The following is a 46,925-nucleotide window of genomic DNA, read 5'->3' as shown; positions in this document are numbered from 1 at the left end:
CATCACCTACAAGATCCTGTTCAACGACGCGGTCGCCATGACCGGCGGCCAGCCGCATGACGGCCAGCTGACCCCGATGCAGATCAGCCTGCAGGTCTATGGCGAGGGCGTGCGCCGCATCGCCCTGGTCAGCGACGAACCGGACAAGTATCCGGTCGGCACCGAATGGGCGCCGGGCACCACCTTCCACCACCGTGACGACCTGGATGCCGTGCAGAAGGAACTGCGCGAGATTCCGGGTTGCACCGTGCTGATCTACGACCAGACCTGCGCCGCCGAAAAGCGCCGCCGCCGCAAGCGCGGCACCTTCCCCGATCCGGATCGCCGCGTGTTCATCAACGAGGCGGTCTGCGAGGGCTGCGGCGACTGCTCGGTGAAATCCAACTGCGTCTCGGTCGAACCGCAGGAAACCGAACTGGGCCGAAAGCGCAAGATCAACCAGTCGTCCTGCAACAAGGACTTCTCCTGTGTGAAGGGCTTCTGCCCCAGCTTCGTCACCGTGCATGGCGGCAAGGTGAAGCGCGCCAGGGTACAGGTGAAGAAAAATCCCGACGGCATTGCCGACGACCTGTTCGGCAATCTGAATACGCCGGAAATCGCGCCGCTCGACCAGCCCTACAATATCCTGATCACCGGCATCGGCGGCACCGGCGTGGTGACGATTGGCCAGATTCTCGGCATGGCCGCGCATCTGGAAGGCTATGGCACCAGCGTGCTCGACTTCACCGGACTGGCGCAGAAGAACGGTGCGGTGCTGAGCCATGTGCGCATCGCCAAAACGCCGGACGACATCCATGCCGTGCGCGTGGCGGCCGGCGGCGCCAATCTGGTGCTGGGCTGCGACATGGTGGTGGCCGCAGGAGACGCCGCGCTGGAAAAGATGCAGAAAGGCGTCACCCGCGCCCTGATCAACACGCATCTGACGCCGACCGCGGCTTTCCAGCTCAACCCCAACCTGGTGCTGGACGATAACCAGATGACGCAGGCGATCCGCAATGGTGCCGGCGACAACCTGTCGGAATTCGTCGAGGCCACCCGCATCGCCACGGCACTGATGGGCGATGCGATTGCCACCAACATGTTCATGCTCGGCTATGCCGTGCAGCGCGGCCTGATCCCGGTCTCGCTGGAGGCCCTGCTCAAGGCCATCGAGCTGAACGGCACGGCGATCGATGCCAATGTCAGGGCGCTGAACTGGGGCCGGCTCTATGCCCAGGACGCCAAGGTGGTGGACGACATCGCCCGTCCGACCGTGACGGCGATGGAGCCCAGGGCTTTTGCCAAGACCGTGGATGAACTGCTGGCCGACCGCATGCCGCGCCTCGTGGACTACCAGAACCAGGCTTACGCACAACGCTACAAGAGCCTGGTGGAAAAGGCCCGCACGGCCGAGCAGCAGAAGGCCAAAGGCATGACCGGCTTTGCCGAGGCGGTCGCGCGCTATGGCTACAAGCTGATGGCCTACAAGGATGAATACGAGGTGGCGCGGCTCTATACCGACGGCGGCTTCCTGCAGAAGCTGAATGCGCAGTTCGAGGGCGATTTCACGCTCTCGTTCCATCTCGCGCCGCCGCTGCTCAATCCGCCAGATCCGGAAACCGGTATCGCGCAGAAGAAGCAGTTCGGTCCGTGGATGTTCCGCGCCTTCGGCCTGCTGGCGAAACTGAAAGGCCTGCGCGGCACCAGGCTGGACGTCTTCGGCTACACCGAGGAGCGCAAGACCGAACGCCGGCTGATCGAAGACTATGTCACGCTGGTCGAGGAACTCTGCACGAAGCTGACACCCGATAATCACGCCCTGGCGGTGCAGCTGGCGAAAATCCCGGAAGATATCCGCGGCTACGGCCATGTGAAGGTGAAGCATCTGGCCGATGCCAAGGCCAAGGAAGCCAGGCTGCTCGCCAGCTTCCGCAGCCCGGCGCCATTGGCGACTGCTGCGGAGTAAAAGGAACTCGTGGATGCCCGGGCCAAGCCCGGGCATGACACGCTTTGTAATGACGTTCATTTCTATAATTGTCATGGCCGGGCTTGTCCCGGCCATCCACGTCTTACTTCCGCAACGGCATGCCGCGACGTTACGACCTGATTGGTAATTGCAGGGCGGCGCGTGTCGTGGCTTGATCGCGCCATGACGACACCAGAAACAATCCGTTTACAGCGCAGTGAAGGTACCAGCTTCGCGCTGCATCTCTATCCCGCTGCGGACCCCGCCGCGCCTGCCATCCTGATCCAGCCGGCGATGGGCGTGAAAGCGGGCTATTACGCACCGCTCGCCACGGCGCTCCGCGACGCCGGCCACAATGTCGCTGTCGCCGAACTGCGCGGCCATGAGGAAAGCGGCGGCCGCAAACCCGGTCGCGATTATGATTTCGGCTATCACGAGATGCTGACCGAGGACTGGCCGCAGGCGATTGCCGCCGTGAAGGCGCGCTTTCCCGGTGTGCCCTTCTATCTCTACGGTCATTCGCTCGGCGGCCAGGTCAGCGCGATCTATGCCGCGCATCATCCGGATCAGCTCGATGGCCTGATCCTGACGGCAGTGAGTTCGGTGCACTGGAAGCTGTGGCCGCTGCCCTTCTGGCCCTACAGCCAGGCGGCGGTGCTGACGGCGAAGCTGCTCGGCCATTTCCCCGGCGAGAAATTCCGCTTCGCCGGCCGCGAGGCGCGCAGCGTGATCGCCGACTGGGGAAGACAGGCGCGCACCGGGCGCTTCCATTTCGGCAACCCGCACAAGACCGATCACGATGCCGTGCTGGCGACCATGACCCTGCCGGTGCTGGCGATCTCGCTGCAGGGCGATTTCTTCGCGCCCAAACATGCGCTGAACGACATCGTGCGACGCTTTCCCAAGGCCGCGCTAAGCCGCCACCATCTCGATCCCAGGGCGCTGGGCTTCGAGGGCATCGACCATTTCCGCTGGGTGCGCAAACCGCAGGTGGTGCTGCCGGTCGTGCTGGACTGGCTGAAAAACCGCTGAGGCCTTGCGCTGACCGGCAGGATCGGCCAGAACCCGCAGATGCTGACGCTCAAGCCGCTCTACACGCCTTATCTGGAAAGCCTGTCCGCCAATCCGGCGGCGGTTCTGGCCGAGCATCCGAACCATGCCGAGATTGCGGAACTTGCCACCGAAGTTGCGACGGCGACGCTCGATCTCTATGCGCAGACCGGTGCCACCGAGCCCTGGCTGAGCTATTTCGCCCTGCGCGATGCCGACAATGCCCTGCTCGGCATCTGCAGCTTCAAGTCGCCGCCGGTGCAGGGCCTGGTCGAAATCGCCTATTTCACTTTCCCGGGCTACGAAGCCCAGGGTGTGGCGAGCGTGATGGCGCGCGAGCTGCTGAAGATCGCCTTCAACGAATATGAGATTCAGGCCGTGCTGGCGCATACCCTGCCGGAGGAGAGTGCTTCCACTGCGATCCTGCGCAAACGCGGCTTCACACTGATTGAAGCATTGGACGATCCCGACGACGGCACGATCTGGCGCTGGGCACTGGCGCGCCCGTGAGCCGAAGGATCAGCGCCCCTCGTAGCATTTCACCCGCGTGACTTCGCCACTGTCGGTCTCGGTGCTTTTCTCGCGGTAGATTTCCATGGTGCCGCGATTCTTCAGGCGGCATTCGCCGACCGGAAACCAGCTCGACTTCACCTGTACGATGATGAACTCGTTCGGCCCAAGCCGGTCGGGCGCGCAATAGCGATTCACTTCGCGCGGCTTGGCAATCACCGTGGAATTGACCCGGCCCTCGCGGCGGACGCCAATCGGCCAGTTGTATTCGGTAAGATTGGCGACCGTGACGCAGGCCTGCGCGTCGTCGGTGACCGGACGCTGCGGCTGCGCAGCCGCCACACCACAGAGCAGGAATGCGGCCAAGCCTGCGATACCGCTGGCAAGGCCGCTGCGCATGCTTACTCCGCCGCCGCTTCGTCGGCGCCGCGGCTGTCGGTCATGCCGAGCGCGTCCATATAAACCTGCAGCAGCGTCTCCTGCTCGTCCAGATCGGCCTTGTCCATCTTGCGCAGGCGGATCACCTGGCGAAGAATCTTCACATCGAAGCCATGCGCCTTGGCCTCGGCATAGACTTCCTTGATGTCGTCGGCCAGCGCCTTCTTCTCTTCTTCCAGACGCTCGATGCGGGCGACGAGCTGGTTGAGCTGATCGGTCGAGAAGTTGCCGGACTTGAGTTTGGCCATGGGATGCCTCTGCAAACTGTGAGCTGGGGTTGGCGCGGATTATAGCCAGCACGGCCGGCGCGCCTATGCCCGAAGCTCCCCTCGCCCGCACTTATCCACAGGAATGCGCCTGCTGTGGAAATCTAGTGTTTGTGGGATTTCTGCGCTTCTGCGAAGGCCTTCTGCTGTTCCGGCGAGGCTTCCTTCTGGTATTTCGCCTGCCACTCGGCATAGGGCATGCCGTAAATCGACTCGCGCGCCGCCATTTTATCGATCGCGATCCCCTTGCCTGCGGCAGCATCCTGATACCAGTTCGACAGGCAGTTGCGGCAGAAGCCGGCCAGGTTCATCAGGTCGATATTCTGCACATCAGTGCGCTCCCGCAGATGCTGTACCAGGCGGCGGAAAGCTGCAGCCTCGAGCTCGGTCTGCGTCTTGTCGTCGATTGTGTCGGCCATGTTTCTCTCCTACAGACTTAGTCTTGGGGAATATGGAAATTCACCGTCTCGGCGATCAGCCAGTCGACCACCGCCTTCAGCGCCGCGGCCTTGTCCATCCCAGCATGTAGGGCCTGGCGGTAAACATGCAACTGCCGCTGGGCGGATGTGCCACGGGCCAGGATGCCGCGCGCCCGGCCCACCTCGGCCAGGCAGCCGAACTGCACGGCTTCCTCATGCACCAGCTCCAGCAATTCCTCCAGCAGCGCGCCGTAGGGCACGGCCTGGCCCTTGCCGAAATCGACCAGCCGGCCTTCGACGCCGTACCGCTGGGCGAGCCAGCGATTCTCGTCGATCAGCGTGTTGGCATAAATGCGCCAGCGCTGGTTCTTCTGCTTCAACCGCAGGAGCGCCGCAAGCAGGCAGCGATACAGCGCGGCAACGCTGATACCGTCATCGACCCTTGTGCAGACATCGGTGATGCGCAACTCCAGCGTGGGGTAGCGCGCCGAGGGGCGGATGTCCCACCACAGCTTGGTGGCATCTTCGATCAGGCCGGCCTGCACCAGGCGATTCACCAGCCGCTGGTACTCGCCCCAGGTCTCCAGCCGCTCGGGCAGTCCGGTGCGCGGCAGGCTGTCGAACACCGAGAGGCGGTAGGAATGCAGGCCGCTTTCCTCACCCTGCCAGAAGGGCGAGGAGGTGCTGAGCGCCAGCAGATGCGGCAGGAAGTAGCTGACCTGGTTCATCAGGTCGATACGCAGGTCCTCGTCCTCGATGCCGACATGAACATGCAGGCCGCAGATGATCAGCCGCCGCGCCACGCCGGCCAGGTCCTTGGCCAGGCGATCGTAGCGCTCGCGGTCGGTATGCTTCTGCTCGCTCCATTTCGCAAAAGGATGTGTCGAGGCGGCAATCGGTGCCAGATCATGCTTGGCCGCCACATCGGCGATGGCCGAACGCAACCGCACCAGCTCGCCGCGCGCCTCGCTCATGTCACGACAGACTTTGGTGGCGATCTCGATCTGGCATTTGAGGAATTCGGGATTGATCTGGCCACCGGCCAGCGTCTCGCATTCCTCCAGCAGGGCGGCCGGTGGCTCGACCGCCAGCATGCCGCTGTCGCGTTCGACCAGCAGATGCTCTTCCTCGATGCCGATGGTGAAATCTTCGGCCAACTGCATTTCCCCCAAAAAAGCCAACTTACGCCGCGCTGCTCGCCGGCACCAGTATACCGGCCTCGACCAGCATGCGGCGGAAACAGCGTTCCAGCCGCTCCGCCCATTCGCTGATTCCGGCCTCGCTCGACACCAGGTCCTGCCGCACCTCGATCATCACATGATGCAGGCCGCGATTCTGGCCATGCTCGAAAATCGAATAGCCGGAATGGTCGCGGCCGCTGTAGGGCAGGTTGTCGCCCACCATCAGGTCGCCTTCATCCTGCAGGGCCTGCAGCAGCGGCTTGGCCAGGCGGCCGTCGCGGTCCCAGACCACGCCGATATGCCAGGGCCGCGCTTCGTCTTTCGCGCGCAGAGCCGGCGTGAAACTGTGGATCGAGAGCAGGGCCGGCTGCGCGCTGCGCTGGCGTGCCGCATCCAGCGTATCGGCGATGGCCGCGTGATAGGGCCGGAAATAGCGCGCCAGCCGGCGTTCGCGCTCGGCGTCATCGAGATCGCGATTGCCCGGCACCACCGTGCCGTCGCTGACTTCGCAGATCAGGGTGGGATCGTCGGGCCGCCGGTTGCAGTCGATCACCAGTCGCGACACGCCCGAGAGCACCGCCGGCGCATCCAGCGCATGCGCCAGCCGTTCGGCAATCGCCGCCGTGCCGGGGTCCCAGCCGATATGGCGCAACAGTTCGTCATCCGGCAGGCCGAGATTGCGCAGGGCCGGCGGCACGGCGCGGCTGGCATGGTCGCAGATCAGCACCGCGGGCGCGCGGCCCTGCGGGTTGAGCACGCGAAAACTTGGGGGTTCCGAGGGGGATTCGGTCATCAGCCGGCAGGTTCAGGTATGAAACGGCCGGCAGGCCGGGCCAGGATGGCGATCCGGGCGGAAATCGGGGTGGCAGGTTTGCATAACCAAGGCAGGCTGCACTAAGGTTGCGGCGACAATTTGTCCAATCATAGCCGAAACGAAGCCGTGCTGCACCATATCGCCATAGTCGGCAGCGGTCCCTCGGGGCTGTTCTGCGCCGATGCCCTGCTCCGCCAGCGTCCCGACCTTAAAATCGACGTGTTCGACCGCCTGCCGACGCCCTACGGGCTGGTGCGGTTCGGCGTCGCGCCCGACCACCAGGGCACCAAGGCGGTGACCCGGCAGTTCGACCGCCTGTTCGCCGGCGGCAATGTGCGCTTTCTCGGTCATGTGCAGGTCGGCCGCGACCTGCCGCTGGCCGACCTGCGCAATCATTACGATGCCGTGGTGCTGGCGCTCGGCGCCCATGCCGACCGGCCGCTGGGGATTCCCGGCGAGGCGCTGCCCGGCCGCTATGGCTCGATGGCCTTCGTCGGCTGGTATAACGGCCATCCCGATTTCCGCGATCTCGAACCCCTGCTGGACCGGCCGGGCGTTGCCGTGATCGGCATGGGCAATGTCGCCATCGACATCGTGCGCGTGCTGGGCAAGACCAAAGCCGAGATGGCGAGCAGCGACCTGACCGCCCATGCTGCCGGGATGATCACGACGGCGCCGTTCACCGATCTCTACATCCTCGGTCGCCGCGGCCCGGTGGAGGCCAGTTTCACCAGTGCCGAACTGGCCGAACTCGGCCGGCTGGAGCGCGTGCGGCCGGTGGTGAAGAAAAGCGATCTGCCCGACGCCCTGCCCGCCGGGCTGGACCCGAACGAGGCACGGGTGAAGGAAAAGAACCTCGCCATCCTGCACGACTTCGCCGCACGCGAGGACGACAAGCCGATCCGGCTGCATTTCCTGTTCAATGCCGTGCCTGAAGCCATCACCGGCAGCAGCCGCGTCGAAGGCCTGAAGATCAGGGGTGGTGCGACGCTGGATGTCGGCACCGTGATCAGCGCCATCGGCTATCGCACCGCTGCCGACGGCGATCTGCCGCAGAGCGATGCGCGCGGCGTGATCGCCAATACCGACGGCCGTATCGAGCCGGGCCTCTATGTGGTCGGCTGGGCCAAACGCGGGCCGTCAGGCACCATCCCGACCAATCGCGCCGAATCCAAGACCGTGGCCGACCTGCTGCTGGCCGATTACGCCACCGACACCACCCCGGCCAGGGAAGGCTCGGCGGCGCTGGATGCCTGGCTGAAGAGCCGCGGCGTGCCGGTGATGGACTGGGCCTGCTGGAAACGCATCGAGGCAGCGGAAACTGCCAGTGCGATGCCGGGCAGCCCGCGGGCCAAGCTGGCGGCCTGGGAAGAATTGCGCAAGCACAGGCAATCATGAAACCCTGGCAGCCATGAAACTCTACAACAACGACGGCTCACCTTTCGCTGCCCGTGTACGCATGCTGCTGCGCGCGAAAAGCGCGCAGATCGAACTGGTAAAGCCCTCTGCCGATTTCCGCAGCATCGCGCCGATCGGCAAGATTCCCGCGTTGCTGCTGGATGACGGTACGCTGCTGCCTGAATCGGAAGTGATCTGCGGCTATCTCGATGCCGTGCTGGGCGGGCCGTCGCTGTATCTCGACACACCGGAGGCGCGTGCCCGCGTCACCCTGATGGTACGGTTGTCTGACCTCTATCTGGCACCGCCGCTGCATGATTTCTTCGTGCTGCTGTTCACCGCCCCGGGCAATCGCGAGGCGATCGAGGCTCTGGCTCCGGCTTTCGCGCGCGGTCTGAAATTCCTCGATATCTACGTGGCGAAAGATGGCTGCGCCGCTGAAGCGCGCTTCAGCCAGGCCGATTGCGCGCTGAGCCCCATGCTGTTTTATGCCGATGAAGTCCTGCCCGGCCTGATCGGCCAGCCGCTGCTGGAAAAACGCCCGGCACTCGCTGCTTACTGGCAGCGCATCAAAGCACATCCGATTGCGGCGCCGGTGCTGGACGAAGTCCGTGCCAGCTGGCGTTCCTACCAGCAAAAGCTGCAGGCCACGCAGTGAGCGATGCGGCCGCCAGCCAGGCGACCCTGCCGGTCTGGCCGGTGCTGGCGGCAACGACGGGAACCCAGTCGATCACCACGCTGGCGGCACTGGCCCTCTCAGCCGTGGCGCCCAGGGCGGCGGCCGAACTGGGTACCGGGCCCGGCCTGGCCGGCTATCAGGTCAGTCTGGTTTATGCCGGCGCCGTCGTCACCTCGCTGATCGGCGGCGGCTTTGTCCGTCGTCTGGGCGCGGGCCGCGCCAGCCAGATGGCGCTGTGGCTGGCCGCATCCGGCTGCCTGATCTCGGCCTGGGGCTCCTTGCAGGCCCTGGTGCTGGGCGCCCTCGTCATCGGGCTGGGCTATGGCTGCACCAATCCGGCGGCCTCGCATCTGCTGTCGCGCACGCGCAGCGGCGCGCATATGAACCTGATCTTCTCGATCAAGCAGTGCGGCGTGCCGATCGGCGGCGTGCTGGCCGGTCTGCTGATCCCGCCGATCACGCTGGCGCTGGACTGGCAGGCGGGACTGGCCTTCTGCGCGCTGCTCGGCTTTGGCCTCAGCATCCTGTTGCAGCGGGCGCAGACGTCATGGGATGCCGACCGGCTGCCCGATGCGCCGCTGTTCCTGTCGCCGCTGGCGGGTCTCCGCGTGGTGTGGCGGCATCCGATTCTGCGCTGGCTCGCACTCTGCTCGTTTGCCTATTCCGCCGTGCAGCTCAGTCTGACTGGCCTGCTGGTCACCTATCTGGTCACCGAGGTCGGCCTGCATATGGTGCTGGCCGGCACGCTGCTGGCGCTGGCACAGACCGCCGGCGCCTTCGGCCGCCTCGCCTGGGGCTGGCTGGCTGACAGGATGAAGTCAGGGTCGAAAGTGCTGATCCTGAATGGCGCCGTGGCGATGCTCGCCGCCATTGTCACCTCTTTCATCGATGCCGCGTGGCCGCTCACACTGACCGGCGCCACGGTCATGCTGTTCGGCTTTTGCGCCATCGGCTGGAATGGCGTGTTCATGGCGGTGATTGCCCGTCAGGCACCGCCGCAAAGCATCGGGCTGGCCACCGGCGCCACGCTGAGCATCACTTTCGCCGGCGTGGTGATCGGCCCATCGGGCTTCGCCCTGATGCATGACGAGATCGGCCTGAGTTACGGCGGCGGCTATCTGTTGATGGCTTTCGTCACCCTGCTCGGCGCGCTGTGCATGGTGATCGCGCGGCGCGGGATTCCGGCGCGCTGACGCATTACATGTCGCCGATGCGGAAATTCAGCTCCAGCACCTTGGGATAACCTTCCGCATTGGGCGGCATGCGCATCGGCTGCGCCAGCCGCATCGCCCGCAGGAAGGTTTCCACGGCCGTGCGGAAGGCGATGGCATGCGGCCGGGGATCGTTGGCGATGCGGTCCCAGTTCTCCACCATCGCCCGCATGTCCCAGGGGTCGTTCTTGCCGAAGGGCGGCGCCAGCATGCCGTCGGGCAGCACGCGGTAGCGGCCGTAAATGCGGATATCGGCGAATTGCGGCGCATCGAAATCGATCACCCAGGCGCTCACCACCTGGCTGAGGAAGAAATCGCTTTCCGACTGCGTCATGGTCGGGCCGGTCTCGCCGGCCGCGCCCGGCGGTCCCGGCCGGCGGTTACCCGTATCCTGCGACGGCGCCGTGCGCTGGCGCTGCGCCGGCGGTGCCGTGGTGGTGGCCGGACCGGACTGGCCGAGCATCGGCGCCGGCTGCGCCCGCTCGCTGGCCTGCGGACGCGCCCGCTGCCCGGCGCTCGGTGGCGCCTGGGACGGCGCCTGGGTCACCGGCGCCTGCTGCAGCTGCGGGATGCTGGGTGGCGGCACCGGAGGGGCGGGGTCCTCCACCGTCCTGGCCTGGGCGGGCGGCGGGGGGGGCGGCGCGACGGATGGCGTGGGCGGCACTGCCGGGGCCGGTTTCGCCGCCTCGGGCAGCACGAATTCGGCCAGGATCGGCGGCGGCTCGGGCTGGATTCGCCAGGTCCAGGGCTCGATCAGCAGCAGCAGCGCCGCCAGGCCATGCAGCAGCAGCGACAGCACAACCGCGACCCAGAGGCGGCGATTATCCCAATCTTGCGCGCGATATTCCAAAAAGGTGGCCATGACAAAGACTTAGCGCTGACGCAGCGGCAGGCCAAGGCTTTTGCCCGGGCTGAATGGCTCGGCTATAACCGATTGTCCGACAAACTATAAGGTAGCGGAGAGAAACGTGTCCGATCCAGTCGCTTATGCCGTCCGCGACGGCATTGCCGTCCTCACCATCGAAAACCCGCCCGTGAACGCTCTGAGCCAGGGCGTGCGCGCCGGGATCATTGCCGGGCTGGACAAGGCCGATGCCGATCCGGCGGTCAACGCCGCCGTGATCATCGGCGGCGGCCGCACCTTCATCGCCGGCGCCGATATCAAGGAATTCGGCAAGACGCCGCTGCAGCCCTATCTGCCCGATGTGCTCAAGCGTATCGAAGCGATGACCAAGCCGGTGGTGGCGGCGCTGCACGGCACTGCTTTGGGCGGCGGTTTTGAAGTGGCGCTGACCTGCCACTGGCGCGTGGCGCTGGAAAGCGGCCAGGTCGGCCTGCCGGAAGTGAAGCTTGGCCTGCTGCCGGGCTCGGGCGGCACGCAGCGCCTGCCGCGCCTGGTCGGACCGAAAGTGGCGCTCGACATGATCGTATCGGGCAATCCGATCCCGGCGAAGAAGGCGGCCGAACTTGGCGCCATTGACGAAATCGTGACCGGCGACCTGTTGGAGGGTGCGCTCGCCTACGCCAAAACGGTAGTGGCCGAACAGCGCCCGCTGCGGCTGGTGCGCGACATGAACGACAAGGTCAGCAATGTCGATCCGGCAGTATTCGCCGATTATCGCAAGAGCATCGAACGCAAGGCCAGGGGCTTCCTCGGCCCGTGGCGCTGCATCGATGCGGTGGAAGCGGCCACCAGGCTGCCGATCGACGAAGGCCTGGCCAAGGAACGCGAATACTTCTTCGAATGCATGGCCAGCCCGCAACGCGCCGCGCAGATTCATGCCTTCTTCGCCGAACGCGAAGCCGCCAAAATCCCCGACCTGCCCGAGGAGGCGAAGCCCAAGCCGATCAAGTCGGCCGCCGTGCTTGGCGCCGGCACCATGGGCGGCGGCATCGCCATGAACTTCGCCAATGCGGGTATTCCGGTGAAGCTGCTGGATGTCTCACAGGAATCGCTGAGCCGCGGCCTTGGCGTGATCGAAAAGAACTACGCCACGTCCGTGGCGCGCGGCAGCATGAAGCAGGAGGCGATGGATCGGGCGATGAAGCTGATCTCCGGCACCCAGCGCTTCGAGGATATCGGCGATGCCGATATCGTGGTGGAGGCCGTGTTCGAGGAGATGGGCGTCAAGAAGGAGGTGTTCGGCAAGCTCGACAAGGTAATGAAGCCGGGTGCGGTGCTGGCCACCAACACCTCGACGCTCGACATCGACGAGATCGCCGCCTCCACCAAGCGGCCGCAGGATGTGATAGGCACGCATTTCTTCAGCCCGGCGAATGTGATGAAGCTGCTGGAGAACGTGCGCGGCGCGAAGTCTTCACCCGAGACCATCGCCACCGTGATGGCGCTGGGCAAACAGCTGAAGAAGGTGGCGGTGCTGGCCGGCAATTGTGACGGCTTCATCGGCAATCGCATGCTGCATGGGTACTTACGCGAGGCGAATTTCCTGCTCGAAGAAGGCTGCAGCCCTGAGCAGATCGACCGCGCGCTGGAAGACTTCGGCCTCGCCATGGGGCCGTTCAGGATGAGCGACCTGGCCGGCCTGGATGTCGGCTGGCGCATCCGCAAGGGCAAGGCGCATCTGCGCCCCAAGGACGAGCGCTATTCCAGGGTCGCCGACCAGCTTTGCGAACTGGGTCGCTTCGGCCAGAAGACCGGCGCGGGTTTCTACAAATACGAAGGCCGCGATGCGGTGCCCGATCCGGTGGTCAAGGACATCATCCTGGCCGCATCCAGAGAGCAAGGCATTGAACGGCGGGAGATTTCCGACGAGGAAATTGTCCAGCGCTGCATGTATCCGCTGGCCAACGAGGGCGCCAAGATCCTGGAGGAAGGCATCGCCATCCGGTCCGGCGATATCGACATCACCTACCTTTTCGGCTATGGCTTCCCCGTTTATCGGGGCGGGCCGATGTTCTGGGCCGAACAGATCGGCCTCGACAAGGTGCTCGCCACGATCCGCGGCTTCCACAAGATCCACGGCAAGTTCTGGGAACCGGCCAAGCTGCTGGTCGAACGGGCCGAGGCCGGCAAGGGGTGGAGCAGCCGCTAAAGGCCTGAACTCCTTTTCAGAGGGTGCGTTAGAGTACGATGTCCGAACCCGCTGCCGTTTCCATTCCGGGCGCCGCTGATCCCATCGGCGCCCGGCGCACGTTTGCCATCATCGCGCATCCCGATGCCGGCAAAACGACCCTGACCGAAAAGCTGCTGCTGTTCGGCGGCGCCATCCATCTGGCCGGCGCCGTGAAGGCCCGCGGCGAAAGCCGGCGCGCCCGCTCCGACTTCCTGAAAATCGAGCAGCAGCGCGGCATTTCGGTCTCCACCTCGGTGATGAATTTCGAATACAAGGGCTGGACCTTCAACCTGCTCGACACGCCGGGCCATGAAGACTTCAGCGAGGATACCTACCGCACGCTGACGGCGGTGGATTCCGCCGTGATGGTGCTCGATGCCGCCAAGGGTATCGAAACCCAGACGCGCAAGCTGTTCGAAGTCTGCCGCCTGCGCGATGTGCCGATCGCCACTTTCGTCAACAAGATCGACCGCGAGTCGCTCGACCCCTTCGCGTTGCTGGATGAGGTGGCTTCCACGCTGGCGCTGGAATGCGTGCCGGCGAACTGGCCGGTCGGCATGGGCTACGATTTCAAGGGCTGCTACGACCTGTTCGGCAAGCGCCTGTTGCTGGTCGGCAAGGAAAACAAGAACCTGGAACCGGAAGTCATCATCCTGGACAAGGGTCTGGACGATCCGCGCGCCGCCGAGATGATCCCGGCTGCGCAGCTCGCCAAACTGCAGGAAGACATCGCGCTGATCGAAGGCGCCTGCCCGCCCTTCGATGTGGAAGCCTATCGCCAGGGCCATATGACGCCGGTCTATTTCGGTTCGGCGCTGAAGAATTTCGGCGTTGACGAGTTGCTGAAGGGCCTGGGCGAATTCGCCCCGCCGCCGCGGCCGCAGCCGAGCGACAAGCGCATGATCCAGCCGACCGAGAAGGCCGTCACCGGTTTCGTGTTCAAGGTCCAGGCCAATATGGACAAGAACCACCGCGACCGCGTCGCCTTCCTGCGGCTGTGCTCGGGCCATTTCAAGCGCGGCATGAAGCTCAAGCAGGTCAGCACCGGCAAGCCGATCACGGTGAGCAATCCGACGCTGTTCTTCGCGCAGGACCGTTCGCTGGCCGACGAAGCCTGGCCGGGTGATATCATCGGCATTCCCAATCACGGCGTGCTGCGGGTCGGCGACACGCTGACCGAAAGCGAAGATCTGCGTTTCACCGGCATTCCGAATTTCGCGCCGGAAATCCTGCGCCGCGTGCGGCTCTCCGACCCGATGAAGGCCAAGCATCTGCAGCGCGCGCTGGAAGACCTGGCCGAGGAAGGCGTCACCCAGGTATTCCGGCCCCGGATCGGCGCCGACTGGATCGTCGGTCTGGTCGGTCCGCTGCAGCTCGACGTGCTGTCGGCCCGGCTGGCCGAGGAATACAATCTCGAGGTCGGTTTCGAGCAGGCGCCCTACGAAACCGCCCGCTGGGTCGATGCCGAAGACAAGCGCGACCTGGACCTGTTTGTGGAGCAAAACCGCGGCACCATCGCCAACGACCGCGAGGGCAGCCCGGTCTTCATGGCCCGCAATACCTGGGAACTCTCCTATATCGAGAAGAAATGGGATAAGATCCGGTTCCATGCCACACGGGAACGTCATTAACCGTCTCGACCGCCCCTCTCTGCCGAGGCGCCGCCTGCTCTGCCTGCTGGCGGCCGGCAGCCTGCTGTCCCTGTCTGTCTTGCCGCAGTCGGCGCGGACGCAGGAAAAGGAAAAGAAGAAAAAAAGCGATACCCCGATCGAGAAGCCGCCGATCAACACCTCGCTGCTGGTGGTGGATGCGGTGACGGCACCACTGAACGGCCCGCCGGGCTCCAAGGTGATCCTGACACTCAACATCGATTGCGGTACGGTGGAGAATGCGCGCAAGGTCGACGAGCTGATGCCGCGCGTCTACAACGCGGTGATCTTCGAGCTGAATCGCGATCCGCTCGGCAAGGACGGCCGGCTCTATGACAACGATATCGAGGCTCTGAAGCGGCGGCTGGTCTACCAGATCAACCGCAATCTGCAGGGCCCGCAGGTGGTCGGCGTCTATATCCGCTCATTGCAGGAAGTGCCGCTGCGGCCGCCCCCGCGCTCCTGAACAGGGCGATTGTAATTCTCTAGTCGTCGCGGGCGAACAGGATCGACTTGGCGCGCATGTCGTCGATGCTGCCCATCAGATCATCGATCTTGGCTTCCAGCAGATCCGCCGCCTGGCGCGCCAGGCTGAGCTCCTCTTCCACCGCCTGCAGCATGGCCTGCCGCGCGGCGCCGATGATGGCGCCATTGGGCTGGGCCGGGAAGCTGACGCATTTGGAAACGAAGCGCCGCACCGCCGACGCGGACGGCAGCGTGCCGAGCACCAGCTGGGCCGGCAGCGCCACCACCAGCCAGCCGGCCTCGCCGGCAATCACGGCGAAATCGCCATGGCGGAAACCGGGATGCGGCGCCGCGCCCGGAGCGGCACCGGGCAGCGCGAGGGAGGCGGCCTCCCAGCCGAAGGCGAGAAATTCCTGCTCGGCCGCCACCCGCGCATCGTGCAAGGAGGCGTCATTCGGCGTCCGGTCGGTCGGCAATTCGCTATCGGTCACGCTTCGCTCCTCACGGCCTGGCCTCCAGGGCTGCCGCATTGGCGCGTAAATTCGCCGGCGACAGCGTGCCCACCACGATACTGCAAACGCCCGGCAGAGTCGCGGCCGCCCGTAAAGCCGCAGCCAGATCGGCGGCATGGCCGCTGGCCAGCGCCTTCTTGACCAGCACACCCCTGCCCTCCCGGCCGGCGCGCGCGATCAGCGGCGCCTCGTCCGTATAATCTGGATTATATGCCGCCATCAGGATATCGACGAGCGGCAGCATGCGCTCGCCACCGGCCGCCGTCTTGCCGGAAAATCCCGTCGCCCGGATCAGGCCTTGCTGCTTCAGCAGCGCCAGCATTTCGGCGGCCGGGAGGAAGCGGTCGCCGGTTTCGTCGATGCCATCGGAATGCAGCAGCACGGCATCCAGATACTCGGTGCGCAGCAGGCGCAGGCTGTTTTCCACCGAGGCGCGGATCGCAGGGGCCGAGAAATCGAACCGTGAAACGCCGTTCTGGAAAGACTCTCCGGCCTTGGTGGCGATCACCCAGTCCTCACGTTTGCCGGGACGAAGCTGCCCCAGCCGCTGCTCGCTCAGGCCATAGGCCGGTGCCGTATCGAGCAGATTGATGCCGAGGTCGCGCGCCGTTTCCAGCAGCGTCACCACCGCCCCATCATCAGGCAGATCGAAACCCTGCGGATATTTCACGCCCGCATTGCGGCCGAGCTTCACCGTGCCGAGCCCGAGCAGGCTGACGGAAATGCCGGTCGATCCGAGCGGCCTCATGTCCATGCCAGAGTCTCCCAGGGCGCCGGCGCAACGGCTGGCGCGGCCCAGTCGGGCCAGACAGGCTGTGTGCTGCCACGGGGCGGCGGCAGATCGGCAAGAACCAGGTCGGCCAGTTGCGGCGCCAGCGCCAGCTTGGTCGGCCAGGCCAGCGTGATCAGACCCGCGCGTTTCAGCACCGGACCCTCCGGCTTGCGACCGTCTTCCGTCGCCCCCTCGGCGCGGTCGACGCGGTAGCCGGCAAAGCGGCTGCGGCTGAAATCCAGTTTCGGCAGCAGGGTGGCGAATTCCTGGCGAGCGGCGGCGATCAGACCGGCCTCGCTCTGGCCCACACCGTTCTCGGCCAGCAGGCCGCCGACATACCAGACCAGCGAGCCGTCGCTGCGTTTATGCGTGGTGATGGTGACGCGCGGCTTGTCGCTGGTATCGAAGCAATGCGCCCAGAGCGGTGCCGGAGCCTGCTCCACCAGCAGCATCTGCAGCGGCCGGCGCTGCGCCGCCTGCAGCGGCAGACCGAGTTGGGGCAGCAAAATCTCGTTACCGGCACCGGCCGTGGAAACCAGCCGGCCGGCCGTGATGCAGCGGCCATCTTCCAGCTGCAGCACGACATGACCGGCCTGCGGCACGACCGTTGCCCGGCCGTGTTTGATGCAGCCCTTGCCCAGCTCGGCCAGCGCTGCCAGCAGCATGGGCACATCCAGCACGCATTCATCCAGCGCATAGACAGCGCCGACATGATCAGGGTCCTGCAGCGCCAGTGGCCAGTCCTTTTGCGCCAGCGCCTCGACCCGTCCGCGTACCAGCTTGCTGCCAAAGAATCCGGCGATGCGGCTGGTCAGCGTGCGTCGCGCCCAGAAAAGATGATTCTCTGCCGCCAGCTTCGCCCCGCGCAGGTCGATCTCGCCGCTCCCATTGAGACAGGCGCGCCAGCGCGTCGGCATATCGGCCAAGGCGGCGCTGTCGGCATTCAGCCTGAGGTCGATGGCATATTTCAGTCCGCCATGGATGATGCCCTGCGAGGCGAGCGTCTGTCCCGCGCCGAGCGCATCGTTCTCGATCAGCAGTGCGGCATAGCCCGCCGCCTTCAGGCGTGCCAGCAGCCAGAGGCCGGCAATGCCGCCGCCGAGGATCGCGACGTCGACATCGGGCTCGGTCATCGCGAACTCAGCTCTGCAGCTTCTTGATGGTCGCCGTGGTGCTCTGTCCGGCGACATGGCGCGCGACCTGCACCTCGCCGCCATAGGCGCGCACGATATCGGCGCCCACCACCTGGTCGATCGTATAATCGCCGCCCTTGACCAGCAGATCGGGCCTGAGCAGTTCGAGCAGCGGGATCGGCGTATCCTCGGCGAACACGATGACCAGATCGACCAGGGTCAGCGCGGCCAGCAGCTGGGCGCGGTGGCGCTCATCCTGCACCGGACGGCTGTCGCCCTTCAGCTTCTTCACCGAGGCATCCGCGTTGATCGCGACGATCAGGCGGTCGCATTGCGCGCGCACATCCGAGAGCAGGGCCAGATGACCGGGATGCAGCAGGTCGAACACGCCGTTGGTGAAACCGATGCGCTCGCCGCGGCTGCGCCACAGCGCGACACGCTCGGCGGCCAGCTGCGGCGTGACGATCTTGGCCTCGATGCCATGCGGGTCTGGCATGTGCAGAGCGAGACGCAATTCCTCGGGATGCACCACGGCGGTGCCGATCTTGCCGACGACAATACCGGCAGCCAGGTTGGCCAGCCGGGCGGCCTGCGGCAGCGGGCGGCCGACGGCCAGGGCGGCGGCAATCGTCGCCACCACGGTGTCGCCGGCGCCGGAGACATCGAACACCTCGCGCGCTTCGGCGGCGAGGTGCAGCGGGGCCTCCTGCCCCTGAACCAGCGTCATGCCGGCGGCGCCGCGCGTCACCAGCACATTGGCGATGCCGGCGTCATTGACCAGCTTGCGCGCGGCAGCCACCGCGCTGTCGTCGTCGCTGCAGCTCTCGCCGGTGGCCAAAGCAGCCTCGGCGCGGTTCGGCGTCACCAGCGTGGCGCCCTTGTAGCGGCGATAATCGCTACCCTTGGGATCGACCAGCACCGGCTTGCCGGCCCTGGCGGCTGCCTTGATGAGTTTTGCCAGCACGCGGTCGCTGACGGCGCCCTTGGCATAATCCGACAGCACCAGCACGGCATTGTCGGCGAGCGCCTCAAGCGCCGCCTTGATCAGCGCATCGACGGCGGCATCCGACGGCTGCGCCCGGCTTTCGCGGTCGACACGCAGCAGCTGCTGCCGGCTGCCGATGAAGCGCGTCTTCTCGATGGTATGCCAGGTTTCGTCGACTACCAGATGGGCCTCGATGCCCGGCTCCAGCGCCAGCACCTCGTTGAGCTGGTCGGCCGCCACATCGTCGCCCGCCAGGCCGAACAGGGCGACCCTGGCGCCGAGGGCGGCGAGATTGCGCGCCACATTGCCGGCGCCACCGGGCATGACGATTTCGCGCTCGATCTGCATCACCGGGATCGGCGCCTCGGGCGAAATGCGTTCCACCCCGCCATAGACGAAGCGGTCGAGCATCACATCGCCCACCACCAGCACGCGGGCGGCGGCAAAATCGGCGGGATCGGCGGCGAAATCGGACATGACTTTTCGATACACCGGCGAGGGGGCAAATGCCAGTCCCGACACGAAATCTCAGGTCTGCAGCAGGCGCCGCCCGGCCCCTTCCAGCACCAGGGCGGTGAGCCGGCCGGTGGTATAGGCGCCGGTATCGACGCCGATCCGGTTGGGCCGCCATTCCACCTCGTGGACGATGGTATGGCCATGCACCACGATCATGCCGTGGTCGACTTCCGAATCGAGGAATACATCGCGAATCCAGATCATCTGCTCGCGGCTCTGGCGGTCCAGCGGCAGGCCCGGCTTGATCCCGGCATGGACGAAGAGATAGTCGCCGAACTGCACCTGCAGCGGCAGGCCGAGCAGGAACTGCTTGTGATGTCGTGGCAGGACACCGAGCAGGGCACGCTGGGTCAGCAGCAGTTCATCGAATGAGCCGGGAATTTTGACCTTGTAGCTGCGCAGCGTGGCATCGCCGCCATTGGCGAGCCACAGCGAGGCGCCATAGGGCGCATCGAGGAATTCCAGCAGCATGGCCTCGTGATTGCCGAGCAGTGTGACGACTTCCACCCGGGTCGCATCGGTACTGGGGAAACGCGGCCGCGTCAGCCGTTCGATCACGCCATGCGATTCAGCCCCGCGGTCGATATAGTCACCCAGATAGACGATGGCGCATTGTGCCGGCGCCGTCGCGAGATCGGCTTCGATCTTGGCATGCAGCTGGTCGAGCAGATCGGCGCGGCCATGGATGTCGCCGATGGCGTAGACGCGGAGCCCGGGCGGCAGACTGGCTTCACCGATCAGCATGGGCCGATCAGCATGGGGCGCTTATTGCGGCGAACGCTTGGCAAGGATGCGCTGCAGGGTGCGGCGATGCATCTTCAGCCGGCGCGCCGTCTCCGACACATTACGGTCGCAGAGTTCGAAAACACGCTGGATATGTTCCCAGCGCACGCGTTCAGCCGACATCGGCTCGTCCGGCGGCGCCGGATGCGCAGCATTGCCGACGCGCAGCGCACGATCGACGTCATCGGCATCGGCCGGCTTGGGCAGATAATCGGCGGCACCGGCCTTCACGGCGGCCACGGCGGTGGCGATATTGCCATAGCCGGTGAGCATCACGACGCGCGCATCCTGGCGCACCTGGCGGATGGCCGTGACGACATCAAGGCCGTTGCCGTCACCCAGCTTGAGATCGACCACGGCATAGGCCGGCGGCTTGGCCCGCGCCATCTGAATGCCGATCGCCACCGACTCTGCGGTCTGCACCACATAGCCGCGCTTTTCCATTGCGCGCGCCAGGCGCAGGCGCAGCGGTTCATCGTCATCGACGATCAGCAGGGTCATATCGGTCATGACGGCAGAATGTACCGTAGCGGGGCTTTGGCGCAACCCTCGCGCGGTTCGGCGGCTATTTTGCCGTCAGGTCGCGCGGCCAGCTGACCGAAACCTGGGTCCCGCCGCCGTGCCGGTTGGCGAAGGCCACGGAGGCCCCGCTGCGACGCAACAGGTTCATTGCGATAAAGACGCCCAATCCCATGCCACCGCTGTCGGGCCGGCTGGTCACATAGGGTTCGCCCAGCGCCGACAGAATATCGACATTCAGGCCCGGACCGTCGTCGAGAATACGCAGGCGGATGAATTTATCATCCCAGTCGACCTCGATATCGACGCTGGTGCGGGCGAATTCCATGGCATTCTGCAGCAGGTTCCCCAGGCCATGGAGGATTTCAGGCCGGCGCGGCAGCAGCGGCGGCGTACCGGTGCCGATCAGGCGAACGGCGAAAGCAATGTCTTCGCGGCGCCAGGGCTGCGCCACCATCTCCATCATGTTGGCAATGCCAAGGTCGGAAAAGGCTTCCGGATCCGAGGTGGCCGAGGGGCGGCGCGACAGGCGGGCGAGAATATCGCGACAGCGTTCGACCTGGCTCTGCAGCAGCGCCACATCTTCCGCCAGCGGATGGTCGGCCGGCAGTTCGCGCCCGATCTCCTTCACCACCACGGCAATGGTGCCCAGCGGCGAGCCCAGTTCATGCGCCGCCGCCGCCGCAAGTCCGCCAAGTGCCGAAACCTGCTGCTCACGGGCCAGCGCCATCTGCGTGGCGGCCAGTGCATCCGACATGCGGCGGGCTTCCTCCGCCACCTGCCAGGCATAGGCCGCGATGAACAGCGTGCCGAGCACCAGCGCGGTCAGGTTGCCCCATTGCAGCAGCGGCGGCTGCAGCACTTCGGCGGGATCGCCCCATGGCAGCGGGAAATGATAGATCGTGATCGCCGTGGTCAGCGCAAAGGCCAGCAGGCCGAGCACCACGGTGGAGCGCAGCGTCAGGATGGTGGCCGAAACGGTGACCGGCACCAGGATCAGCACGGTGAAGGGATTGTCGATGCCGCCGGTGAGGAACAGCAGGATGCAGAGCTGGATCTGGTCGAAAGCCAGATAGAAGGCCGCGCCCTTCTCGCTCAGGCGTTTCGCCGTCGGGTAGACGACGAACAGCACGATGTTGAGCAGCGCCGAAACGCCGACGACGGCCAGTGCCGGCAGCAGGGGCAGCCGGAAATTCAGGCCGAAATGCACAAACAGAATGGCCAGCAACTGACCGATGATGGCGATCCAGCGCAGCAGCACCAGGGTCTGCAGGCGCACGCGGCCGGCCGGATCGTCGGCGGCACTCAGATGCGGACCGAGACGGTCGCGCAGACGATCGAGCAATGCGGCCATTACCGCAGGACTTTCTTCATCGCATATCTTCGTGCCAGTTGCGGCCGTCGCGTTCGATCAGGCCGATGGCGGCCGAAGGCCCCCAGCTGCCAGCGGTATAGAGTTTCGGTCGATCCGCCTGCGCCTGCCAGGCGGCCAAGATCGGCTCGATCCAGCGCCAGGCGGCGTCGACCTCGTCGCTGCGCATGAACAGCATGGGATTGCCGCGCACCACATCCATCAGCAGACGCTCATAGGCATCGGGCTGCCGGCCATGGAAGGTTTCGGCGAAACTCAGGTTGAGCGGCGCGGTGCGCAGGCGCATGCCGCCCGGTCCCGGCACCTTGCTCATCATATGCAACGAGATACCTTCATCCGGTTGCAGGCGGATCACCAGGCGGTTCGGCACCACGTCGCGCACTGCGCCCGGGAAGATCAGATGCGGCACTGGACGGAACTGCACCACGATTTCAGACCGCCGCACCGGCAGGCGTTTTCCGGTGCGCAGGTAAAACGGCACGCCGGCCCAGCGCCAGGTCTCGACCTCCGCCTTCACCACCACGAAGGTTTCCGTGGTGCTGTCGTCGCGTTCGATCTCCTCGGTATAGGCCGGCACGGCATGGCCATCCACCGCACCGGCGCCATACTGGCCGCGCACGGTCTTCTCGCCGATGTTGCCGTCCGCCAGCGGACGCAGTGCCTCCAGCACCTTCAGTTTTTCGTCGCGCACCGCATCGGCAGCAAAGGCATTCGGCGGTTCCATTGCCACCAGACACAGCAGCTGCAGCAGATGATTCTGGATCATGTCGCGCAGGGCGCCGGCATGGTCGTAATAGCCGGCACGGCCTTCGACGCCGATCTTCTCGGCCACCGTGACCTGCACATGATCGACCACGCCGCGATGCCAGACCGGTTCGAACAGGGCATTGGCAAAGCGCAGCGCCATCAGGTTTTGCACCGTCTCCTTGCCGAGATAGTGGTCGATGCGGAAAACACGGTCTTCGCTGAAAGCCGCCGCCACCGCACCGTTGACGGCGCGGGCCGATGCCAGGTCGTGACCGATGGGCTTTTCCAGCACTACGCGGGCCTGCGGCCGGTTCAGACCGGCAGCGGCGAGCTGGGTGCAGACCGGGCCGAAGAAACGCGGCGCCATGGCCAGATAGAAAACCACGACGCGGTCGGCGGGGCCATCCAGCGCGCGGGCCAGCGCGGCATAATCGCCGGGCGTCTCGGCGTCGAGACTGAGATAGCGGAAACGGGCGAGAAAACGGTCGACGGACTTTTCGTTGTAATCGCCGGCATCGAGGTGTCGATCGAGCGCGGCGCGGGCCAGAATGCGGAACTCCTCATCCGGCATGTGGCCGCGCGCCACCGCGAACAGCCGGGCGTCGTCATTGAGCTGGCCGGCGACATCGCGGTGATACAGAGCCGGCACCAGCTTGCGCAGCGAAAGGTCGCCGGTGGCGCCGAAGATGACGAGATCGAAGGAGAAGCTGCCGCTTGGATTGGTCATGGCATCACCGTGGCAAACTCCGTGCGGCTAATCAATCACCCTCAGTCGTCGATGAAATGCGGTTCGGGCCGTTCATGCAACGCTTCGTAATGCACCAGAACGGGCTCGGCTCCCAGCCGCTGCGGCCGGCCGGCCCGGAAGGCCCATTCGCCACGATCGCAATTTTCGGCCCGGACATAGCCATTGATATAGAGGCGCCGATCGGCTGCCGTGGTGTTGATGCCCGAGCCATGCACCAGGTAGGGCGACCAGAGCGCCAGATCGCCGGGCGCCAGTTCCAGGTCCACCGCCGCGGCCGGATCGAGGCCAGCGGCCATCAGGGCCGCATCCTGCATCGACTGCTGCAGGATCGGACCATCGCCGCCCAGGCCGAGATCGCCCAGCCAATGGCTGCCAGGGATCACCTTCATGGCGCCACTGGCCCGCGTATGCGGATCGATGGCGATGCCGGTCTGCACATAGGATCCGGCAAGATCGCGGAAGGCGGTGGCAGGCCGGCGGAAGCGACTGTCCTGATGATAGGCGAATTCCACCCGGGCCGCGCCCGGCGGCTTCCAGTGCATCTGGTTGATGATCTGCTTCAGGCTGTCGCCGATCAGCGGCTGCAGCACGGCGGCGAAGCGCAGGTCCAGGCGGACGCGGTCGAGCGCCGCATCGCGCCAGGACGGCCATTGCACCATGCGCAGGATGCGGCCCAGATGCGGGTCGTCGCCCAGCCGGAACAGCAGGTTGCCATGCCGGAAGCTGCGCCCGAGTGCCAGGCCGGCGGCCTGCAGGCGGTCGAAAGCTCCGGCCATGACGACCACTTCGGCCGGAGAAAACAGTCCACGGACGATCGCATAGCCGTCCCGGGCATAGGCCGTGCGCAGGACTTCAGGCTCCGGCAGCCGGACTTCCCAGTTGTGGTCAAGCTCCGGTTGGTCGGCTGAACGGGCGGCGGAAAACGCGGACATCTGTGGATAACTCCGATTCGGCCTCGAAGACTTAAGGGCTTAGCACGGCTGTTTCCAGAGATTCTTGTGGATAATGGAAGAGTCCGATTGACCGAACCCCGATTTTGGCGCCTTTACTCCATTTAGCGGCCAAAGCCAATATGGGGGCTAGATATGGTGTGGACTGACGAGAAAGTTAAACTCCTGGTGCAATACTGGGAATCCGGCCAGTCGATCACGCAGATCGGCAAGCAGCTGGGCATGACCCGCAACGCCGTGGTCGGCAAGGCGCACCGGATCGGTCTTGCCAAGCGGGCCTCACCGATCATGCGCAGCGAAAAGCCGGCCCAGCCGCGCCCGGCCACCAGCCATGGCGGTGGCGGATCCAGCGGCGGGGGCGGACATACGGCTGCAGCGCCCGCCCCTGCCCGAGCCCCCGTGCAGGTGCGCGAAGACGCAGCCACCCCGGCCGGCCATCACAGCCCGGCTTCCCAGGCCCAGCTGACCGCAGCCATGCTGGCGGCGCTGACGCCATCGACCGGCCCGCGCTGCAAGTGGCCGATCGGCGACCCCAAGAGCGCCGAATTCGATTTCTGCAGTCATGTGGCACTACCGGGTAAACCCTACTGCGCGTCGCATTGCGCAGCGGCCTACACGAACTGGAACCCGGAGAGCGCCGTCGAGGCGGTCAAGGCGATCAACGCCGCCTGAACCATCCCGAAGGTCCGGTTTCCGCAAAAAGCCCGGCAGGTTTCCCTGCCGGGCTTTTTCGTTGCGGCATGCGCAAAAGTTTATGACGCGGCCTTCATCATCTGGGCTTCTGCCACACAGTTGACCATCCAGGGCGTGCCGAACTGATCGGTCACAGTGCCGAAAGCCGCGGCCCAGAAGGTCTTCTGCAGCGGGCTGGTGATGGCGCCACCGTTAGACAACGCGGCGAAAATCCGCTCGGCCTCCGGCACGCTGGTGACATTCAGCGTCACCGACATGCCCTGCATCTTCTCGGACATGTTGGGCGGATAATCGGATGCCATCAGCGACACATTTCCGAGTTCCATGCAGGCATGCATGATCAGGTTCTCGGCGCCGGTCATGTCCGGCGCGCAGCCGCCTTCAGGCGGCGCTTCGCCTGCCGGCATCGGCGGCGCTTCGCTATATTTCATCATCGCGACGATCCTGCCGCCGAGATGCTTTTCGTAATAGCGGAACGCCGCTTCGCATTGGCCGTTGAACATCAGATAGGGATTGATCTGCACGATACGCTCCTTCTGTGGGGATGATCCGACCGGCTTCGGCCAACATGGCGTAATAAAAGGCGCCAGCATTTGACATCTCGCCATCGACGCGATATATAACCAATAGGTTATATGCATGTCAAGCAATGCACAGAGAAGGAAGACTGCGATGAGTTATGTGGACGGTTTCCTGTTGCCGGTGCCGAAGAAGAATCTGGCGGCCTACAAGAAGATGGCCGCCAAGGCCGGCAAGATCTGGCGCGAGCATGGTGCGCTGGATTATCGCGAATGCGCCGGCGACGACCTCAAGACCGCCTTCGGCCTGCCCTATCCCAAGCTGATGAAGCTGAAGAAAGGCGAAGTGCCGGTATTTTCCTGGATCATGTTCAAGTCGCGCAAGCATCGCGACACGGTCAATGCCAAAGTGATGAAGGACCCGCGCATCCAGGCAATGTGCCCCGACCCGAAGCAGATGCCTTTCGACGTGAAGCGCATGTGCTACGGCGGCTTCAAGACGCTGGTAAAGGCATAAGTTTCAGCGGGGGTTCCGGCCCGGTAAGGTCAGCGCGGCCCTGAGCCCGCCCAGCGGCGATCGTTCGAGATCGATCGTGCCGCCATAGATGGTGACCAGGTCTGCCACGATGGCGAGGCCCAGGCCGGAGCCGGCCCTGGTTTCGTCCAGGCGAATACCGCGGGCGAGCGCCAGGGCCACCGCGGTATCGGCTATCCCCGGTCCGTCATCCTCCACGGTAATGACCACTGGATCGGCATCCTGCGCGGCAATGCGGATTTTGCCGCGCGCCCATTTGCAGGCATTCTCAATCAGGTTACCCATCATCTCTTCGAGATCGCCGCGGTCGCCCGGGAAGGCCAGCGTGGCCGGAATATCGATCTCGAAGGCTAGCCCCTTGGCCGCATGCACGCGTTTGAGGACATCGACGATATCCTGCACCACGGGCCGCACCGCCGTGCCGACGCCGAGCGCCGGCCCCGATCCGGTCGCGGCCGCCGCCCGCGCCAGATGCCTCTCGATCAGCCGCACCATCACGCCGACCTGTTCATCCATTACCTTGCGGTCCGGGACTTCATGCAGTTCGGCCTTGAGCACGGCCAGCGGAGTCTTCAGGCCATGTGCCAGATTGCCGACATGCGTGCGAGCCCGCTCGATCAGCAACGCGTCATGTGCCAGCACGGCATTCATCGCATCGGCCAATGGTGCGACTTCGCGCGGATAATCGCCCTCAAGTCGGGTGGATTTTCCGCTGCGGATCGCGGCGAGGCCGGCGGTCATGGCACGCAGCGGCTGCAGGCCGAACCGCACCTGAACCACGATCGCACCGACCATACCGAAAGCAAACAGCACCAGGGCTGCCAGCAGTACCGTATCGAAACCGCGGACGCGGCTGTTGATGTCGCGCAGGTCGCCGGCGACCGCGACATGCATCGGACCGTCGCCGCCGGGGAATTGCAAATCCCGCTCTGCGGCCAGCAGCGACTCGCCATTCGGCCCTGCGATACGGTGGCGCTGCATCTCGGTTCCGTCGTCATGTCGCGGCAGGGTGCTGTCCCACAGCGAGCGCGACCGCACCAGCCGGCCGGAGGGTTCCGCCACCTGCCAGTACCAGCCGGAAAATACCTGCTCGAAACGTGGGTCGCCCAGCGGTTTGGTCACCGTCACGGCGCCATCCGATCCGACCTCGATGGCAGCGATCATGGCGCGCAACAGGGCATCGAGACGCTGACCGAATTCCTGTTCGGCAGAATTGCGGAAAGCGGTGGTCAGCACGATGCCGCCGGCGGAAAGCAGGACCAGCATCCAGACCGTGGCAGCCGCGATCAACCGGAAGGTCAGCGAGCGTCGCGGCCGCGGCAATCCTGCACCGGCGGTCACGATGCAGCTGCCTCGGCCAGGCGATAGCCCTGACCACGAACCGTGTGGATCATCTCCGCACCCAGCTTGCGACGGATGCGGCCGATCAGGACCTCGAGCACATTGGAGTCGCGGTCGAAATGGCGATCGTAAACATGCTCGATCAATTCCGTACGGCTCACCACCTTGCCGGCATGATGCATGAGATAGGACAGGATGCGGAATTCCTGCGCCGTCAACTGCACCGGAATCCCATCGAAGCTGAAGCGGCCGGCGAGAGAATCGAGATGCAGCTTGCCGCAGGCCAGTTCCGGCTGGGCGTGGCCCGCGGCACGGCGGATCAGAGCACGCAGGCGATAGACCACCTCGTCCATCTCGAAGGGTTTGGTCAGGTAGTCATCCGCACCGGCCTGGAAGCCGGTCATCTTTTCCGACCAGCGGCTGCGCGCGGTCAGAATCAGTACCGGCAGGGTGCGGCCGGCGTCGCGCCAGCGCCGCAATATGGTGATACCGTCGATTTTCGGCAGGCCAAGATCGAGCACGGCGGCATCGTAGGGTTCGGTATCGCCCAGATGCCAGCCCTCCTCGCCATCATAGGCGACATCGACGACAAAGCCGGCCGCCTCCAGCGTCTGCTGCAGGCGCAGGGCCAATACCGGCTCGTCCTCGACGATAAGGATTCTCATTCGCGGCTATGCGGTCTGTCCACCTTCAGCAGCGCACCGCTGCGGGCATCATAATAGACCTTCAGAACGCGGCCTTCGACGGTAAGAAGCTTGAGTTCGTAGACCATTTTTCCGTCCTTGCTCTCCAGCTCGGCCTCGATCAGCCGTCCGTTATGGGCCTTCTCGGCCTCGGCCAGCACCTCGCGCAACGGCTTGATCTCACCCGCTTCGACCGCCCTGCGCGCACGGTCGTGGTCGCGCTCGCCAGCTTGCGCAACCGGCGCGGCGAGTATCAGGCAGAGCATCAGACCCATAAATCGCATAGATGCACCATAGCGGCCGGAAGCTGAACGGCCGATGAACGTGCCGGTCAGGCCCGGTTCAGCCCACCTCCGCTAGCATTCACCCATCGCAAACACGAGGGAAATGCCATGCTCCGCAAAATGCTGTTTCAGGGTCTGGTGGCTGCCGCCATCATCGCCGGCGCTGCCGCCGCCTACGCCGCTGTGGCGGATTCCGCACCGTCGCAGCACGCCAACGCCAGTCAACAGGCTGCCCCGGATAACGGCTACATCCAGCCGGACCGGTCGTCGACGTCACGCGAAAAGGCAGAGCGCCACGATAAGCATCGCGGTGACAGGATGGAAAAGCACCATCGCGGCGACCGCAAGCCTCATCATGACGCCGAGCATGACGATTGAGGCAATCCATGTTCAACCTGAAAAAATACGCCTTCACCCTGCTGCACCTCTGGCACGCCGTTCTCGCCGGCGGTTTCCTCGTCGCCTATATCACCGCCGATGAGGATACCTATGCCATGCACCTCTTCGCTGGTTATACGGTGCTGGCGGCCATCGCGGTCCGCCTGCTGGTCGGCATGCTGGCACCGGCCGGCAATGTATGGCATCTGCCGCGACCGAGCCTGAGCGCAACGCTGGCCTGGTTCGGCCGCCGCCGCGGCCGCAATCCCTTCTTCGCCTGGTTCGCCGTCACCCTGCTCGGCATGGTCGGTCTCGCCGCTGCCAGCGGTGCCATCGCCGATGTCGTGACCTGGATGGAAGACCTGCATGAGGGTATTGCCGAAACCTCGCTGTGGGTGATCTTCGGCCATATCGCCTTCGTCATCACGATCTATAACGGCCGCCGCATCGTTACCTGGATATCGCAGCGCCTGACCGGCTGGCGCCTGTGGAAGGAATCTGCCCGATGACAATCCGTGCTCTGTCGATTATCGCTTGCACCGCTCTGGCGCTGCCGCTGACCGCGCTGGCCGCCGGTGCCGCGGATCGCGATGCGATCCTCGTTGGTTATGCCCGGCAGGCGAAGGCCGCCGATTCCGGCTTCACGACCTTTTCCGCCCAGCGTGGCGAGGCGTTGTATCGCAACCAGTGGGGCAGCGGCGATGTCCGCACGCCATCCTGCGTCTCCTGCCATACCGCCGATCCGCGACAGATTGGCCGCAATGCCAAGACCGGCCGCCTGATCGAGCCGGCTGCGGTATCGAGCAATCCGCAGCGCTATACCGACACAGCGACAGTGGACAAGCATTTCGCCCGCGATTGCAAATCGGTGATCGGCCGCGACTGCACTCCGCTGGAGCGCGGCGATTACATTACCTTCATGCAGGGGCAATAGACATGACGCGGCTTGTCGCTGTCGCACTGGCCATACTGCTGCAGGTCATGGCGGTGATGGATGCGCTGGCCGGCAGCAAATACCTGCCGCCGGTGACCGATGCACTGACCCGGAAAGCCTGCGGTGAATGCCATATGCCCTTCCCGCCGGGCTTTCTGCCGGGCCGGTCATGGTCGGCACTGATGGGTGGTCTCGACGACCATTTCGGCGAGGATGCCGCCCTGCCGCCGGAGCAGGCGGCGCAGATCGAGGCGTATCTGGTGCAGAATGCGAGCAATGGCCCGAACGGCCGCGGGCTGCGCGATTTCATGCGCTGGGTCGCGCCAGCGGGCACACCGCAGCGCATCACGGAAAATCCCGCTTTCCTGCGCGAGCACGATTTCCCCGACCGCGTCTGGCGCGATCCCAAAGTGGTGACGAAATCGAATTGCCTGGCTTGCCACCCGCGCGCCGATCAGGGGTGGTTCGACGACTGAAACACGGCTTCAGTCTTCCAGCAGCCGTTTGGGGTGCAGGCCGTTCACAAAGCCCATGAAGGGCGGATGGATGCTGTAGCCGAGCATGCGGCGGACATGCTCGCTGCACTGTTTCACTCGCTCGCGCGACACCGACAGGCTGAAATTCTCCTGCTGGCGGCACCAGGGCGCACAATACTGGGCGGTGACGCAGAGCCGGCTTGCGCTGCTGACATTGGCGCCGCCGCCATGCCACAGCGTACCGATGAAGAACAGCACCGAGCCGCTCGGCATCACCGCCGGCACGGCACGCGCTGTTTCCTCTGCCGTCGGCATGCGGTCGTCCCATTTGTGGCTGCCGGGAATCAGCAGGGTGGCGCCGTTCTCGGCAGTAAAATCGTCGATTGCCATGATGGTGGCGGCACCCAGCGCCGCACGGGGCCGCGATACACGATAGAAGGCATCGTCGTGATGCGGCGGCTGAGCCGCCTCGCCCGGCAGGATGTCGATGGCCTGTAACTGCGACAGCAGGTAGTTCGGCTCGAAGATGCGGTCCAGCAGCGCCAGGATCACCGGATGTTCGACCAGCGGATTGCAAGCCAGGGTTTTCTCGATCACAGCATAGAGCCGCTTGGTGCCGAAGCCCTCGAAACTGTTGCGGCCGAGGTAGTCGTGGTAATGCGGCTGCAGCGCCGCCCGCATCGCCGCAGCTTCGTCGGCCGAAAACAGATTCTCCAGGATCACATAGCCGTCGCGTTCGATCTCCGCCATCAGGACATCGATCAGAGCGGGATCGACCTGCTCCTGACTGCCGGCGGTCGAGCGGTATTTGCGGGCAAGCTCGGCACGGAAATACTGGCTGACGTCCCTGACGACCATCTTTTCCATGCCGAAGCCCTTTCCTAGTCGCTCAAGGCAGCAAACCGCCGCTGATGGTGGTCGGCATTGCCGAAGGTGGTGTCGAGCATCATCAGCCGCTTCATGTAATGGCCGACATTGAGTTCGTCGGTCATGCCCATGCCGCCATGCACCTGCACGGCCTGCTGGCCGACAAAACGCCCGGAACGGCCGAGCTGCACCTTGGCCGCCGCCGCCGCCTTGGCGCGTTCCTTCGGCTCTGCCGCCGCCTTCAGACTGGCGAGCAGCGCCAGCGAACGCGCGCTTTCCACCTGCATCATCATGTCGACCAGGCGATGCTGGATCACCTGGAACTCGCCGATGGCACGGCCGAACTGCTTGCGCGTCTTGGCATAGGCCAGCGTGGTTTCATGCAGCGCCGCCATGGCACCGACAGCTTCCGAGGCCATGAAGGCAATCGCCTGGTCGACGACGGCCTCGACCGCCGGCATGGCGTTGGCCGGATCGCCCAGCACTGCCAGCACCGGAGCATGATCGAACTGGATGTCGCTGGCACGGCGGTTATCGACGGTGCGGTAGTCATGCCGCGCCACGCCGGCACCCCCAGAAGCGGAGCTGGCATCGACCACGAAAAGTCCGAGCCCCTTCTCGTCAGTGTCGCCGCCCGCCGAACGGGCCAGCACAATCAGCCGGTCGGCGCTCGGCGCATCCCAGACCACGATCTTCTTGCCGCTCAGCGTCCAGCCATCGCTGCTCTTGACGGCCTTTGTGCGCACCTCGTTCAGCGCGAAACGCGAACCATGCTCGGCATGGGCAAAGGCCCATTTCGCCTTGCCCTCGCCAATCGCCGGCAGCCATTCGGCCTTCTGCCCGGCATCGCCGGCGGCCTGGATCAGACCGGCGCCCAGGATCACGGTGGAGAAATACGGCTCGGCGACCATATGGCGGCCGAATCGCTCGGCCAGCAGCATGGTGTCGACCGCTGAGCCACCCAGCCCCCCCGCATCCTCGGGAAGCGAGATGCCGAGCCAGCCGAGTTCAGCCATGGTCTTCCAGTTTTCTTCGGTATAACCCAGATCGGTCTTCACCAGCTTGCGCCAGCGGTCGAAATCATACTTGTCCTGCAGCCAGCTCTCGACGCTGTCGGCCAGCAGGGTCTGTTCCTCGGACAATTGGAAATCCATCTCGCGTTCTTTCCTGTCTTGCGTGTCGCTGCGTTCAGAGGCCCAGCACCATCTTGGCGATGATGTTGCGCTGAATTTCGTTGGAGCCGCCGTAGATCGTGGTGGCGCGGTAGTAGAGATAGGCTTCCATGCGGCCCTGGGCGTAATCGGGGCCGACCGGCGGTTGGTTCGAGCCATCGGGCCGGTGTTCATAGGGTGCGGCGTAATAGCCGAGCGCCTCGCAGGCCAGTTCGGTCAGGCCCTGCTGGATTTCCGAGCCGCGGATTTTCAGCATGCTGGCTTCCGGCCCCACGCCCTTGCCGGCATTCTCGGCCGCCAGCATACGCAGGTTGGTATATTCCAGCGCCAGCAGGTCGATCTCGATGGCCGCCACCCTGGCGCGGAAATCGGGATCCTGCAGCAGCGGCCGGCCGCAGGACTGCTCGGCGCGGGCGATATCCTTCAGCCGCTTCAGGCGCTGCTTCGATGTGGCGACCTCGGCAATGCCGGTGCGTTCGTTGCCGAGCAGGAACTTGGCATAGGTCCAGCCCTTGCCTTCTTGCCCTATGAGATTTGCCTTGGGGACACGGACATTATCGAGGAACACCTCATTGACACTGTGGCCCTCGTCGATCGAGATGATCGGCCGTACCTGCACGCCCGGATCGGTCATGTCGATCAGCAGAAAGGAGATGCCCTCCTGCGGTTTGGCGGCCGGATCGGTGCGCACCAGGCAGAACATCATGTTCGCGTGCTGCGCCTGGGTGGTCCAGATCTTGTGGCCGTTCACCACATAATGATCGCCGTCGCTCTCGGCCCTGGTGCGCAGCGAGGCAAGATCGGACCCCGAGCCGGGCTCGGAATAACCCTGACACCACCAGTCATCCATGCTGACGATACGCGGCAGGTATTTCTGTTTCTGCGCGTCGGTGCCGAAAGTATAGATCACCGGGCCGACCATGCTGATGCCGAACGGCACCAGCGGCGGGGCATCGGCAGTGGCGCATTCCTCGTCGAAGATGTAGCGCTGCACCGGGCTCCAGCCCGGACCGCCATATTGCTGGGGCCAGTTCGGCGCGCCCCAGCCGCGCGCATGCAGAATCCTGTGCCAGGCGACGAAGTCGGCCTTGTCGAGATGAATGCGCTGCCGCGTCTTCTCGGCCAGTGCCGGCGGCAGGCTGTTGCGGATAAAGCTGCGCACCTCCTCGCGGAAGGCGCGTTCTTCGGCCGTGAATTCGAGATCCATGGCGTTTCTCCCTGTAACGGCGGGAAGGTTAAGTCCGGCGGCAGCGGCAGGCAAGCGCGTGACGCAGGGGAAGGCCTTGCATTGACGCGATTCAGTTGCTCAATTCGCGGTGTAACAGAAGGATTCGGGTATGACGTTTGACCCTAGCTCCGCCGGCTGGAAGCCACGTTCCGGCCAGGGGCCGTTCACCACGGAAGTCGGACCGATCTGGGTCAGGCGCGAAGCCGAAGGACCGGCCGGCTCGGCCTACGGCCTGCTGGCGGAAGAGCGCCACACCAATTCGCGCGGCGTGGTGCATGGCGGCATGCTGATGACCTTTGCCGACCACTGCCTCGGCTGGATGGTGTGGGATGCAGTGGAACGCACCGCCTGCGCGACCGTGTCGCTGAACAACCAGTTCATCGCCGCCGTGAAACCCGGCGACTTCGTCGAGATGCGCGGCCGTATCGTGCGCCAGACCCGCAGCCTGATCTTCATCCAGGGCACCGCCACGGTAAGAGAACAGACTGGGGCCGACAAGATTGTGCTGACCTCCGAAGGCATCTGGAAGGTGCTGGGCGTCAGCTAGTCGACCGCGTCTTACCGCTGTCGTTTGCGCACCAGCTTCTTGGCCGGCAGCAGGTCGGCGAATTTCGCCGGCCGCTTTTCCTGGCCAGCCTGGATCGCCTCCATCAGATCGCCGGTCAGGAACATGCCCGCCTGCCAGACCTGCATGTAGTTCAGCGCATCGGCCACGCCGTGGTCGCGCGTGTAATTCAGCATTTCCTTGGTGCCGTGGATGGCGAGGGGCGATTTCGACGCGACGGTGCGCGCCACATCCAGCACGAAGGCCAGCATGTCGTCCTGACTGTCGAACACCCGGTTGACCAAGCCGGTTTTCAGCGCCTCGTCGGCCGGCATGCGACGGCCGGTATAGGCCAGTTCGCGCACCAGACCTTCCGGCATCAGATGCGGCAGACGCTGCAGCGTGCCGACATCGGCGGTCATGCCGATGTTGATTTCCTGGATGCAGAACCAGGCATCCGCCGTGCAATAGCGCATGTCGCAGGCCGAGATCAGGTCGACGCCACCACCGACGCAGCCGCCCTGGACCGCCGTCAGCACCGGCACGCGACACCGGTCGATCACCGCGAAGCTTTCCTGCATCTCGGCCACGGCGCGGCGCATCTGCTCGCCGACTCGGCCGCGATCGCCCTGCAGCATGTCGCCGGCGATATTGGCAAAGGCCGAGAGATCGAGGCCACCGGTGAAATGCCTGCCGGTAGAGGAAATCACCACGGCGCGGATCTCGGGCCGGTCCTCGATCTCGGCGAAGACATCGGCCATTTCCTGCCAGAACGGCAGGACCATCGCATTCGCCTTGTCCGGGCGATTGAAGACGATCTGGGCCACATGATCGGCGATACTGAAATCGAAGGTCTTATACGACATGGCTTCCTCCTGAGAGGCCTGACGTTACGTCAAGGCTGGCGACCTGCGATCTGCGCCGCTAGAGTCAGGACAGAATTAAGGGAGGAACCATGCCGATTGTCTATGACGAACTGATCGCGCTCGACATTCCGGCCCGCGAGGTCGAATACGGCGACCGCGAGACCATGCTCTACGCGCTGAGCACCGGCATGGGCCAGGATCCGATGGACCTGGACGAACTGCCCTTCGTTTTCGAGAAAAATCTGCGTGCCCTCCCAAGCCTGTCGACCGTGATCTGCTGGGACGACAGCTGGACGCCGCGCACCGGCATCAACTACGTGATGGTGGTGCATGGCGAGCAGCGCATCACCCTGCACAAGCCCCTGCCCGCCGCCGGCCGCGTGCGCGCGAAAATCCGCATCAGGGATGTGTTCGACAAGGGTGCCGGCAAGGGCGCCATCATGCTGGTGGAGAATACCATCAGCGATGCCGCCAGCGGCGAAAAGCTGGTCACGCTGCTCTCCACCACCTTTGCCCGCGGCGACGGCGGCTTCGGCGGGCCGGTGCGCAAACCGGAAGAGCTGCCGCCCAGGCCGCATGTCATCCCCGACCGCCAGCCGGATGCCGGCGTGACGCTGAAGACGCAAGCCAACCAGGCGCTGTTCTATCGCCTGTGCGGCGACCGCAATCCGCTGCATGCCGACCCGGCCTTTGCCGCCGCCGCCGGTTTCCCACGGCCGATCCTGCATGGCCTGTGCACCTATGGCATCGCCGTGCGCGCCGTGGTGAAGGCGGCCTGCGACCACGACCCGGCGCGGATCGCCGATATCAACGCGCGCTTCACGGCACCGGTGTTTCCCGGCGAGACCATCCACACCGAGATCTGGCGCGACGGCAATATCGTATCCTTCCGCGCCCGCCTGGTGGAACGCGACGTGGTGGTGCTGGATCACGGCCGGGTCGAGCTACGCGACTGAAGCCGCCTAGCGACGGCCAAGCTTGAATTCGTTCGGGTTGCGGTGATCGCCGGGACGATCCGCCGGCTTGTCGTCGAACCGCAGCGGCTCCATTTGCGGCACCGCTTCCGGATAACCGAACAGGTAGCCCTGTCCGTAATCAATGCCGAAATCGAGCAGCAGACGGGCCTGGTCTTCGGTCTCGACCATTTCGGCCACCGTGCCGATGCCGAGTTCCTTGCACAGCCAGACCATGCCCTTGAGGATGGCCTGGTCGCGCATCTGGCCAGCGCTCTGCAGCGCCTTCACATAGGCGCCGTCGATCTTGACGTAATCGACCTCGAGCGCCTGCAGATACGGGAACGACGCAGCACCCGCGCCGAAATCGTCGAGACAGACGGAATGGCCATCATCACGCAGCTGCCGCACGGCATTGGCGGCATGCACCAGGTTGGTGATCTGGGTCGATTCCGTGATCTCGAAGATCAGCTGGCGGCGCAGCCCGGGATCGTCGGCCATGATCTCGCGCAAGGCGGCCATGAAGACCGAGCTTTCCAGGCTGTGGCCAGAGAGATTGACAGCCACGTCGATGATCTCGCCCTGGCGCCGGCGTTCGGACAGCAGCTCGACCACACGATGCACCACGGCGAGATCGAATTCGCCGATCATGTGCACGCCTTCGGCCAGACGAATGGTCTCGAAGGGCGAGCCGCCGTCTTCAAAACGCGACAGTGCCTCGTAATGATGCAGCGTGCGGGTATCTAGCCGCACGATCGGCTGGAACACCAGGTTGAACTGCCGGCTGGACACCGCCGAACGCAGCGCGCGCACGCGTGACACGGTCTTCTGCAGCAGCGCTTTCAGGCTTTCCTCAGTGGAATGCAGCGCGAAGGCCGCAGATCCCTCGCTGGCGAAGCGGTCGACGGCAAAGGCCATGGCGCTGGCGGCATCCTCGTCGCTCATCGCCTTCAGATGCAGGTCCAGCGTGGCGCCGCGCACGCCGAGGTTTTCGGCCGCCTCGGCCGCTGCCGCGCCGCTCTGCTTGATCAGATCACGCACCTGCGCCGCCACCGCATCCTGGTCGATCGTATTGGCATGCAGGATGCCGTATTTCTCGGGGTCGATCAGGCCGGCGGTATCGCCGCCGATCGACTTGGCGCGGATCAGGGCGCCGACATCGCCCATCAGATTCTGGCTTTCCTCTGGCCGCAGCGTCTCGACCAGTTCCTTCAGGCCGACGATCTCGATCAGGGTCAGCTTGACCTCGGAGCCCAGCTCACGGGCCAGTTTCAGGCGGTCGCCGGCCAGCGTCTCGAAATCGTCGGCGGCCAACAGGCCGGTCTGGTAATCGCGCTTGTTGGCCAGCGCGGTTTCCGCCTGCGGCAGGCGGGCATTGGAGAGAGTGAGGTAGTATCGGCCATCCTGGCGCGGCAGGCAGCAGCCGCCCAGCACGCAGATCGCGCCGGGCGTGCCGTCAGGCTGCAGCAGGCGCACGGTGACCGGCTCGATCCGCCCGCCGACGGCCAGGCCACCCAGCAGGTTGAGCAGGAAATGACGGTCGGTGTCGTCGATCAGGTCGGCGAATTTGCGGCCGAGCAGGGCTTCGGCTTCGCTGCCGGCGATCAGCCGGGCGGCACCGGAGGCAAAAGTGATCAGGCCCTCGCCGGAGACTTCCAGCATCAGGTCGGCCGCGGAGAAGGCGAAGGCGACAAAACGGTCGCGCTCCGCCCGCATATCCTTGGCGCCCATTCTGGCCTCACTGGAAAACATGAAAATCCGGTCCGGAGTGTGCCAGCCGGCGCCTGCGGGCGCAACCCGGCGGCCGGGTTATACACAGGGCGCGGATCAGCCAGGCAACGGCTCGCATGAGCCAAATTGACTTGACGCTGCGCGACGTTGCGTTGATCCCGGCCGCTTCCTAGAATGGCAGGGTCCGGACCGGCAGCGGCCGCCCGGATGTTTGAAGTCTAGGGGGATAAACGATGACCGCTCCGTTTTGGGAAAAATCCTATCCGGCCGGTGTGACCTGGGCGCAGAATTTCCAGGCCAAGCCGATCTGGACCTTGCTCGACGATGCGGTGGCCCGCTTCGCACCCAATCCCTGCCTCGACTTCATGGGCAAGGGCTATTCCTATGCCGCGGTCTCCGACCTGGTCGACCGCGCCGCCAAGGGTTTCCAGCAGCTCGGCGTCGGCCCCGGCGTGCATGTCGGCCTGTTCCTGCCCAACACGCCGCATTACGTGATCTGCTTCTTCGCCATTCTCAAGGCCGGCGGCCGGGTGGTGAATTACAGCCCGCTCGATGCCGAGCGCGAGCTGCGCTACAAGATCGAGGACAGCCAGACCGACATCATGGTCACGCTCGATCTCAAGGCGCTGTATCCGAATATCGGCAAGATGCTCGGCACCACGCGGCTGAAGAAGGTGGTGGTCTGCCGCCTGCCCGATGTGCTGCCCTTCCCCAAGAACCTGCTGTTCCCGCTGGCCAAGGGCAAGGAAATCGCCGCGGTACCTAAGGACGACAGGCATATCCGCTTCTCGGACCTGATCGCCAATGACGGCCGCTACACGCCGCATCCGGTGAAGGACCCGGCCGAAGAAGTGGCAATTCTGCAGTATACCGGCGGCACCACCGGCCAGCCGAAAGGCGCCATGCTGACGCACGGCAACATCACCGCCGCCGTGCATATGTATGGTGCCTGGACCGAGGGCAACCAGCTGCTCTCGCTGGAAGACGGCAAGGAGCGCGTGCTCATGGTCTTGCCGATGTTCCATATCTACGGCCTGAGCGCAGTGCTGCTGCGCATGCTGACCATCGGCGCGCAGTTCTTCCTGCATCCGCGCTTCGAGCTGAAGGCCGTGGTGGAGGACCTGCACAAGAAGAAGATCAGCATCTTCCCCGGCGTGCCCACCATGTATGCCGCCATCGTCAATTTGCCGACCCTGAAGGATTACGATCTGTCGGCGCTGAAATTCTGCGCTTCCGGCGGTGCCCCGCTGCCGGTGGAAGTGCAGGACAAGTTCGAAAGCGTCACCGGCCACAAGATGATCGAAGGCTGGGGCATGACTGAGACCTCGCCGGCCGGCACGCAGACCGTCTATGGCGGCAAGCGCAAGCGCGGCTCCTGCGGCCTGCCGCTGCCCGGCGTGACCATCGAGATCGTCGATGTCGACGATCCGCTGAAAGTGAAGGGGATCAACGAAACCGGCGAAATCTGCATCACCGGTCCTAATGTGATGAAGGGCTACTGGAACAAGCCGGAAGCGACGGCGGAAGCCTTTGCCGGCGGCCGGTTCCATACCGGCGATGTCGGCTATATCGACGAGGAAGGCTATATCTTCATCGTCGACCGCAAGAAGGACATGATCCTTTCGGGCGGCTTCAACGTCTATCCGCGCAATATCGAGGAAGCGATCTACGAGCATCCCTCGGTCGAGGAATGCACGGTGATCGGCATCCCTGACCAGTATCGCGGCCAGTCGGCCAAGGCCTTCATCAAGCTGAAACCCGATGCCAAGTCCTTTAACTTCGAGGAACTGAAAGAGTTCCTGAAGGACAAGCTGGGCAAGCATGAAATGCCGGTGGCAATGGACATCCGCGACGCCCTGCCCAAGACCCTGATCGGCAAGCTGTCGAAGAAGGAACTGGTCGAGGAAGAAAAGAAAAAGGCCGGCGCCGACTGACGTCGGCTTTACCTCACTAAAAAGCCCCGGTTCAGCCGGGGCTTTTTTTGGCGCCTATTCGGCCGCCTGGGCCTTGGCCAGTCCCCCGTCCCAGGCCCTGAGCGCCTGGGCGGCGGGCTGCACGCGCTGGCGCTCGACGGCATTCAGACCAGTCATCAGCGGCAGCATCGGTCCCATATCGGCGATGCCGGCCAGCGTGACCGCGTCATGCAGCGTGCGGATCGGACTGATGCCGTCGCGCAGGTCTTCCAGCGGCAGGAAAGCCTCGCGCAGGCGTTCGGCGCCGACCCAGTCGCCGCGTTTGATGGCCCTCAGCAGCGCCATCGAGCCGCGTGGCGCCACGCAGACCGCGCCGGACGTGAACCCGCCCAGACCGAACTGGCGCAGATGCGTGATCGCCGGACGCTCGCCGATGCCGCTGATCACCAGGCTGGCATCGACTTGGTCGAGCAGGCGCTTCAGATAGTCATCCTGCGCCGGATCGGCGCGCACCGTGCCGTATTTGACGGCGCAGACCATGCCTTCCTTCACCAGCCGGCCGGCAGCCTCGGGGGCGATGTAGTTGTCGGACTTGATATAGAGGATCAGCGGCTTGCCCATGGTGACGGCGGCCCGGCGCAGTCCGGTTTCGATGCCGTCCGACGTGGCCGGAAAGGTCAGCGGCAGTGCCATCGCAGTCGGCACCTTGGAGCCGCGCAGAATGCGGGCCTGGTCGATCAGCTTGCCGTAATCGGGACCGAAGGACGGGATCAGCCAGGTGTCCGGGCCGACGGCACTGACGAGGAAATCAAGCACCTCGGCATATTCTCCGACCGAAATGTTGTAGAAATTGGCATTGCCACCGTACATGAGGCCGCGCACGCCGCCGGCCTCCAGATAGCCGATCAGCTGCCGATTCGCGTCCTCGTTCAGGGTCAGGTCGGAATAGCGCGCCAGCGGCGGCACGGCGAACACAGATGCGGCCAGATCGGCCGCGGTTACGGTCGTCGTCTTCATTCTGTTTGCTCCAACTGGGCGTTCCCCCTACTAAGTGCTAGAGTAATCATCTTCCGCATCCTGCTGCAAAGCGAAATGTCGCTTCTCGATTCTGCCGCCATCGCCGCCAAAGCCCATCTCCTGCCCATGTTGCGGGCCGCCATGCGTGGCATCGAGAACGGCCAGTTCGCCCAGGCCGAAAGTTTTCTCGACAGCCTGCTGAAACAGGAGCCGGACTTCGCCGATGCCCTGCACCTGAAGGGCTATATCGCGCTCCAGCGCGGCCAGCTCGATCAGGCCCGCCAACTGGTCGAGCAGGCCATCGCCATCGATTTCCATTTTGAGAACTACCACCTCACGCTCGGCCATACCCTGCTGGCCGCCGGCGACCGCGAGGCGGCACAGAAATGCTTTGGCACCGCCATCGTGCTGAACCAGAAGATGCCGGATCCCTATATCGGCCTGGCGCATCTGTTCATTAGCGAGGGAGCGCTGGACGCTGCCATCGGCGTGTTGCAGACCGCCCGCCCGTTCGGCAACCAAAAACACCCCGAACTGAACTACATGCTCGGCTTCGCGCTGATGGCGAGAGGCGATGCCAAGAATGCGATGATGTATTTCGGCCGCGCCCTGCAGGCCTCGCCCGATACGCTACGCTACAAGATCGGATTCGCCCGCTCGCTGCGCGACCTGCGGCTGAAAAAGCCCGATGCACTGCTGATCGCCATGGCGCTGCCGCTGCTTGGCAGCCCGGGTATCGAGCCGCGCGACCTCGAACCCTTGATCGAAAGCGCGATCCGCCTCGATCCGGTCTTCTCCGCACTCGCCGTGATCGACCAGATGCCGCCAGCCGCCGTGGCCGCACTGCTGGACCGCCCGGATGCACCAGATATTGCCGCCATCGCGCCGCTGGCCGCCTGGCTGGCACATGGCCTGGTCAGCCATCCGGTGATTGCCAACCGCCTGATGGCGCTGCGCCGCGGCCTGCTGCATCTGGCCGTGCATCAGCCCGGGCAGCTGGAGCCCCATCGCCGTTTCATCGCCCTGCTGGCCGTGCGCGCCTTCCAGGCGGAATATGTCGACCGCGTTTCGGCAGATGAGCAGCCATTGTTGCAGCAACTCGAAGCCGCCCTGCCCGGCCTCGACCCGGCTGCGGCCCCAGACCGTTTCGCGATTCTGGCCGCCTATCGCCCGCTGCACCGGCAGCCGGATGCCGAACGGCTGGCCGCGGCCACATGGCCACCCGACTATGCCGAGCTCAAACGCTGCCAGCTCGACGAACCGCTGGCGGAACGGCTGCTCGCCGCCGCCATCCCGGCACTGATGCCAATCGAGGACCAGACCAGCCGCTTCGTGCAGGAAATGTACGAAGAGAGCCCGTTTCCGCGCTGGCACCAACCGATCCTCGGCACACCGCTCAGCGTGCCCGTTCGCCTGCGCACCGCCCTGCCGCTGCAGACAATCCCGACCTCCAGCATCGCCCATCCGGACATCCTGGTGGCCGGCTGCGGCACCGGCCTGCATGCCATCCTTGCCGCCACCAGCTACTACGATGCGAAGGTGCTGGCCATCGACCTCAGCCGCACCAGCCTGGCCTACGCCAAGCGCAAGGCCGGCGAGATTGGCATCGCCAATGTCGACTTCGCCCAGGCCGACATCCTGCGTATCGGCGAGATCGACCGGCGCTTCGATGTGATCGAAAGCTTCGGCGTGCTGCATCACCTGCGCGAACCGGCCGTCGGCCTGGCCCAGCTGGTCAGGCTGCTCAGGCCGGGCGGCTATATGATGCTTGGCCTATACAGCGAGGTCGGACGCCGGGACGTGGTCGCCGCCCGCGAGCTGATCGCCAAACAGGGCTACACCGACAGCCCCGATGACGTGCGGCGTTTCCGCCATGATGTGCTGCGGCTGGCGCCGGACCTGGCCGTGCGCCTGATGCAGTCGAGCGCCTTCCATACGCTCAGCGACCTGCGCGACCTGGTCTTCCACCGCCAGGAGCATCGCTATACACCGACGCAACTGCGCAGCCTGATTGATCAGGCCGGTTTGGACTTCCTCGGCTTCGAGTTCAACTCGCCGAAGCCGCTGGCCAGCTACCGGGCCCGGTTCCCCAATGATCCCACCGCTGTCGATCTCGACAACTGGACAGCCATGGAGCTGGAGAATCCGGGCCTGTTCAGCAACTGCTACCGCTTCTGGGTCCGGCACAAGAGCTGAAACTAGCTCCGGCCGACATGGGCCCGAAAGCGCTTGGCCAGATCGCGGGTCGCCTTGGTCAGCAGGCCCTGATCGACTCCGACCGCAACGAAGGTGAAGCCGGCATCGAGATAGCGCCGGGCATCATCCTCGTTCGGTGCCAGAATACCTGCCGGTACATCGGATTCCATGCACAGCTTCAGCGCCCGCATGATCTCAGACTGCGCTTCGGGATGCGCGGCATTGCCGAGATGGCCGATGCTGGCGGAGAGATCTGCCGGACCGATGAAGATACCATCCACGCCTTCCACGGCGGCCATTTCCGGAATGCGATTGACGGCATCCCGGGTCTCGGCCTGCAGGATGACGCCGATCTCGGTCTCGGCCCTGGCATGGTAGTCGGCGACCAGGCCGTAACGATTCGCGCGCTGGCTGCCCGATACGCCACGCACTCCCTTCGGCGGATAACGCGTTGCGGCGACCGCCTTTTTCGCTTCCTCAACATTCTGCACGAAAGGCAGAATCAGATTCGGCGAACCGATATCGAGGAAACGCTTGATCATCACGGTGTCGTTCCAGGCCGGACGCACCACCGGACTGGCGGTATTGGCATCGATCTGCATGGCCTGCAGCTGCTGCAACACCATCGGCAGTTCATTCGGCGAATGCTCGGTATCCAGGACGATCCAGTCGAAACCGGCAGTGGCGAGAATTTCGGCGACGATGTTGCTGCACAGCGAGCACCACAGCCCGATCTGCGGCCGCCGCTCCTTGAGCGCGCGCTTGAACATATTGGCGGGCAATTGCATGACCTTAACTTCCTCCCCGAAAATCCTTGGACGGACGGAGATACAACAAAGAATAAATCGTCCCGGCACAAGGGGAATATGTGCTAAAAAATCGCGGAAACGTCGGTTCTTTGCGTTCGAGCAGGAACTCCAGCGGCAAGGAGAGGGTTATGGCTCAGCTACCTGCGGCCACCAATGGCCAGACAACCACCGCCACCGGGCGTGGAGCAATACAGGGAGCCGATCCGGTGAGCAGCAACGAGTATCTGACCTTTGCCATCGACAGCCAGCAATATGGCATCGACATCCTGAGCGTGCGCGAAATCCGCGCCTGGACCGAGGTGACCAACCTGCCCAACACGCCGGATTTCGTCCGCGGCATCATCAACCTGCGCGGCACCATCGTGCCGATCTACGATCTGCGCGTCCGCTTCGGCGGCGGCCGCACCACGCCGACCCGCATGCATGTCGTGATCGTCGTTGTGGCGGTCAACGGCACTTTCGGCCTGCTGGTCGATTCCGTGTCGGATATTCTCTCCATCGATCAGCGCGACCTGCAGGGCGTGCCCAATACAGGCATGGCCGACGATCACCAGTTCCTCAGTGCTCTGGTGGCGCGCGATGAGCGCATGGTCTCGATCCTGGATCTCGACCGCCTGGTCAACCAGGCCACGGCGGCACAGATGGAACAGATTGCGGCGCAGCAGGGCCAAGCGGCGATTGCCACAGCCTCTTAATTGCAATCGCAAACAACCCCGCCACAGCGATCCGACACAGCCCCCGGGGTTAAATATCGATAACCTTGCGATGATCTCGCAAGGCAATGCCGCGCAGACCGGATAACTTCCCCCTGCTGACATAACGCCGCAAAGCGGCCGTCTTCTATGGGGATACAGTAATCATGCCTAGCTTTTCAATACGAACCACCCTGGGCCTTGTCATCGGCGTTCTGGGACTGATGCTGGTCGCTCTCAGTGCTTTTTCGGTGAACGACGCGATCCAGCGCAACCGTGCGGCCCAGAAAGTGGCCACGCTCGCCCCGATCAGCCAATCCCTCTTCCGTAGCCTGCAGCAGCATCGCCTGGAACGCGGCAACATCATGATCGTGTTCCGTGCCGAGGCGCCCGCGGTCAAGGACACCGTGGACAGCATCACGGCCCAGCGCGACGGCACGATTGAGGGTTTCAACGCTGGCTATGCCAGCCTTGCCGCGCTCACCGACCTGCCCGGCTCTGCGCCGGTTCTGGCCAAGCTGAAAGCGGCGCATGATGCGGTCAATGCCATGCGTCCCAGGGCGATGACCCTGATCGGCCAGCCCAAGGCTCAGCGCGACGCTCAGGTCATGCAGGATTGGCCGCGCATCACCCAGGGCTATCTCAATGCCGTGCAGGAAGCCTCCGATTTCCTGGAAGTGTCGCTGCAGCTGGTGGATCCTGGCGTCGATCAGCTGCTCAGCGTGAAGCAGAATGCCTGGACCATGCGCAATTATGTCGGTTCGCTGGTGCTGCGTATCCTGTCGACGATGTCTGCCGGCCAGAGTTGGACTGTTGCCGAAGCCATGGCGCATGCCGAGGATGACGGCCGCGTTGCCACCGCCTGGGGCATCGTTTCCGATATCGCCGCCCGCAGCGAAACCCCCACCGCCCTGCGCGACGTGGTCAATACAGCCAAGACATTCTTCACCGGTCCTCTCGGCACTGACCGCCAGGCTATCGTCAAGGCCTTCAGCGCGGGGCAGCCCTCGCCGATCGAACAGTCGAAATACCAGCCAACGGTGACCGAGAGCCTCAACATGCTGAACGCCATCGCCAACACGGCGCTGGACGAACTCATCAAACGGGCAAATGCGCAGATGGTGCAGACGCAGCAAAGCCTGATCCTGAGCGGTGCCATCCTGCTCTCGGCCATCGGCTTCACCGCCTTCGGCTTCCTGATCGTGCAGTGGCGCGTCAGCGGCCCGATCCTGCGCATGACCGCCGCCATGCAGCGGTTGGCCAATCGCGACCTAGGGGTCGAGATTCCCTTCGTCGATCGCGGCGCCGAAATCGGCCGCATGGCCCAGGCGGTGCAGGTATTCAAGGACAGCATGATCGCCCGCGAGCAGGCCGAAGCCGACATTGCGCGCCAGCGCGAGGATTCGGAGAGTCGCCGACTTGAGCGCGAAACGCGTGAAAAGGCTGCCGGCGAGGAAATTGCTGCGCTGGTCAACAAGGTGGCGCAGGGCGACCTGTCCACCCGCATCGACGAGCAGGGCAAGGCCGGCTTCTTCCTCACCGCCAGCCAGGAACTGAATCGCCTCGCGGCCACGCTGGGCGCGATGACCGAGGAACTGGCGACGGCGATGAGCGCGATGGCCGGAGGCGACCTCAGCAAAACGGTGCGCGGCGAGTATCAGGGCGTATTCGGCCAGATTAAGAATGGCGTCAACGGCATGTCCGAGCGCATGCGCGATTTCGCCGGTCGCCTGACCACAACCGCGCAGTCGGTCAAGGTTGCCTCCGATGAAATCTCCACCGGCAGCCAGGATCTGGCCAGCCGCACGGAAAGCCAGGCGGCCTCCATCGAGGAGACGGCTGCCTCGATGCACGAGATCACCGCCACGGTGAAACAGAATGCCGACAATGCCCAGGCGGCCAACCAGTTGGCGGTGGTGGCGCGCGATACCGCCGAGAAGGGTGGCAAGGTGGTCGCCGATGCGGTCACGGCCGTGACCCAGATCGAGGGCAGTGCGCAGAAGATCGCCGACATCGTCGGCCTGATCGACGAGATCGCCTTCCAGACCAACCTCCTGGCATTGAATGCCAGCGTGGAAGCGGCCCGCGCCGGTGAAGCCGGCAAAGGCTTCGCTGTCGTCGCCCAGGAAGTGCGCGCGCTGGCGCAGCGTTCGGCCAATGCCAGCAAGGACATCAAGGCGCTGATCATGGAATCCAACGCCCAGGTCAAGACCGGTGCGACGCTGGTCAACCAGACCGGCGGCTCGCTGACCGAGATCGTCACCGCGATCAAGAAGGTGTCGGATATCGTGGCCGAGATCGCGGCCGCCAGCCGCGAGCAGGCCACCGGGCTGGACCAGATCAATACGGCCGTGGGCAGCATGGACGAGATGACCCAGCGCAATGCCGCCCTGGTGGAAGAGACCACGGCTGCCGCCCAGAGCCTGTCCGGTCAGGCCAACGAACTCGCCAGCCTGGTCGGCTTCTTCAAGCTGGAGGGGCAGCGCTGACCGGCTCCGGTTCGGGGCGACTCTGAAGCTACTTTGCACCCCGCCGCTGCCGGCCGCTGCACAGGCAGTCGGCAGGCGGGAATTACAGCCCATTTTCAATGACTTCCGGCGACAGGCAGGCATGGGTTGACGGACCCGGCTTTGCCCGGCAAGGTCCGCCCGCTTTTGCCGCCTCTGATGCCGGATTCCCACGCAATGCTGCAGCCTGCCGCCGCCCCCCGCCATTCCGCTCCTGCCAGCCATGCCGAGATGGCCAATGCCATCCGCGCGCTGGCCATGGATGCCGTCCAGGCCGCCAATTCCGGCCATCCCGGCATGCCGATGGGCATGGCGGATGTGGCCACGGTGCTGTTCAGCCGCTTCCTGAAATTCGATCCGCAGCAGCCGGCCTGGCCTGACCGCGACCGTTTCGTGCTGTCGGCCGGTCATGGCTCGATGCTGCTCTATGCCCTGCTCTACCTGACCGGCTA

47 protein-coding genes and 1 pseudogene are annotated in these 46,925 nt (G+C 64.7%); 22 read left to right on the top strand and 26 right to left on the bottom strand.

Annotated elements, in window-relative coordinates; translation table 11 throughout:
* The 3 genes from OJJ21_RS17485 to OJJ21_RS17475 all read left to right on the top strand — a co-directional run.
* A partial coding sequence (locus tag OJJ21_RS17485) for an indolepyruvate ferredoxin oxidoreductase family protein (protein ID WP_297688182.1) occupies positions 1-1,945 on the top strand: 1,945 nt, incomplete at its 5' end.
* A gap of 183 nt (positions 1,946-2,128) precedes the next feature.
* Positions 2,129-2,977, top strand: a complete 849-nt coding sequence (locus OJJ21_RS17480) for an alpha/beta fold hydrolase (RefSeq protein ID WP_297688181.1) — start codon at positions 2,129-2,131, stop codon at positions 2,975-2,977.
* Positions 2,978-3,016: 39 nt separating this feature from the next.
* Positions 3,017-3,505 carry a GNAT family N-acetyltransferase gene (locus OJJ21_RS17475; protein ID WP_297688179.1) on the top strand — a complete coding sequence of 163 codons (489 nt, stop codon included), beginning with the start codon at positions 3,017-3,019 and terminating at the stop codon, positions 3,503-3,505.
* Positions 3,506-3,514: 9 nt separating this feature from the next.
* Here the strand turns inward: OJJ21_RS17475 and OJJ21_RS17470 are convergent, their stop codons facing one another.
* The 5 genes from OJJ21_RS17470 to OJJ21_RS17450 form a co-directional block, all read right to left on the bottom strand.
* Entirely contained in the window at positions 3,515-3,904 is a 390-nt protein-coding gene (locus OJJ21_RS17470; protein WP_297688177.1) for a hypothetical protein, read from the bottom strand.
* A 2-nt stretch (positions 3,905-3,906) separates the two neighbouring features.
* Positions 3,907-4,191, bottom strand: a complete 285-nt coding sequence (locus tag OJJ21_RS17465; protein ID WP_297688175.1) for a DUF2312 domain-containing protein — start codon at positions 4,189-4,191, stop codon at positions 3,907-3,909.
* A 122-nt stretch (positions 4,192-4,313) separates the two neighbouring features.
* Entirely contained in the window at positions 4,314-4,628 is a 315-nt protein-coding gene (locus OJJ21_RS17460; RefSeq protein ID WP_297688173.1) for a DUF1244 domain-containing protein, read from the bottom strand.
* A 17-nt stretch (positions 4,629-4,645) separates the two neighbouring features.
* The gene (locus OJJ21_RS17455) at positions 4,646-5,785 is read right to left on the bottom strand and encodes a carboxylate-amine ligase (RefSeq protein WP_297688171.1); all 1,140 of its coding nucleotides are present in this window, start codon (positions 5,783-5,785) and stop codon (positions 4,646-4,648) included.
* A 25-nt stretch (positions 5,786-5,810) separates the two neighbouring features.
* Positions 5,811-6,602 carry an N-formylglutamate amidohydrolase gene (locus OJJ21_RS17450; protein WP_297688169.1) on the bottom strand — a complete coding sequence of 264 codons (792 nt, stop codon included), beginning with the start codon at positions 6,600-6,602 and terminating at the stop codon, positions 5,811-5,813.
* Positions 6,603-6,722: 120 nt separating this feature from the next.
* Between OJJ21_RS17450 and OJJ21_RS17445 the strand changes: the two genes are divergently transcribed.
* The 3 genes from OJJ21_RS17445 to OJJ21_RS17435 are packed head-to-tail and all read left to right on the top strand — an operon-like array spanning position 6,723 to position 9,893.
* Entirely contained in the window at positions 6,723-8,021 is a 1,299-nt protein-coding gene (locus OJJ21_RS17445; RefSeq protein ID WP_297688167.1) for an NAD(P)-binding protein, read from the top strand.
* A gap of 13 nt (positions 8,022-8,034) precedes the next feature.
* On the top strand, positions 8,035-8,679 hold the full coding sequence (locus OJJ21_RS17440) for a glutathione S-transferase family protein (protein ID WP_297688165.1): 645 nt from the start codon (positions 8,035-8,037) through the stop codon (positions 8,677-8,679).
* Positions 8,676-9,893, top strand: coding sequence for an MFS transporter (locus tag OJJ21_RS17435; protein WP_297688163.1), 1,218 nt, complete (start codon positions 8,676-8,678; stop codon positions 9,891-9,893). Before OJJ21_RS17440 ends, OJJ21_RS17435 begins: the two co-directional genes overlap by 4 nt.
* Positions 9,894-9,897: 4 nt before the next feature.
* Here the strand turns inward: OJJ21_RS17435 and OJJ21_RS17430 are convergent, their stop codons facing one another.
* Positions 9,898-10,773, bottom strand: coding sequence for a hypothetical protein (locus OJJ21_RS17430; protein WP_297688161.1), 876 nt, complete (start codon positions 10,771-10,773; stop codon positions 9,898-9,900).
* A 106-nt stretch (positions 10,774-10,879) separates the two neighbouring features.
* Here OJJ21_RS17430 and OJJ21_RS17425 point away from each other — a divergent pair, with 106 nt between their 5' ends.
* Genes OJJ21_RS17425 through OJJ21_RS17415 form a run of 3 tightly spaced genes read left to right on the top strand, consistent with a single transcriptional unit; the run spans position 10,880 to position 15,100 of the window.
* The gene (locus OJJ21_RS17425) at positions 10,880-12,964 is read left to right on the top strand and encodes a 3-hydroxyacyl-CoA dehydrogenase NAD-binding domain-containing protein (protein ID WP_297688159.1); all 2,085 of its coding nucleotides are present in this window, start codon (positions 10,880-10,882) and stop codon (positions 12,962-12,964) included.
* A 38-nt stretch (positions 12,965-13,002) separates the two neighbouring features.
* Positions 13,003-14,616: a peptide chain release factor 3 gene (locus tag OJJ21_RS17420; RefSeq protein ID WP_297688157.1), complete on the top strand. Its 1,614-nt coding sequence runs from the start codon at positions 13,003-13,005 to the stop codon at positions 14,614-14,616.
* On the top strand, positions 14,594-15,100 hold the full coding sequence (locus OJJ21_RS17415; protein ID WP_297688155.1) for a hypothetical protein: 507 nt from the start codon (positions 14,594-14,596) through the stop codon (positions 15,098-15,100). Before OJJ21_RS17420 ends, OJJ21_RS17415 begins: the two co-directional genes overlap by 23 nt.
* Positions 15,101-15,119: 19 nt before the next feature.
* Here the strand turns inward: OJJ21_RS17415 and OJJ21_RS17410 are convergent, their stop codons facing one another.
* The 9 genes from OJJ21_RS17410 to OJJ21_RS17370 are packed head-to-tail and all read right to left on the bottom strand — an operon-like array spanning position 15,120 to position 24,118.
* Complete coding sequence (locus OJJ21_RS17410; protein WP_297688153.1) at positions 15,120-15,590, bottom strand: hypothetical protein; 471 nt, start codon at positions 15,588-15,590, stop codon at positions 15,120-15,122.
* A gap of 10 nt (positions 15,591-15,600) precedes the next feature.
* Positions 15,601-16,365, bottom strand: coding sequence for an aldo/keto reductase (locus OJJ21_RS17405; protein WP_297688151.1), 765 nt, complete (start codon positions 16,363-16,365; stop codon positions 15,601-15,603).
* Positions 16,356-17,516: an FAD-dependent oxidoreductase gene (locus OJJ21_RS17400; protein ID WP_297688149.1), complete on the bottom strand. Its 1,161-nt coding sequence runs from the start codon at positions 17,514-17,516 to the stop codon at positions 16,356-16,358. The genes OJJ21_RS17405 and OJJ21_RS17400 overlap by 10 nt, the downstream gene beginning before the upstream one ends.
* Before the next feature lie 7 nt (positions 17,517-17,523).
* Complete coding sequence (gene hldE, locus OJJ21_RS17395) at positions 17,524-18,978, bottom strand: bifunctional D-glycero-beta-D-manno-heptose-7-phosphate kinase/D-glycero-beta-D-manno-heptose 1-phosphate adenylyltransferase HldE (protein ID WP_297688147.1); 1,455 nt, start codon at positions 18,976-18,978, stop codon at positions 17,524-17,526.
* Positions 18,979-19,029: 51 nt separating this feature from the next.
* Positions 19,030-19,761 carry a metallophosphoesterase family protein gene (locus OJJ21_RS17390; protein ID WP_297688145.1) on the bottom strand — a complete coding sequence of 244 codons (732 nt, stop codon included), beginning with the start codon at positions 19,759-19,761 and terminating at the stop codon, positions 19,030-19,032.
* Between the two features lie 21 nt (positions 19,762-19,782).
* Positions 19,783-20,310 carry an ActR/PrrA/RegA family redox response regulator transcription factor gene (locus OJJ21_RS17385; RefSeq protein WP_297688144.1) on the bottom strand — a complete coding sequence of 176 codons (528 nt, stop codon included), beginning with the start codon at positions 20,308-20,310 and terminating at the stop codon, positions 19,783-19,785.
* A 55-nt stretch (positions 20,311-20,365) separates the two neighbouring features.
* On the bottom strand, positions 20,366-21,673 hold the full coding sequence (locus tag OJJ21_RS17380; RefSeq protein ID WP_297688142.1) for an ActS/PrrB/RegB family redox-sensitive histidine kinase: 1,308 nt from the start codon (positions 21,671-21,673) through the stop codon (positions 20,366-20,368).
* Positions 21,674-21,689: 16 nt separating this feature from the next.
* Entirely contained in the window at positions 21,690-23,165 is a 1,476-nt protein-coding gene (zwf, locus tag OJJ21_RS17375) for a glucose-6-phosphate dehydrogenase (protein WP_297688140.1), read from the bottom strand.
* A gap of 41 nt (positions 23,166-23,206) precedes the next feature.
* Entirely contained in the window at positions 23,207-24,118 is a 912-nt protein-coding gene (locus OJJ21_RS17370; protein ID WP_297688138.1) for a phytanoyl-CoA dioxygenase family protein, read from the bottom strand.
* 153 nt (positions 24,119-24,271) lie between these two features.
* Between OJJ21_RS17370 and OJJ21_RS17365 the strand changes: the two genes are divergently transcribed.
* Entirely contained in the window at positions 24,272-24,808 is a 537-nt protein-coding gene (locus OJJ21_RS17365; protein WP_297688136.1) for a GcrA family cell cycle regulator, read from the top strand.
* Positions 24,809-24,888: 80 nt separating this feature from the next.
* Here OJJ21_RS17365 and OJJ21_RS17360 read toward each other — a convergent pair whose 3' ends face one another.
* Positions 24,889-25,353 carry a VOC family protein gene (locus OJJ21_RS17360; protein WP_297688134.1) on the bottom strand — a complete coding sequence of 155 codons (465 nt, stop codon included), beginning with the start codon at positions 25,351-25,353 and terminating at the stop codon, positions 24,889-24,891.
* 148 nt (positions 25,354-25,501) lie between these two features.
* Here OJJ21_RS17360 and OJJ21_RS17355 point away from each other — a divergent pair, with 148 nt between their 5' ends.
* On the top strand, positions 25,502-25,864 hold the full coding sequence (locus OJJ21_RS17355; RefSeq protein WP_297688133.1) for a DUF1428 domain-containing protein: 363 nt from the start codon (positions 25,502-25,504) through the stop codon (positions 25,862-25,864).
* Positions 25,865-25,867: 3 nt separating this feature from the next.
* Here OJJ21_RS17355 and OJJ21_RS17350 read toward each other — a convergent pair whose 3' ends face one another.
* The 3 genes from OJJ21_RS17350 to OJJ21_RS17340 are packed head-to-tail and all read right to left on the bottom strand — an operon-like array spanning position 25,868 to position 28,190.
* A complete protein-coding gene (locus tag OJJ21_RS17350; protein ID WP_297688131.1) occupies positions 25,868-27,223 on the bottom strand; it encodes a sensor histidine kinase in 1,356 nt (451 codons plus the stop codon).
* Positions 27,220-27,888 carry a response regulator transcription factor gene (locus tag OJJ21_RS17345; RefSeq protein WP_297688129.1) on the bottom strand — a complete coding sequence of 223 codons (669 nt, stop codon included), beginning with the start codon at positions 27,886-27,888 and terminating at the stop codon, positions 27,220-27,222. The genes OJJ21_RS17350 and OJJ21_RS17345 overlap by 4 nt, the downstream gene beginning before the upstream one ends.
* Positions 27,885-28,190 (bottom strand): PepSY domain-containing protein, encoded by a 306-nt coding sequence (locus tag OJJ21_RS17340; protein WP_297688127.1) that lies wholly within the window; start codon positions 28,188-28,190, stop codon positions 27,885-27,887. The genes OJJ21_RS17345 and OJJ21_RS17340 overlap by 4 nt, the downstream gene beginning before the upstream one ends.
* A gap of 108 nt (positions 28,191-28,298) precedes the next feature.
* On the opposite strand from OJJ21_RS17340, the gene OJJ21_RS17335 reads away from it, so the two are divergent.
* Genes OJJ21_RS17335 through OJJ21_RS17320 form a run of 4 tightly spaced genes read left to right on the top strand, consistent with a single transcriptional unit; the run spans position 28,299 to position 29,978 of the window.
* A complete protein-coding gene (locus tag OJJ21_RS17335; RefSeq protein WP_297688125.1) occupies positions 28,299-28,568 on the top strand; it encodes a hypothetical protein in 270 nt (89 codons plus the stop codon).
* 8 nt (positions 28,569-28,576) lie between these two features.
* A complete protein-coding gene (locus OJJ21_RS17330; protein ID WP_297688123.1) occupies positions 28,577-29,077 on the top strand; it encodes a hypothetical protein in 501 nt (166 codons plus the stop codon).
* Positions 29,074-29,502 carry a DUF1924 domain-containing protein gene (locus OJJ21_RS17325; RefSeq protein ID WP_297688121.1) on the top strand — a complete coding sequence of 143 codons (429 nt, stop codon included), beginning with the start codon at positions 29,074-29,076 and terminating at the stop codon, positions 29,500-29,502. The genes OJJ21_RS17330 and OJJ21_RS17325 overlap by 4 nt, the downstream gene beginning before the upstream one ends.
* Before the next feature lie 2 nt (positions 29,503-29,504).
* Entirely contained in the window at positions 29,505-29,978 is a 474-nt protein-coding gene (locus OJJ21_RS17320; protein ID WP_297688119.1) for a diheme cytochrome c, read from the top strand.
* A gap of 9 nt (positions 29,979-29,987) precedes the next feature.
* Here the strand turns inward: OJJ21_RS17320 and OJJ21_RS17315 are convergent, their stop codons facing one another.
* The 3 genes from OJJ21_RS17315 to OJJ21_RS17305 are packed head-to-tail and all read right to left on the bottom strand — an operon-like array spanning position 29,988 to position 33,224.
* The gene (locus OJJ21_RS17315) at positions 29,988-30,845 is read right to left on the bottom strand and encodes a phytanoyl-CoA dioxygenase family protein (protein ID WP_297688117.1); all 858 of its coding nucleotides are present in this window, start codon (positions 30,843-30,845) and stop codon (positions 29,988-29,990) included.
* A 14-nt stretch (positions 30,846-30,859) separates the two neighbouring features.
* Entirely contained in the window at positions 30,860-31,999 is a 1,140-nt protein-coding gene (locus tag OJJ21_RS17310; RefSeq protein ID WP_297688115.1) for an acyl-CoA dehydrogenase family protein, read from the bottom strand.
* 34 nt (positions 32,000-32,033) lie between these two features.
* Positions 32,034-33,224, bottom strand: a complete 1,191-nt coding sequence (locus tag OJJ21_RS17305) for an acyl-CoA dehydrogenase family protein (RefSeq protein ID WP_297688113.1) — start codon at positions 33,222-33,224, stop codon at positions 32,034-32,036.
* Positions 33,225-33,354: 130 nt separating this feature from the next.
* Here OJJ21_RS17305 and OJJ21_RS17300 point away from each other — a divergent pair, with 130 nt between their 5' ends.
* Positions 33,355-33,792 (top strand): PaaI family thioesterase, encoded by a 438-nt coding sequence (locus tag OJJ21_RS17300; RefSeq protein ID WP_297688112.1) that lies wholly within the window; start codon positions 33,355-33,357, stop codon positions 33,790-33,792.
* Between the two features lie 11 nt (positions 33,793-33,803).
* Here OJJ21_RS17300 and OJJ21_RS17295 read toward each other — a convergent pair whose 3' ends face one another.
* Positions 33,804-34,655 carry a crotonase/enoyl-CoA hydratase family protein gene (locus OJJ21_RS17295; RefSeq protein WP_297688110.1) on the bottom strand — a complete coding sequence of 284 codons (852 nt, stop codon included), beginning with the start codon at positions 34,653-34,655 and terminating at the stop codon, positions 33,804-33,806.
* Between the two features lie 89 nt (positions 34,656-34,744).
* Here OJJ21_RS17295 and OJJ21_RS17290 point away from each other — a divergent pair, with 89 nt between their 5' ends.
* Positions 34,745-35,611: a MaoC/PaaZ C-terminal domain-containing protein gene (locus OJJ21_RS17290; protein ID WP_297688109.1), complete on the top strand. Its 867-nt coding sequence runs from the start codon at positions 34,745-34,747 to the stop codon at positions 35,609-35,611.
* 6 nt (positions 35,612-35,617) lie between these two features.
* Here the strand turns inward: OJJ21_RS17290 and OJJ21_RS17285 are convergent, their stop codons facing one another.
* Positions 35,618-37,339 carry an EAL domain-containing protein gene (locus OJJ21_RS17285; protein WP_297688108.1) on the bottom strand — a complete coding sequence of 574 codons (1,722 nt, stop codon included), beginning with the start codon at positions 37,337-37,339 and terminating at the stop codon, positions 35,618-35,620.
* A 233-nt stretch (positions 37,340-37,572) separates the two neighbouring features.
* Here OJJ21_RS17285 and OJJ21_RS17280 point away from each other — a divergent pair, with 233 nt between their 5' ends.
* A complete protein-coding gene (locus OJJ21_RS17280) occupies positions 37,573-39,273 on the top strand; it encodes an AMP-binding protein (protein ID WP_297688106.1) in 1,701 nt (566 codons plus the stop codon).
* Between the two features lie 54 nt (positions 39,274-39,327).
* Here the strand turns inward: OJJ21_RS17280 and OJJ21_RS17275 are convergent, their stop codons facing one another.
* A complete protein-coding gene (locus OJJ21_RS17275) occupies positions 39,328-40,269 on the bottom strand; it encodes a dihydrodipicolinate synthase family protein (RefSeq protein ID WP_297688104.1) in 942 nt (313 codons plus the stop codon).
* A 75-nt stretch (positions 40,270-40,344) separates the two neighbouring features.
* Between OJJ21_RS17275 and OJJ21_RS17270 the strand changes: the two genes are divergently transcribed.
* Positions 40,345-42,465: a class I SAM-dependent methyltransferase gene (locus OJJ21_RS17270; protein WP_297688102.1), complete on the top strand. Its 2,121-nt coding sequence runs from the start codon at positions 40,345-40,347 to the stop codon at positions 42,463-42,465.
* Positions 42,466-42,467: 2 nt separating this feature from the next.
* Here the strand turns inward: OJJ21_RS17270 and OJJ21_RS17265 are convergent, their stop codons facing one another.
* Entirely contained in the window at positions 42,468-43,253 is a 786-nt protein-coding gene (locus tag OJJ21_RS17265) for an aldolase/citrate lyase family protein (protein ID WP_297688100.1), read from the bottom strand.
* Between the two features lie 149 nt (positions 43,254-43,402).
* Between OJJ21_RS17265 and OJJ21_RS17260 the strand changes: the two genes are divergently transcribed.
* The 3 genes and pseudogenes from OJJ21_RS17260 to OJJ21_RS17250 all read left to right on the top strand — a co-directional run.
* Positions 43,403-43,969 (top strand): chemotaxis protein CheW, encoded by a 567-nt coding sequence (locus tag OJJ21_RS17260; protein WP_297688098.1) that lies wholly within the window; start codon positions 43,403-43,405, stop codon positions 43,967-43,969.
* Positions 43,970-44,133: 164 nt separating this feature from the next.
* Positions 44,134-46,455, top strand: a complete 2,322-nt coding sequence (locus OJJ21_RS17255; protein WP_297688096.1) for a methyl-accepting chemotaxis protein — start codon at positions 44,134-44,136, stop codon at positions 46,453-46,455.
* A gap of 195 nt (positions 46,456-46,650) precedes the next feature.
* Positions 46,651-46,925: pseudogene (locus tag OJJ21_RS17250) on the top strand (transketolase); the annotation flags it as partial.

The sequence above is a fragment of the Ferrovibrio sp. genome (genome assembly GCF_025869515.1).
In the GTDB taxonomy this organism is placed as follows: domain Bacteria; phylum Pseudomonadota; class Alphaproteobacteria; order Ferrovibrionales; family Ferrovibrionaceae; genus Ferrovibrio.
This window is presented reverse-complemented; position numbering and strand designations above follow the sequence as displayed.

Excerpts from the sequence above, each read along its gene's own strand:
- OJJ21_RS17400 (WP_297688149.1), bottom strand. The coding sequence starts at position 17,516 with ATGACCGAGCCCGATGTCGACGTCGCGATCCTCGGCGGCGGCATTGCC.
- zwf (WP_297688140.1), bottom strand. The coding sequence starts at position 23,165 with ATGACCAATCCAAGCGGCAGCTTCTCCTTCGATCTCGTCATCTTCGGC.
- OJJ21_RS17275 (WP_297688104.1), bottom strand. The coding sequence starts at position 40,269 with ATGAAGACGACGACCGTAACCGCGGCCGATCTGGCCGCATCTGTGTTC.
- OJJ21_RS17440 (WP_297688165.1), top strand. The coding sequence starts at position 8,035 with ATGAAACTCTACAACAACGACGGCTCACCTTTCGCTGCCCGTGTACGC.
- OJJ21_RS17380 (WP_297688142.1), bottom strand. The coding sequence starts at position 21,673 with ATGGCCGCATTGCTCGATCGTCTGCGCGACCGTCTCGGTCCGCATCTG.
- OJJ21_RS17315 (WP_297688117.1), bottom strand. The coding sequence starts at position 30,845 with ATGGAAAAGATGGTCGTCAGGGACGTCAGCCAGTATTTCCGTGCCGAG.
- OJJ21_RS17405 (WP_297688151.1), bottom strand. The coding sequence starts at position 16,365 with ATGGACATGAGGCCGCTCGGATCGACCGGCATTTCCGTCAGCCTGCTC.
- OJJ21_RS17305 (WP_297688113.1), bottom strand. The coding sequence starts at position 33,224 with ATGGATCTCGAATTCACGGCCGAAGAACGCGCCTTCCGCGAGGAGGTG.
- OJJ21_RS17255 (WP_297688096.1), top strand. The coding sequence starts at position 44,134 with ATGCCTAGCTTTTCAATACGAACCACCCTGGGCCTTGTCATCGGCGTT.
- OJJ21_RS17325 (WP_297688121.1), top strand. The coding sequence starts at position 29,074 with ATGACAATCCGTGCTCTGTCGATTATCGCTTGCACCGCTCTGGCGCTG.
- OJJ21_RS17470 (WP_297688177.1), bottom strand. The coding sequence starts at position 3,904 with ATGCGCAGCGGCCTTGCCAGCGGTATCGCAGGCTTGGCCGCATTCCTG.
- OJJ21_RS17355 (WP_297688133.1), top strand. The coding sequence starts at position 25,502 with ATGAGTTATGTGGACGGTTTCCTGTTGCCGGTGCCGAAGAAGAATCTG.
- OJJ21_RS17310 (WP_297688115.1), bottom strand. The coding sequence starts at position 31,999 with ATGGATTTCCAATTGTCCGAGGAACAGACCCTGCTGGCCGACAGCGTC.
- OJJ21_RS17265 (WP_297688100.1), bottom strand. The coding sequence starts at position 43,253 with ATGCAATTGCCCGCCAATATGTTCAAGCGCGCGCTCAAGGAGCGGCGG.
- OJJ21_RS17450 (WP_297688169.1), bottom strand. The coding sequence starts at position 6,602 with ATGACCGAATCCCCCTCGGAACCCCCAAGTTTTCGCGTGCTCAACCCG.
- OJJ21_RS17475 (WP_297688179.1), top strand. The coding sequence starts at position 3,017 with ATGCTGACGCTCAAGCCGCTCTACACGCCTTATCTGGAAAGCCTGTCC.
- OJJ21_RS17290 (WP_297688109.1), top strand. The coding sequence starts at position 34,745 with ATGCCGATTGTCTATGACGAACTGATCGCGCTCGACATTCCGGCCCGC.
- OJJ21_RS17260 (WP_297688098.1), top strand. The coding sequence starts at position 43,403 with ATGGCTCAGCTACCTGCGGCCACCAATGGCCAGACAACCACCGCCACC.
- OJJ21_RS17465 (WP_297688175.1), bottom strand. The coding sequence starts at position 4,191 with ATGGCCAAACTCAAGTCCGGCAACTTCTCGACCGATCAGCTCAACCAG.
- OJJ21_RS17330 (WP_297688123.1), top strand. The coding sequence starts at position 28,577 with ATGTTCAACCTGAAAAAATACGCCTTCACCCTGCTGCACCTCTGGCAC.
- OJJ21_RS17390 (WP_297688145.1), bottom strand. The coding sequence starts at position 19,761 with ATGCTGATCGGTGAAGCCAGTCTGCCGCCCGGGCTCCGCGTCTACGCC.
- OJJ21_RS17300 (WP_297688112.1), top strand. The coding sequence starts at position 33,355 with ATGACGTTTGACCCTAGCTCCGCCGGCTGGAAGCCACGTTCCGGCCAG.
- OJJ21_RS17335 (WP_297688125.1), top strand. The coding sequence starts at position 28,299 with ATGCTCCGCAAAATGCTGTTTCAGGGTCTGGTGGCTGCCGCCATCATC.
- OJJ21_RS17285 (WP_297688108.1), bottom strand. The coding sequence starts at position 37,339 with ATGGGCGCCAAGGATATGCGGGCGGAGCGCGACCGTTTTGTCGCCTTC.
- hldE (WP_297688147.1), bottom strand. The coding sequence starts at position 18,978 with ATGTCCGATTTCGCCGCCGATCCCGCCGATTTTGCCGCCGCCCGCGTG.
- OJJ21_RS17420 (WP_297688157.1), top strand. The coding sequence starts at position 13,003 with ATGTCCGAACCCGCTGCCGTTTCCATTCCGGGCGCCGCTGATCCCATC.
- OJJ21_RS17320 (WP_297688119.1), top strand. The coding sequence starts at position 29,505 with ATGACGCGGCTTGTCGCTGTCGCACTGGCCATACTGCTGCAGGTCATG.
- OJJ21_RS17385 (WP_297688144.1), bottom strand. The coding sequence starts at position 20,310 with ATGACCGATATGACCCTGCTGATCGTCGATGACGATGAACCGCTGCGC.
- OJJ21_RS17340 (WP_297688127.1), bottom strand. The coding sequence starts at position 28,190 with ATGCGATTTATGGGTCTGATGCTCTGCCTGATACTCGCCGCGCCGGTT.
- OJJ21_RS17295 (WP_297688110.1), bottom strand. The coding sequence starts at position 34,655 with ATGTCGTATAAGACCTTCGATTTCAGTATCGCCGATCATGTGGCCCAG.
- OJJ21_RS17345 (WP_297688129.1), bottom strand. The coding sequence starts at position 27,888 with ATGAGAATCCTTATCGTCGAGGACGAGCCGGTATTGGCCCTGCGCCTG.
- OJJ21_RS17480 (WP_297688181.1), top strand. The coding sequence starts at position 2,129 with ATGACGACACCAGAAACAATCCGTTTACAGCGCAGTGAAGGTACCAGC.
- OJJ21_RS17365 (WP_297688136.1), top strand. The coding sequence starts at position 24,272 with ATGGTGTGGACTGACGAGAAAGTTAAACTCCTGGTGCAATACTGGGAA.
- OJJ21_RS17280 (WP_297688106.1), top strand. The coding sequence starts at position 37,573 with ATGACCGCTCCGTTTTGGGAAAAATCCTATCCGGCCGGTGTGACCTGG.
- OJJ21_RS17270 (WP_297688102.1), top strand. The coding sequence starts at position 40,345 with ATGTCGCTTCTCGATTCTGCCGCCATCGCCGCCAAAGCCCATCTCCTG.
- OJJ21_RS17460 (WP_297688173.1), bottom strand. The coding sequence starts at position 4,628 with ATGGCCGACACAATCGACGACAAGACGCAGACCGAGCTCGAGGCTGCA.
- OJJ21_RS17415 (WP_297688155.1), top strand. The coding sequence starts at position 14,594 with ATGCCACACGGGAACGTCATTAACCGTCTCGACCGCCCCTCTCTGCCG.
- OJJ21_RS17430 (WP_297688161.1), bottom strand. The coding sequence starts at position 10,773 with ATGGCCACCTTTTTGGAATATCGCGCGCAAGATTGGGATAATCGCCGC.
- OJJ21_RS17370 (WP_297688138.1), bottom strand. The coding sequence starts at position 24,118 with ATGTCCGCGTTTTCCGCCGCCCGTTCAGCCGACCAACCGGAGCTTGAC.